A 55,133-nucleotide genomic window follows, 5' to 3' on the forward strand; every position below is an offset into this window, starting at 1 on the left:
GAAACTCGGGCACCAGGTCAAGGTGTCCAAGTTCCCGTTCATGGCCAACGGCAAGGCGCACGGCCTCGGGGACGCCACCGGCTTCGTCAAGATCGTCGCTGACGCCGAGCACAACGAGCTGCTCGGGGCCCACCTCATCGGGCCCGACGTCACCGAGTTGCTACCGGAGTTGACGCTGGCTCAGATGTGGGACCTGACCGCCGACGAGGTCGGGCGCAACATTCACGCGCACCCGACGCTGTCCGAAGCGGTCAAGGAAGCCGTCGACGGCATCGCCGGGCACATGATCAACATGTGAGCGGCGTTCATGGGATCGAGACGTCGCCGTGTGGGGTGGTGACAACGGCAGTGATGCCGGGTCTTGCGGCTGGCGCCACGGTGACCACTGACTCATCCAGAAGACCCAGGGCAGTCAGCGCTGCACTCACCCGGGCTGGCTCGGGGTGGTGCACGGTCAGCGAAGCTAGTTCGACGGATGGTAGGCGCGTCGCCGGGTGCGGGCTGTGGAGCCAGTCGATGACGAACGGCACAACGCCGTCGAGCCCTCCCTCGGGCGGGGTGAGACGCCACGTCAGCAGCGTGTCGTCAGTGGTGCGGCGGGACATCTCCGTCACGGCACCGGGGTCGTAGCCATGGTTCCGGGCGGCGGTGATCACGTCGTGGATGGCGGTCGTCCGCACCGCCCAGCCCACCAAGGCAGGTCCGGTCAGCTCGTCGACGCGCATCGGCCGGGGGAGATCTGGTTCCGGCTGTGACGGGTCTGGCCCGAGCAGCTCCAGGTAGCGCTCGCCACCTAGTCCTAGCAGGTAGTTTTGCGTGCCCCGGCCCTCGTGCCGTCCGCCGAACACCGGCGTCACCCCGGTGAGTTCCGCGACTCGCTCCACCAGCGCGCCCAGGTCCGGGCTCGCCCATACAACGTGGTCGACTTCAACGCGCATGGGGCCACGGTATCGCTGCTCCGCATCCAACCCCCCAATAAGGCTGGCTTATGCGAAGCTTAAACTTTTGCTGTCTTGCTTTTTGGTGAGCGGGATGGACAGAGTAGGCGAGCACCCAGAGTTGGGTACATCACGACGTCTCACCAGCCGGAGGTCAGAGTGGAGAGCCACCCCACCAGCGGGCCGGACATGCGCGCGGCCGTCATCATCAAGCGCGGTGGTCCCGAGGGCCGCATTGTCCAGAACCATCCGCGCCCGCTTGTTGGGCCACGCGACGTCCTGGTTCGGGTGCGCGCTTGCTCGCTCAACCACCTCGACGTCTTCGTCCGCAAGGGAGTGGCCGGCGCGAATCTGCCGCTACCCCACATCTCCGGCGGCGATATAGCCGGAGATGTGGCGGAGACCGGCGCTGAGGTGAGGGGCCTCGAACCCGGCCAGCGCGTGCTGATCGATCCCCTGATCGACGGTAAGGCGCTCGGTGAGGACATGCAGGGTGGCTTGGCTGAGTACGCCTCCGTCCCGGACACCAACTGCATCCCCCTGCCCGACGAGGTCAGCTTCGAGCAGGCCGCAGCGTTGCCGATCGCCTACGGCACCGCCCGCCGTCAGCTGATCACACGTGGTGGCCTGAAGGCCGGGGAGACCGTGGCCATTCTCGGCGCGGCCGGTGGCCTCGGCACCGGTGCCGTCATGATCGCCAAGGCCGCGGGCGCGACCGTCATCGCCTGCGCCAGCTCACAAGACAAGCTGAAGAGACTCGGCGAGCTGGGCGCCGATATCCTCGTCGACACCAGCTCCGACGATTGGGGCGGGCAGATCTGGAAGGCCACCGGCAAGCAGGGGGTGGACGTCATGGTCGACAACACCGGCGCGGCCACCTGGCAGCAGTCCATCCGGGCTACCAAGCCGGGCGGACGCGTGGTGACTTGCGGCGCCACCAGCGGTTACGAGGTCACCCAGTATCAGCCGTATGTCTGGGTGCGGGAACTGGACATCCGGGGCAGCAACGGCTGGCGCCGCGAGGACCTGGAGGCTCTGCTGGAGATGGTGCACGACGGCCGGCTCGAGCCGGTCATCGACCGCGTGCTCCCGCTCGATCAGATCCGCGAGGCCGAACGGCTGATCGAAGACCGGCTGGTGTTCGGCAAGGTCGTCATCACACCGTGAGCGCGCCCCGCACTGTCGCTGATCTCGCGGCCACCAATCTCGCGGTTCGGCTTTTGCGTAAGGCCACCGAGCACCCGGACCGGATTGCCATCCGTCAGGGCAGCCGTGCCATCAGTTATGCCGAACTGGACCAGTCGGTGCGGTACACCGCGTCCGTGCTGCGCGGATGTGGAGTGGAGCGGGGGCAGAGGGTGGCCCTTCTCTTCTCGAACCATCACCGGTTCATCGAAGCCCTGCTCGCGGTGATGTGGATCGGCGCTGTGGCGGTGCCGCTCAACACGAGGGCCGGGTTGGCTTCCCTGCGGCACGTGCTGGCCGATGCGGCTCCGGCCGTACTCGTGACGCAGCCGGAGCTGGCGGACCGGGCCGCCGAACTGGCCGAGCCCGCGGGCACGCCGACGCTGACCGCCGCTGACACCGGCTGGACGACGCCCAGCGGTCCAGCGCCCGCCGGTACGAGCGCCGATGCTCAGCCCGTCGATCCCGGTGACGTTTGCCTGCAGCCCTATACGTCCGGTTCGACCGGCGCGCCGAAAGGCTGCTTGCTCACTCATGGCGGCCAGTACTGGAATGCCTCGACCGTCGCCGCCGTCTGGGAACTCGCCGATGACGATCGCGGCCTCGTTACCGCGCCGCTTCACCACAAGAACGCGATGATCTGCGTCGTCAAGCCACTTCTGCTGGTGGGTGGCACGATCGTCATCGGGGAGTCGCCGAAGCCAGCCAGCATACCGGCCGAGGTCGAGCGTCATGCCTGCACCTACACCACCGGCGTGCCAGCCACCTACGAGCTATTGCTGGACAGCGGGGAGCACGAGAAACACGACCTGTCCTCTCTTCGGTTCGTCATCTGTGGCTCAGCGCCGCTGTCCGACGAGCTTGGCCGCCGATTCACCACCGGCCTCGGCGTGCCCGTCATCGAGGCGTACGGGCTGACCGAGGGCGGTCCGCAGGTACTGATGACGCCACGATCCGGTGAGCCCCGCTACGGCCAGGCGGGCAAGCCGCTGCCCGGCTGCGAGGTCCATCTGCTCAACGTCGGGGAGATGCCGGACCGGGGCGTGTCGGATGCGCCGGAGGTGCCAGTCGGTCATGTCGGTGAGATGTGGGTCCGCAACCCTGGCGTCACTCTCGGCTACTACAACCTGCCGGCCGTGACCGCGTCGAAAATCAGCCGGGATGGCTGGTTGCGCACCGGAGATCTCGCCATCGCCGACGCTGACGGCTGGTACCGGGTGCTCGGCCGGGCCGACGACATGATGAACGTCGGCGGAGAGAACGTGTATCCGATCGAGGTGGAGAAACTGCTGTTGACCATGCCGGGCGTGCGACAGGTGGCCGTCGTCCCCGTCGCGCATCCGCAAAAGGGTCAGGTCCCGGTCGCGTTCGTGAAGGCCGACGGCAGCCTGACCGAGCAACAAGTGAAGGAGTACGCCCTGGCCGAGGGCGCGCCGCACGCACATCCGCGGCGGGTGTGGTTCGTCGACGAGCTGCCCGTCGGCGGTACCGGCAAGACCGACCGCGCCCGCCTGGTCGAACTGGCTCAGCAGCGTACATAGGAACGGAGACGACGTGACGAGTAACGACGACGTAAACCGCGATCTGGTCGAATCGCTGCTGACCGGACCGGCTTACCACAAGTGGCTGGGCCTTGAACTGCTGGACGCCAAGCCCGGCCAGGTGGTCATCGGTATGGCGGGCCGACCCGAGTTCTGCGGCAACACCGACGGTACCTACATCCACGGTGGGCTGCTGGCCACCCTGGCTGACATCGCGGCAGATTTCGCCTTGGTCACCCAGGTTGGGATCGGGCTTCCCACCATCGACCTACGGATGGATTATCTGCGCCCGGCCAAACCGGGCGACTACCTGCGGGCAGTCGGGACCGTGGTGCGGCGCGGGCGCACGTTGGGCGTCGCCGATGCTCTGGTGGCCAACGGCGACGGCGTGAAGCTGGCGGTCGGCCGGGGGCTTTACAGCACGGCGACGCCGTGAGTACTCAGCCGCTCACCGGAAGCGGCCCGGGGCCGCCCTCGGCACGCAGCTTGCGGCTGATGGTGGCCAGTGCCTCCAACGTTGCCCGCACTGCTGGCACCTTGGCCAGCGCGGGCGTCGTGTAGGCGCTGATGGCCCGCACCGGCGCCGGTTTGACGGCACACAACTCCAACGTACCGAGCCTGACGGAGGACAGCATGAGGCCGGACAGCAGGGCCACGCCGAAACCCTCGGAAACGAGGCTGCGCACGGCCAGGTAATCGTCGGTTGAGAACGCGATATCCGGCTCGAACCCAGCGTCCTGACAGGTCTCCACGAGCTGCCGACGGCATCGGGGACACCCGGCGATCCAACGCTCCCGGCGCAGTTGGTTCATGGACACGGGCTGCGTCTTTCCGGCCAGTCGGTGGCCCCGGGGGAGAGCCAGGTGCAGTGGATCGTCACACAGCGGTATCCGCAGCAAGCCCTGCGGCTCAGTCTCGAGCGGCCGTCGGTACGTGTAGCCGATGACGATTTCGCACGAGCCCTGCCGGAGCAGACTGAGCGACTCTGGTGGCTCTGCCTCCACCAACGTGAAGTGCACGCCGGGGTGCTGCTGGCTGACCATGCTCAGCGCCCGCGGCAGGATGGTGGCGCTGCTGCTGGGGAACGACGCCAGCCGGACGGTGCCGGACTCGAGGTTGGTGATGGCCGCGATCTCCTTTTTCGCCAGCGCGAGCCTAGCCAGAACCTCTTCTGCATGCTGCAGCAGAATCTCCCCGGCTTCGGTGAGCGTGGTGTTGCCCGGATTGCGCAACAGAATGGGCGTGCGAACGGATCGTTCCAGCGCGCGCATTTGCTGGCTGGCCGCCGGCTGGGAGAAGCCGAGCTCGCGTGCCGCGGCGGACAAGGAACCGGTGGCAGCGACCTTCTGCAAGAGCTGGAGGTGACGAATCTCGATCACACCGGCCTCCCATAAGTAATGCCAATGACAACGCTAACAAATATGTGTCTTGCTTTGGGGGATTCCGGATGGGATCGTGGCGTCATGTCCGACCCTGATCTTTCCGATCGCCGCTGGCTGCATGACGCTTTGGCTCGTTTGGAGGCGGATCGCAACCGCACCGGTGAGACGCACCTGCTGCGTTTTCCGCTGCCGCGCGCATGGGGTGTGGATCTCTACCTCAAGGACGAGTCCGTGTATCCAACCGGATCGCTCAAGCACCGGCTGGCCCGCTCGCTCATGGTGTATGGGCTGATCAACGGTTGGATCCGGGAGGGAACGACGGTTGTAGAAGCCTCCAGCGGATCCACCGCAGTCTCCGAGGCCTACTTCGCGCAATTGCTCGGGCTGCCCTTCGTAGCCGTCGTCCCCCGGGGTACCAGTCCGACAAAACTCGCCCTGATCGAGTCCTACGGCGGACGGTGTCACATGGTCGAGGATGCGTCCTCGGTGTATGCCGAGGCTGCCCGGCTGGCCGGTGAGCTTGGCGGTCACTACCTCGACCAGTTCACTCACGCGGCGGCGGCGAGCGAAGCGTGCGAGGCGCCCAGCGTCGCGGAGGTAATCTTCGGGCAGATGAGCTTGGAGCGGTTTCCGGTGCCGCGCTGGATCGTCGTCGGCATGGGCACCGGTGGTACCAGCGCCACCATCGGCCGCTATGTGCGGCGGCACCGGCAGCCTTCCAGTGTGCTCGCCGTCGACCCTGAAGGATCGGCCTACTACGAGGCATGGTGCACCGGTGATGTGACGGTGACGACCACCGGTTCGCGGATCGAAGGCATCGGGCGCCCGCGGGTGGAGCCGTCGTTTACCCCCGGCGTCGTCGATCGGATGCTGCGCGTTCCCGACGGTGCATCGGTAGCCGCCATGCAATGTCTGAAAAGCGTCACCGGAAACGCCGCCGGGCCATCCACGGGCACCAACCTGTGGGGCGCCTTCCACCTGATTTCGGAGATGGTCCGGGCCGGCGAACGAGGCAGCGTGGTGACGCTGATTTGTGACCGGGGCGACCGGTACAGCGAGTCCTTCTACGACGACGCGTGGCTGGCCAAGCAGGGAATCGACCCGACGCCGTACTCGCGGGCCATCGATGCGTTCCTGGCTGGCGCGGCGCCGTTGGGCTCACTTACCGACGAGCCCGCCGCCGCCGTCGACCGGTAGGACGATCCCGGTGATCCAAGCCGCCTCGGCGGATACCAGGAAAGCCACAGCCGCGGCGATGTCCTCCGGTTGACCGACCCGGCCGAGCGGATATTCGGCCGCCCGCTGCTCGAGTAGCGCGCGATACTTCTTCGGATCCATTCCGGCATTGATCCAGATCCGGCTCTCGACGAGCGCTGGCCGCACCGCGTTGACCCGGACCCCGCCAGGCGCGAGCTCCAACGCCAATGCCTTGGTGAAAGCTTCGACACCGCCCTTGGCGGCGGCGTAGGCGCTTGTCCCGTGTTGCGGGCTGGCGGCGATGGACGAACTCATCGTCACGATGGTGCCGCGTGACTCGGTGAGTGCCGCGGAAAACGCCCGGCAGGCATGCATGGTGCCCATCAGGTTCACGCCGACCTGCCGCGCGATGTGCTCCGGCGATGCGTCGGCGAGGTGCTCGCGCCCCACGATCCCGGCGCAGGTGACGAGGGCGTCGACCCCGCCGGTGTCGGCTAAGACCTGGGCTGCGGCGGCGTCGACGGCGACCGGATCGCTGACGTCGGCGCGGTACTCCCCGCCTTGCCTTGACAACGAGACCACTCGGTAACCCTCGGCGCGGAGCCGATTACCAACAGCTTTGCCGATACCGGCCGAGCCGCCTGTGACGACGGCAACCGGCTGCTTCGTCATACGCTCACCTGGGCTGGCTCCTCGAACATGGCGAAATGCCGATCGACGTGCTCCTTCGGCGGTGGCTGGGTCATCAGGCTGCCAACGACGAGTACCAGCACGCCGACGAGGCCGGCCGGGATGGCCGGGTGCCAGCCGGACAGGTCAATGCTGATCCACCCTTGGTGCAGGCAGATGAACAGCGTCTCCGAGATCAACATGGAGGCCACCGCTGCGGCGGCCGTCGCACGCCGCCAGTACAGTCCGGCCAGAAGCGTCGGGAAGATGAGAAAGACCGCCGGCCAGGTGATCTCTACGATGATCCCGATGATGGTGCTCGGCCCGTAGAACGCGACCAGCAACCCGCCGGCCACGAGGAATGGCAGCATGATTCGTGTAGTCATGGTCAAGAACCGGTCGGCGTTATAGCGTCGGCCGACGTATTCCTTGGCCACCATCGAACCCAGGGTCAGCACGATCGAGTTCGCCGTGCTGCCGGTAGCAGCGATGATGGCAAGGATCGCCAGGAGGAGGAGCCATTGTGGCAGCACGTCGATGATCATCGATGGGTAGATGGCTTCCGGCCGCTCGTCGCCCGGACGGGTGACCACTCCAACCATCGCGATGTAGAAGCAGAAAATGTAGATCATCGCGGTGCCAACAGGTAGGGACAGCGCTATGAACTTGAGCGTTGTGTGACTTCTGGCCGCCATCCAGCGCTGCTGTAGCTGCGGCATGGTGAAATGCGCTGCGGCAAAGATGACCAACACCGAGATCAGATAAGGCAAGCCGAACAAGTCGTTGGCTCCCGGGTTGGAAAGTAGCTCGGACTCCTCGCCGACGCGGTTCATCAGGTCGCTGAATCCGCCGGTTGCGGAGAACACCAGAATCAGCATTGCCACGCCGAGCAGCACGTACATCAGCGCACCCTGCACCACATCGGTCCAGACGACACTGCGGAAACCGCCGGACATGACGTAGAGAGTGACGACAGTGGCGAGGAAGATCGCTCCGGCCCAGTACGGGATACCCCCGTTGGTGACGGCGTCCAGCGTGAGCCCGCTGCCGCGGAACTGCGCGCCCATGTACGGAACCAGTGCACTGATCATGATCAGGCCGGCCACGAGCCCGACCAAGCGGTTGTTGAAGCGATCAGACAGGTACTCGGTGACATTGACGAATCCGTAGCGGCGAGCGACCAGCCAGATCCGCGTGCCGGCAAAGTACAAGATCGGCCCGACTGCAGCGGTGGTGGCGACTTGGATCCAGGCGCCGATGCCGTCGGTGTAGTACTGGCCGGTGATGCCGAAGTAGGAGAACGCGCTGAACAGCGTGGCAGTGACGGTGAAGAAAGCGGGCAGCATCCCGAGCTTGCGCCCACCGAGGACGAAGTCCTCCATGGTATTGCTGGTGCCGCGATGGCCCAGGTATCCGAGCGCGACCATCACAAGTGCGAAGCAGGACAGAGCGATCCACATGGCGGTGACAGACATCGACTACGTCCTGCCTTTCAGCGCTCATCGTCGTTGGCGGGTGCATTTCGCCTCACGACGTCCGCATACGGATCCCAGCGGAAGGCGATCCACGCGACGTAGGCGATGAAGGCCCCGGTCCAGAGAACCCAGAAGAACAGCGGTGCCGGGATGATTCCGAGAATGATCGGTTTCGGCATGTTCTGCGGCCAAGGCAGGACCAACAGGGCGGCCAGGAGCACGCCGATGACGACCGCGCTGGTGCGGCGACGCCGCGTCATGCGGAGGTCCGGCGAGCGTCGATCTTCACTCATGTGTGCTTCCTTCCCTGCGTGTGCGTACCACTAGCTGGTGAGCAACCTGGTAGACCGCGTGTTTCGCACACATTGGCATGGCTGGAGTACAAAGGCAATCCAAACTATCCTTAACTATTCCATAGGCGATGCTTATGGCTCCTGCGGTGGGGTGTGTAGTGGTAGAGAGGGCCGGTGCGGCATCGATCTCGCCGTCCGGACTCGTGGTGCTGGCGATCATTTGGCCGGTGCTGCGTTCATGAACGCTGTCTTCGCGGCGATCGAGGCGCGCCTTCTCCGGCGCTGGTCGGCTCTCGCCTAAGCGCTTGATCAGCATCGACCGGCTCCCGGCGCCCGAATGTCGTGTCGGCGGAGTCGGCGAAGACATGCAGACCCAATCGGTTCGACAGGTCGCGGCACATGTTGACGGCACGAACGCTGTTGCCGTGCCGGTCCAGGCCCGGGGAGAAGAAGCCGGCGCCGAAGCGGTTCGGGAGCACCACGAGCAGCCCGCCGCTGACCCCGCTCTTCGCCGGGATTCCGACGTCGTAGGCCCACTGGCCGGCCGCGGTGTACATGCCGCACATCAGCATCACGGTGGCGACATCGCGGACCAGGGCCCGAGGCAGCGCCCGCTGTCCGGTGACCGGGTGGACCCCGCCATTGGCGAGAGTGGCCCCCATGTCGGCCAGTTCGCGCCCGGTGACCTTGACCGAACATGCTGATAGGTAGACGACGAGGTTGTCGTACACGTCGCCGGTGAGCATGCCGAGGCTACGCATCAAGTAGCTCAACGCGAGGTTGCGGTCGTTCGACTCGAGTTCGCGGGCGAGGGTTTCCTCGTCGACTTGCAGACGGTGGTTGCCGGAAAAGGTCCGCAGCATCTGCAAGAGGCGCGCAACCTTCTCGTCCCTGGTGTCGCCGTGTATCAGACTGGTCGTCACCAGCGCCCCGGCGTTGATCATCGGATTGAACGGCCGGTTGTTGGTCTCGTCAAACGTGATCTCGTAGAAGGGGTCGCCGCTCGGCTCGACGCCCACGTGGCGCAGCGTGCCTTCGCGGCCGTTGTCCTGCAGCGCCAGAGCATGGATGAACACTTTGGCGATCGACTGCAACGGGAACGGGTAGTCCCAGTCGCCGAAGTTCCACCGGGTGCCGTCGACGTGCGTGTACGCGACACCGAACAGATGCGCCTGAGCCCGCATCCGTGGCGGATAGAACGAGATGACCTGATCATGGCCGAGGTGGCGATGTTTGGCGTGCAGCTGCGCCGTCTGTTCGTGCACGATGGCGGTCTGCTCAGCATCAGGCATCGGTCACACTCCCGTGCGATGACGATAGCCCTGTTCTGAAGTACCGGCCACAGCTCGGCGAATGGATGTTGAACGCCGCGCGCAGGTGCTGACAGAACGCGGCATGTCGGGCATCCTTGACGCGAACGGTCAATTCGAGCCAATCGGAAGGTCAAGGCCATGTCGAATCGACTGCTTCGCGTCCTGGTCGCCGCCGTCGCCGCTCTCGGGTTGGCCGTCGCCATACCGGGCCCGGCCGCCGCTTACCCGCCCGACCCACCGTCGGTGAACGAAGCACAGGCCCAACTGGCCGCCATCACCGTCAGCGCGCCACAATCCGACGACGGCTACTCCCGCGACCGGTTTCCGCACTGGCGCGCGCAGGAAGGAAACTGCAACACGCGAGAGGTCGTCCTCCGCCGTGACGGGGCCGGTGTCGAGACCGGCAACGACTGCTACCCGACCAGCGGCCGGTGGTACAGCGTGTACGACCAGATCTGGGTGAGCGACCCCGCGGACGTCGACATCGACCACATGGTTCCGCTGGCCGAAGCGTGGCGCTCGGGAGCCCGATCGTGGACCGACGCCAAGCGCGCGGATTTCGCCAACGACCTCTCGCGCGGGCAGCTCATCGCCGTCTCGGGCTCGAGCAACAGCGCCAAGAGCGACAAGGACCCGGCCGAGTGGCGCCCGGACAACACGAACTGGTGGTGCTACTACAGTCGGCACTGGATCGACGTCAAGCACGACTGGGCCTTGACGATCGACGCCGCGGAGAAGAGCGCCTTGGCCGACATGCTCGCGACCTGTTGAGCGACGATAGGGGCATGTACGAATCGGTGGAGTCCTGGCCCGACGGCGAATGGGTGGTCCGGCGCATCACCGGCAGCTCGTCCACCAAGCCCTACCGATGTCCGGGCTGCGATCAACTCATCCGTCCGGCGACCCCGCACGTCGTCGCGTGGCCGACGCAGAGTACGAGCTTCACCGGTGAAGGAATCGACGAGCGGCGGCATTGGCACACCGGCTGCTGGAACGCGCGGATCCGCCGCGGCTCGTAGATCACTAGGGTCGGCGTATGACTGTGGAACTCGCCTACACCGACCACGGCAGCGACGTCGAGGGCATGCCGGTCGTGCTGTTGCACGCCTTCCCGCTGTCGGCCGCGATGTTCACCGGCGTCGTGTCAGCGCTGGCCGGACAACGGCGATTCATTCTTCCTGACCTGCGCGGCTTCGGCGACTCGCCCGGGCCCGGTCTGGAGGAACCGTCGGTCGAGGCCATGGCCGACGACGTCGCGGCGTTGCTCGACCGCCTCGGCCTCCAGCGGGTCGTCGTCGGCGGCGTGTCGCTCGGTGGGTACGTCGCGATGGCGATGCTGCGCCGGCACCGCGACCGGGTCGGTGGCGTGGCCTTGATCGACACCAAGGCGGCCGCTGACGCGGACGAGGCGAAGGCTAATCGCGAGCGGGTGGCCACTGCCGTCCTGAACCACGGCACCCGCGCGCTGTATCCCATGCTCGACACCTTGCTCGGGGAGACCACCAGACGCGAGCGGCCCGATGTCGTCGCGCAGGTGCGACAGTGGCTCGACGGCGCCCGGCCCGACGCGGTGGCCTGGGCGCAGCGAGCCATGGCCGCGCGGGCGGCGTCGTTCGACACGCTCGCCGCAACCGACGTGCCGTGGGTGGTGATCGTGGGGGAGGAGGACGAGCTGACCGGGCGGAGCGACGCGGAGGCACTGGCCGGCGCGTTCGCTCAGCCAGGCCGCCCGCGTCTCATCGCCGGCGCCGGCCACCTCGCACCGGTCGAACAACCCGATGCGGTGGCCGGAGCTGTGCGTGACCTGCTTGACGAGGTGCGCTGACCCCGACTCACTTGTCCTGGGACGGGTCGTCGACGAGTTCGGCGTCGACCACGTCGTCGGACTTGCTGGACTCGACCGCCGGTGCGGGCTCGCCGGGGGTGACCCCACCCAGCAGGCTGCGCAGCTGGCTGAGGTGCGCGGTGATGCTGTCGCGCTGGCGGTTGAGCTCGGCGACCTCGCGCTTGGCGGCGGTCAACGTGGTCGAAGCCTCGGTCTTGGCTTCGTTGACCGTGGCCTCGGCGTGCGCCTTGGCCTCGGCGACGAGCTGCTCGGCGTTGCGCTTGGCGCCGGCGACCAGGGCCTTGGCCTGCTCGTCGGCCTCGCGGCGAACCTTCTCGGCACGCTCGTGCGCGGCCGTGGCCCGGGCTTCGGCGTCGGCCGCACGTGCCTCGGCGTCGTTGACGAGCTTCTGGGTCTCGGCGACCGAAGCCTCGTAGCGCTCGTTGATCTCGCGCTCGAGCTCTTCACGCTTGGCGACGAGCTGCAGCTCGTGCTCGGTGTTCTCCTTCTCCGCCTTGACCTGGGCTTCGTCCAGGACGGCCTGGGCCTTTGCGCGCATGGACTCGGCCTCGCGCTTGGCGGTGGTGCGCTGCTCCTCGACTTCGCGCTTGGTCGTGGCCCGCAGCTCGGCGACCTCGCGCTCGGCGACGGCTCGCAGCCGGCTGATCTCTCGCTCGGCCTGCGCCCGGCGCTCGCTGGACTCGTGATCGATCGACGAACGAACCTTGGCGGCCTCGCGCTTGGCGGTTTCGACCAGGTTCGACGCTTCGCGGTTGGCCGAGGAACGAACCTCTTCGGCCTCGACCCGCGCTTCGTCGATGAGCTCGTCGGCGGCGCGCTTGGCGTTGGCGCGCATCTCCTCGGCCTCGTTCTCAGCGGCCGTGCGCAGCTCGGTGGCATCGACCTGGGCCTCGGCGCGGGTCTCACTGGCCTCGCTGTCCGCCTGCGCGATGAGTTCACTGGCCTGTTCCTCGGCGAGCCGCAAGAGCTGCTCGATACGCGCACCCAGCCCCGAGTAGGAAGGTCGCTCGACCTCTCGCAGCTCTGTGCTCGCCTCGGCCAGCTCCTGACGCAGGCGCATGACCTGCTTGTCGAGGTCGTTAGCGCGGCTGCGCACCTGAGCCAGCGTCGCCTCGAGTTGCCGTACGTGCTGCTCGACCTGCACACGGTCGTAGCCACGCATCGCGATGGTGAACCCGCCCGTCGGCGAGCCGTCGAAGATGGACAGTCCGCCCTCGGTGCCCGTCTCTCGAACCGCTACTTCTCGTACCTCGCTCATGTTCTCCCTCATCGGGGGTGCGACCCCCGGCGGGGTCGACACACGTGTCGTATCCGTTGATGCCCGAGGTGTTGACCCGGGTCTCCCCGTCACAAACGCCGAGCCCCTCGTCAGGTTGGCTAGGCAGAGTACCGGAAAACCCAGCCCTGCCGTCGTGCTCGTGTAGTTGGTCCTCCGGAGATCAACGTAGTCTCCCAGGCTCACGTTAGTTGCCGAAATGCGAACCCACCACCCGCTTGGGACACATCCGTCGATATCTTTTGCCGATCGTATCGGGCGCGCCACGTACGCTGCGGGGCATGGCGCTGTTCACGACCATCGACCACGTGGGGATCGCCGTCGCCGACCTCGACGCCGCCATCGCGTGGTATCGCGAGGTCTTCGGGATGGAGCCGGTCCACGAAGAGGTCAACGACGAACAGGGTGTCCGTGAGGCGATGCTGCGCGTCGCTCCCGGCGACACCGGCCCGATGCTGCAACTGCTCGCGCCGCTGCGCCCGGACTCACCGCTGGCCGGATTCCTCGACCGGCACGGGCCGGGGGTGCAGCAGGTCGCCTACCGGGTCGACGACGTCGAGCGAGCAGCGGCCACCTTGCGCGAGCGCGGCATGCGCGTGCTCTACGATCATGCTCGCCGGGGTACCTCCGGCTCCCTGGTCAACTTCGTGCATCCGAAGGACGCTGGGGGCGTGCTGGTGGAGTTGGTTCAGTTGCCGTGAGCCGGGACTACCGTTGAACTACCACGTCACTGGAGGTGCCATGCCCGTCATCGCTGCCGGAGCGCGAACACCCATCGGCAAGCTGCTCGGATCGCTGTCCGGATTCTCGGCCACCGATCTCGGCGGCCTGGCCATCCGCGGCGCCCTCGAGCGCTCCGGCGTGCGGGCCGACCAGGTCGACTACGTGATCATGGGCCAGGTCCTGCAAGCCGGCTGCGGCCAGATGCCCGCGCGACAGGCCGCGGTGAAGGCTGGCCTGCCGATGACGGTGCCGGCGCTGACGGTCAACAAGGTCTGCCTGTCGGGTATCGACGCGGTCGCCCTGGCCGCCCAGCTGATCCGGGCCGGGGAGTTCGACGTCGTCGTCGCCGGCGGCATGGAGTCCATGACCAACGCGCCGCACCTGCTTCCCGGCGCGCGGCGCGGGCACAAGGCAGGCGACATCACCATGATCGACTCCATGACCTACGACGGGCTGTACGACGTGTTCACCGACCAGGCCATGGGGGCGCTGACGGAGTCGGCGAACTCCCTGACCCGCCAGGAGCAGGACGAGTTCGCGGCGCGCTCGCACCAGCGTGCCGCCGCGGCCTGGAAGAACGACCTGTTCGCCGACGAGGTGGTTCCGGTCGAGGTGCCCCAGCGGCGCGGCGAGCCCGTGCGCTTCGCCCAGGACGAGGGGATCCGCCCCGACACCACGGTCGAGGCGCTGGGCCGGCTGCGCCCCACGTTCAGTGACGACGGCACCATCACCGCCGGTTCGTCGTCGCCGATCTCCGACGGTGCCTGCGCGATGGTCGTCATGAGCGAGGCCAAGGCCGCCGAGCTCGGCATCGAGGCGCTGGCCTCGATCGGTGCCCACGGCGTGGTCGCGGGCCCGGACTCCACGCTGCAGAGCCAGCCCGCAGCGGCGATCCGGGCGGCCTGCGCGAAGGACGAGCTCGACCCGGGCCGGCTCGACCTGATCGAGATCAACGAGGCCTTCGCCGCGGTGGGCATCACGGCCATGCGCGAGCTCGGCGCGGACGCGGACCGGGTGAACGTCAACGGCGGCGCCATCGCGCTGGGCCATCCCATCGGGATGTCCGGGGCCCGGCTCGTGCTGCACCTGGCTCTGGAACTGCGTCGTCGCGGGGGCGGGGTCGGCGCGGCGGGCCTGTGCGGTGGGGGCGGTCAGGGCGACGCACTCGTCCTGCGCGTCCCGTGACGGTCGACGAACTCGTTGCGAGGGCCGTCGACGCTGACCGCCGGGCCATCGCCCGGCTGGTGTCGATGGTCGAAGACGCCTCCCCGCTGCTGCGTGAGGTGATGGCCGCGCTGATCCCGCACGCCGGCTCCGCGCTGGTCATCGGGTTGACCGGCGCTCCGGGGGTCGGCAAGTCCACCTCCACGTCGGCCTTGGTGACGGCGTTCCGGGCCCAAGGTCTCCGGGTGGGCGTCCTGGCTGTCGACCCCACGTCGCCGTTCACCGGAGGCGCGTTGCTGGGCGACCGGGTGCGGATGCAGGACCACGCCACCGACGACGACGTGTTCATCCGGTCGATGGCCACCCGCGGGCACCTGGGCGGCCTGGCCTGGGCGACCCCTCAGGCGGTCCGCATCCTCGATGCCGCCGGCTGCGACGTCGTGCTCGTCGAGACCGTCGGCGTGGGGCAGTCCGAGGTGGACGTGGCCGGGTTGGCCGACACGACCGTCGTCTTGCTGGCACCCGGCATGGGTGACGGCATCCAGGCGGCCAAGGCCGGCATCCTCGAGGTGGGCGACATCTTCGTCGTGAACAAGGCCGACCGGGACGGCGCCGACGCCGTCGTCCGCGACCTGCGCGCCACCGTCCGAATGACCGAGCGTGCACCGGGTGACTGGCGCCAGCCGATCCTGACCACGGTGGCCTCGCGGGGCGAAGGCATCGACGAGCTCGTGGCGGCCATCGAGGCGCACCGTGCCTGGGCCGTCGACAGCGGCACGGCGCAACAGCGCCGGGTACGCAGAGTCCGCGACGAGATCCAGGCCATCGCGATCGCCGACCTGCGCCGGGCGATCGCGGACCTGCATGGCGACGAGCGTCTCGACGAGCTCGCCCGCAGTGTCCTCGCTGGCGAACAGGACCCTTACGTCGCGGCCGATACCATCACGGCGGCCATGCGGTAGCGTTTCGATCATCATGTCGGCATTCGGCGTGGCACTCCGGAGCCGAGCGTGATCTGAGGTACAAAGAGTTCTTCAGGCGGGCGTGTGGTTCGCCTGCCGACCGACCGACGTGCGAGAGGATGAGGCAGTGAAGAAGGCGCTGATCATCCTCGGCATCGCATTCCTGGTGTACTTCGTGCTCACCGAGCCGGAAGGCCTGGCCGACGTGCTGGGCAACATCGGCGACGCTTTCGCCGACTTCTTCGAGTCGATCATCACGTTCTTCACCGAGTTGTTCTGACGGGGCCGACATGTGGTCGCCTCGGAAAGCTCTCGACGGCCTCACCGACGGATTCGTCCGTTGGCTGGATCGAGTGGCCGAAGACGGCCTGATCCGCCTGTTCTGGCGCAACTTCACCTCGTGGTTCGGGCACCGCCTGGTCCGGCGCAAGTTGGTCGCCGGCGAGGAGATCGTCGCGGAGTGCAAGCACAGCGCCATCCTGTACGCCCTGCCCGCAGCGGCGACCCTGGGCGGGCTGGTCATGCTGATCCTCACGCCGTTCGTGGCTGCCCGCGTGGCGTGGCTGCCCTTCGCCGCCGCAGTGGGTCTGTTCGGCTATGCCTTGATCCGCTCCTTGTACATCGCTCGCGACCGGTTCGTGGTCACCGACTCCCGCGTGTTCCGCGTCTGGGGGCTGTTCTCGCTGAACGAGGCCGAGATGGAGATCGTGCGGCTGCTCGACGTCACCGTCGTGCGGCCGTGGTGGCTGCGCCCGTTCCACAGCGGCCACATGGTGTTGGAGAACGCGGCTCAAGAGCAGGGCCTGCGCGAGATCCACTACATTCCGCGCCCGGCTGACGTCGCGCGCGTGATCCACGCGCTGCGCCGGGAGATGACCGGCGCCGCGTCGTCGTCGGGTGACGAGGAGTCGGAGCCGAAGAAGAACCCGCGGCGCCCCGACCATCCACGCAGCCCAGGGCCGGTCACGGCGCGGCGGCGCCAAGGTGTTTACTAAGGTCGGTCGACGTGGCTGACCCCCTTGACCTCGACTTCGACCCGATCGCTCGCGCGGCATCGATCTGGAGCGAGCGGTTCGGCGACTCCGGCGCCATGGCCGCCGCCACGTCGATCATGCGGGTGCAACAGTTGCTCATCGGCGAGTTCGATCGCATCTGCCGCCCGTACGGACTGACGTTCGCGCGGTACGAGGCGCTGGTCCTGTTGAGTTTCAGTCGCACCGGTGCGTTGCCGATGGCCAAGATCGGCGAGCGACTCATGGTGCATCCCACCAGCGTGACCAACACGATCCAGCGCCTCGAAGCGGCTGGCTTCGTCACCCGCGAGCCCAACCCGCGTGACGGGCGCGGCACGCTCGCGCGGATCAGCGACTCCGGACGCGACGCCGTCAAACATGTGACGGCGGAGTTGATGGACGCCGAGTTCGGCCTGCGCGCACTGGATGACGGCGAACGCGCGCAGATCGTCGAGCTGCTGCGCCGGCTACGCGTCGCGGCCGGTGACTTCCGGGACTGAGCGCCCGAGCAGCGCGAGCAGGCCGGCGGTGTAGTGGTCCGGGTCCACATCGCCGACGATGTGCCGTTGGGTGATGTAGCCGATCAGAATGCCGTACACCACGATGGCGACGTCCTCGGACGACGACTCCGCGGCGATGTCGCCGGTGGTCTTCCAGGCGTCGACGACCTGAGCCAACTTCCCGCGGATCTCGCGTGCGATGCCTTGCACCATCTCCTGCATCTCGGCATCGTGCAGGGACTCGGCCCAGATGTGCAGCGCGACGCGGGTACGGTCGAAGTCGCCGGTGCCGGCCAGATCGTCGATGAAGCGCAGGATGGCGCGGATCGCCGTCTCGGGGTCGGGCACGTGCCCGTCGTCGGTGATCTGGTCGAACCGCTGTGACAGGCCGCCCAGGATGTTCTGGGCGATGGTCCGGGCGAGATCGGCCTTGCTGGGGAAGTACCGGTAGACAGCGCCGGCCGACAGGCCTGATTCAGCGAAGACGTCCTGCATGGACGTGGCGTGGAACCCCTGCCGGGCGAAGCATCGCCACGCGGCGTCCACGATCTGCTGGCGGCGGGCAGCGAGATGTTCGGGTGAGACTCGGGGCATACACCCATCATAAAACGGACAGCCGTTCTTGACAGAGGGGTGCTGGCCAAATATAAAGAAGGAGCGTTCGTTTTATAGGAGACATCATGCGTAGAGTCATGGGAGTCGCAGCCGGCGTATCCGTCCTGATCGGCTTGTTGATCACGGCGTTCGTCTGGCCGAATTCACAGATCGAGCCGCGCGACGTGCCGCTGGTCGTCGCTGGGCCCGCTGCGACGGTGGCGGCGGTGCAGGCCCAATTGGACGAGACCGCTCCAGGAGCCTTCGAGGTCGAGGCGGTGGCCGACGCCGATGCGGCCCGCCAGGTCATCGTGGACAACCGCGCCTACGGGGCCGTGGTGGTCGACTCGACCGGCCCGCCGCGGATCCTCACCGCCACGGCGGCATCCCCGGCCGTGGCCAGCATGCTGCAAAGCATCGCCGACCAGATGGCGACGGGCGAGGCGGCGTCGGGTGTCGAGGACGTGGTGCCCCTGCCCGCCGACGACCCCCGGGGCAGTGGCTTCAACGGTGGCGCGTTGCCAATGGTCATGGGCGGGCTGGCGGTCGGCTTCGTCATGGCGCTGGCCGTCACCGGGCTACGCCGGCGGTTCTATGGCGCCACGTTGGCCGCCGCCGGAGGCGGCGCCGTGGCCGCGCTGGTCATGCACTCATGGCTGGGCGTGCTCGACGGCTCCTGGTGGGCCGAGGCCGGAGCCTTCGCGCTGGCGATCGCCGCGGTGTCGTTCACGGTGCTCGGTTTGCAGGCACTCGTCGGGCGGGCCGGGCTCGGGCTGGCCGGCTTGGTCATCATGCTGGTGGGCAATCCGCTGTCCGGGGTGACCTCCGCACCGGAGATGCTGCCGTCGGGTTGGGGCGCGCTGGGTCAGGCGCTTCCACCGGGCGCGGGTGGGAGGCTGTTGCGCTCGGTGGCCTACTTCGACGGCGCCGGAGCCGGCGGGCCCGTGCTGGTCCTGAGCCTGTGGATCGCCGGTGCCTTGCTCGCGGCAGGGGTGGGTGCGGCTGTGGCCGGCCGGCGCCAGGGCCAGGTGGCCGTCAGCGACGGGACCACGAATCGGGCCGTGCCAGTAGATCACTGACATGTTCGGGCAGTTCGCCGGTCAGGATGTCGGCGACGGTGACGGTCTCGAGCACCTCGCGCAGGCTCGCCCGCACGGCCACCCACACCTGGGTCAGCGGGCGGGCCGGGCCGGGATACGTCGTGTCTTCGGGCGGCTGGCCGCGAACGGCGGCGAGCGGGCCTTCGGCCGCGCGGACGATGTCGGCGAGCAGAATCTGCTCCGGCGGCCGGGTCAGCCGGTAACCACCGGCCGCGCCGCGCTGTGCCTCCAGCAGGCCGGCACGCCGCAGGTCGCCGAGGATGGTCTCGAGGAACTTCCCTGGAATGTCTTGGGCCTCGGCCAATTGATGCCGGGTGGCGGTGGCGGGCTGGATCGAGGCGAGCTGGACGACGGCTCGCACGGCGTAGTCGGCGCGGGCGGTGACATGCACGGCACCTGATCCTGCCACCTGGGCGCGTAGGATGGAATTACTTGGACGTCCAAGTAAGTCGATCCGGCCACAAGGGGTGCCATGGACGCGCAGCAGATCGAGGAAGGCCGACGGCGCTGGCAGGCGCGCCTGGACGAGGCGGTGGCCGCCGGGCGGGTACGTGACGCCGACTTCACGACGTTGTCCGGCGCCGAGGTGGACGCGGTGTACGGGCCGCCGCCCGGTGCTGACGACCCGCGTTTCGAGCGCATCGGCTGGCCCGGCGAGTACCCGTTCACCCGCGGGCTGTACACGACCGGCTACCGGGGCCGGGCTTGGACCATTCGCCAGTTCGCCGGGTTCGGTACCGCCGAGCAGACCAACGAGCGCTACAAGATGATCCTACGATCCGGCGGTGGCGGCCTTTCGGTGGCGTTCGACATGCCCACCCTGATGGGCCGCGACTCCGACGACGAACGCAGCCTCGGCGAGGTGGGGCATTGCGGGGTGGCCATCGACTCTGCGGCGGACATGGACGTGCTGTTCTCCGGCATCCGGCTCGACGAGGTCACCACCTCCATGACCATCAGCGGGCCGGCCGTGCCCATCTTCTGCATGTACGTGGTGGCCGCCGAGCGGCAGGGCGCGTCGGTCGGGTCGCTGGACGGCACGCTGCAGACCGACATCTTCAAGGAGTACATCGCGCAGAAGGAGTGGCTGTTCGCCCCGGAGCCGCACCTGCGCCTCATCGGCGATCTCTTGGAATACACAGTGGATTGCGTCCCGAAATACAAGCCGCTGTCGGTGTCGGGCTACCACATTCGCGAGGCCGGCGCGACGGCGGCGCAGGAATTGGCGTTCACCCTGGTCGACGGGTTCGGCTACGTGGAGCTCGGCCAGTCACGCGGCTTGGACGTCGACGTCTTCGCGCCCGGGCTGTCGTTCTTCTTCGACGCCCACATCGACTTTTTCGAAGAGATCGCCAAGTTCCGCGCAGCCCGGCGGATCTGGGCGCGATGGATGCGCGACGTCTACGGCGCAGCCACCGAGCGGGCCCAGTGGCTGCGGTTCCACACCCAGACCGCCGGGGTCTCGCTGACCGGTCAGCAGCCCTACAACAACGTCGTCCGTACGGCCATCGAGGCGCTGTCGGCCGTCCTCGGCGGCACGAACTCGCTGCACACCAACGCCCTCGACGAAGTGCTCGCGCTGCCCACCGAGGCTGCCGCCGAGACCGCGCTGCGCACCCAGCAGGTGCTCATGGAAGAGACCGGGGTGGCCAACGTCGCCGATCCGCTCGGTGGGTCGTGGTACGTCGAGGCGCTGACCGATCGCATCGAGGCCGAAGCCGAGGCGATCTTCGAACGGATCCGCGAGATGGGCGACGGGTCGTCGATGACGTCGGGGATCCTGCGCGGTATCGAGGACGGCTGGTTCACCGGCGAGATCGCCGAGTCGGCCTTCCGGTACCAGCAGAGCCTCGAGAAGGGCGACAAGCGGGTGGTCGGGGTCAACGTCCACACCGAAACGGTCGCCGGCGAGCTCGACATCCTGCGGGTGTCGCATGAGGTCGAGCGTGCGCAGCGTCGAGAGCTGGCAGCCCGACGCGAGGCGCGGGACGACGCGGCCGTGCGCGCGGCGTTGGCGGCCATGGTCGAGGTTGCTCGCACCGACGAGAACATCATTCCGGCCATGCTCGATGCTGTCCGGGCCGAGGCGACGCTGGGTGAGATCTGCGGCGCCCTACGCGACGAATGGGGTGCTTACGCCGAACCGGCCCGGTTCTGACCGGCTATGCTGTGGTGATGTTGATCGTGCCGGCTCTGCTGGTCACCATGGTGCTCGTGCTCCTGGTCCATGGGTTCGTATTGCGCCGCCGCACTTCCGACTACAGCCACGGCGTGTTCTTCGACGTCGGTGGTTCCCACCACCAGGTCTTCACCAACTCGATGCAGGATTTCGCGCCGTCGCCGCGCGGACGCGGCTTCGACACCAAGTATTGGACCGACCTCCACTGGGGCTGAAGCTCCCCACCCGCCTGGCATCGGCCCGGTTGTGCGAGGGAAGATGGAGCACATGAGCTCGCAGAGTTTCAGCCGTCCTGGCGCTGTCGACCTGTCCGCACTGAACACCGGTGGCCCCGGAGCCGACGGGGGTAGTGCTACCGCGCGCGGTGGCGGCGGCTTTGCCGTCGACGTCACCGAGGCCACCTTCCAGACCGAGGTCATCAACCGGTCCATGTCGGTGCCCGTGGTCATCGACTTCTGGGCGACGTGGTGCGAGCCGTGCAAGACGCTCTCGCCGATTCTCGAGAAACTGGCGGCCGAGTACGACGGCCGCTTCGTGTTGGCCAAGATCGACGTCGATGCCAACCAGGCCATCGCGCAGGCCGCTCAGGTGCAGAGCATCCCCACCGTGATGGCCGTCCTGCGCGGGCAGGTCGTTCCGCTGTTCCAAGGCGCGGTTCCCGAGGCGCAAGCGCGTCAGGTGATCGACCAGCTCCTGCAGATGGCCGTGGCCAACGGGGTCGCGGGGCGCGCCGAGCCGGTGGGTCCGCCACCTGGCGGTGAGGAGTCCGCGGCGGAGGAGGAGCCGCCCGTCGACCCGCGGTTCGAGGCAGCCTACGAGGCCATCAACGCCGGCGACTTCGATCGAGCGGCGGAGGCCTACCAGGCCGTGCTGGCCGAATCCCCGGGTGACGCCGAGGCGAAGGCGGGCTTGGCTCAGGTGGAGCTGCTGCGCCGCACGAGCGGCATCGACGAAGCTGCGGCTCGATCCGCGGCCGACGCCGACCCGACCGACGTGGATGCCCAGCTGCAGGTCGCTGACCTCGACCTGGCCGCGGGTCAGGTCGAGGCTGCCTTCGACCGGCTCATCGCGACGGTACGCAGGGTCGCAGACGACGACCGCGAGCGGGTTCGTGCCCGCGTCGTGGAGCTGTTCGAGGTCGTCGGTGCCACCGATCCCCGCGTCGTGAAGGCGCGAGCGGCGCTGGCCAGCGCGCTGTTCTGACGAACAGCGAGGTCATAGGCGCTGATAACGTTGTCGGCGTGAACGGGGGTACCGGCCGGCCGACGATGAACGATGTGGCCCGCCATGCCGGCGTCGGATTGAAGACCGTCTCGCGGGTGGTCAACGGCGAGCCCAGAGTCAGCCCCGCGATGCTGAAGAAGGTGCTGACGGCCATCGAGGAACTCGGCTTCCGCCCGCACGAGGGCGCCCGGGTCCTGCGCCGTGGCCGGACCGCGTGTGTCGGGTTGGTGCTCGGAGACGTGGCCGATCCCTTCTACTCCGTCCTGACCCGCGCCGTCGAGCGTACGGCGCGTGCCAACGGGCACCTGTTGTTCACCGCCTCGTCCGAAGAAGACCCGGAGCAGGAGCGACAACTGGTGCAGGCGTTGTGCGCGGGCCGGGTGGACGGCGTGATCATCGTGCCGACCGGTGGCGACCACAGCTATCTCGCGCCCGACGTGGCGGCCGGTATCAGCGTGGTGTTCGTGGACCGTCCAGTGCAGGGCATCGACGCCGACGTCGTGCTCAGCGCCAATGTCGACGGGGCGCGGCAGGGCGTCGCCCACCTGATCCAGCAGGGGCACCGTCGCATCGGCTACCTCGGCGACGCAGAGAAGATCTTCACCGCCGTCGAGCGCGAGCAGGGCTATCGCCGCGCGCTCGCCGACGCGGGCCTGCCCTACGATCCCGCGCTGGTCGCCAGGGGACGGGCCGACCCCGAGTTCGTGCATGCCGGGCTACAGCGCATGCTCGACGGCCCGGAGCCCGCGACGGCGGTGTTCACCGGCAACAACCGCACGACCGTGGCCGTGCTGCGAGAACTGGCCGCGCGCGGTGACCGGCGCACGGCGTTGGTCGGGTTCGACGATTTCGAACTGGCCGACCTGCTCGAGCCCGGAGTGACGGTAGTGGCCCAAGACGCCGCGGTGTTGGGCCGATCGGCAGCCGACCTGTTGTTCCAGCGCCTCGGCGGCGACCGGAGCCAGGCTCACACGATCGAGATCCCCACCCGATTGATCCCCCGCGGCTCCGGCGAGATCCCGCCAGCCACTGCTTGACCCACCTCTTGACGCCCAGTGCGTCCGCCCGATAGACAAGCGGGCACATGTGACAACGTTGCCATCGCACGCGTGACGTCGGCGGAGGGGTTTGATGCACCGTTCGGACCGATTCGGATCTGCACGTCGGCTGACGCTCGCGGCGATGCTCGCGGGCGTTCTGTTCGCGGGGGCCGCTGGTCTTCCGGCCGCAGCCACCGACGCCACGCCCTCGGTGCCGCCCACCGCGCCGGCGACACCGACCCCCACGCCGGACTCCGATCCGCCCGACGAGACCCCGCAGCGCAGGTCCCTGCCGGATTACCCCGTGGATCCGACGGCGGACTTCTACACCTCGTTCGAGCAGGGGCAGCCGCAACCGAACTGGGAGAACACCGTCGAGGTCGACGCCGAGGGCAACGAGCGGATGTCCGGAGTCACCGGCGACCCGCCGACCGGAATTCCCGGCAACGTCACCGACCAGGTGGTCGAGGTCCGGGCCAGCGGCGAGAACCCGCCGAACGAGGCCAAGGAGAGCGTGGTCGACGGCAACACCGGCACCAAGTGGCTCGTCTTCGAGTCGACCGCTTGGGTGGAAGTCCGCCTCGAGGCACCGGTCGCCGTGGTCCACTACGCGCTGACCTCCGCTGACGACGAGCCCGAGCGCGATCCCCGAGACTGGGTGCTGCAAGGCTCGGTAGACGGTGAGACCTGGACGACTCTGGACACGCGCACCGACGCCGACTTCGCCGAGCGGAATCAGACCAACGAGTACCGCATCGACAACGACACCGCCTACCTCTGGTACCGCCTCGACATCACCGCCAACAGCGGTGCCGACATCGTCCAACTGGCCGAGCTGCAACTCTCCGACGGCGACACCACGCCACCACCGCCGACCGACATGCTCACCTTCGTCACCGACGGCCCGGTCGACGGCTGGACGACCCGCCCGAACGTCGGCTGGACCGGGGTGCGCTCGCTGAAATACTCCGGCGGGCAGACCTCCGACGAGCGCGGGTACGCCTACAACAAGGTGTTCGACGTCGACATCCCCGTCCAGGCCGACACCGAGCTGTCGTACGTGCTGTTCCCCGAGTTCACCGACAACGACCTGAACTACCCGAGCACGCACGCCGCCGTCGACCTCGCCTTCACCGACGGGACCTACCTCAGCGAGCTCGCGGCCGACGACCACCACGGCTTCACGCTGAATCCGCACGACCAGGGCGCCTCGGACTCGCTGTGGCCGGACCAGTGGAACCGCAAGTCCGCCGTCGTCGGCGAGGTCGCCGAGGGCAAGACCATCGACCGCATCCTGGTCGGCTACGACGCCTCGAACGGCCCGTCGTTGTTCAACGGCTGGGTGGACGACATCCGCATCGGCCCGCCGGCCGCCGACGAGCCGGTGCAGCGGCTCAGCGACTACGTCATCACCACCCGCGGCACGAACTCCAGCGGCGGGTTCTCGCGCGGCAACAACATCCCGGCCACCGCCGTCCCGCACGGGTTCAACTTCTGGGTCCCGATGACCGACGCCGGTTCGACCAGTTGGCTGTACCAGTACCAGCAGGGCAACAACGCCGACAATCTGCCCGAGATCGAGGCGTTCACGGTCAGCCACGAACCCAGCCCGTGGATGGGCGACCGGCAGACGTTCCAGGTCATGCCGTCGGCAGCACCTCCGACCACCGACCGCGACGCGCGGGAGCTGGCGTTCCGGCACGAGAACGAGACCGCCAAGCCGCACTACTACGGCGTCACGTTCGACAACGGCATCGAAACGGAGATCGCGCCCACCGACCACGCGGCGATGTTCCGGTTCACCTTCACCGACGACACCTCGTACCTGATGTTCGACAACGTCGAGAACGACGGCGGGCTCACGCTGGACGCCGAGAACGGCGTGATCACGGGCTACTCCGACGTGCGCAGCGGGCTGTCCAACGGCGCGACCCGGATGTACGTCTACGCCACCGTCGACCAGCCCGTCGTGGCCGCCGAGAAGCCCGCGGGCGATACCCGCCCGGACGTCTTCGGCCACCTCGAGTTCGACACCAGCGCTGACAAGCAGGTGACGATGCGGATCGCGACGTCGCTGATCAGTATCGACCAGGCGCGGCACAACCTGGAGCTGGAGATCGCACCGGACGACACGTTCGCCGACGTGCGCGAGCGTGCCCAGCAGCTGTGGGACCACGAGCTCGGTGTCATCGAGGTCGAGGGCGCGAGTGCGGACCAACTGACTACGCTCTACTCCGGCCTGTACCGGTTGTTTCTCTATCCCAACTCCGCGCATGAGAACGTCGGGACCGCCGACGACCCGCACTACCGCCACGCCGTGCAGTCGTCCACCGGCACCCCACCGAGTGGTCCGGAGGAGACCGGCGCCGACGTCGTCGACGGGAAGGTCTACGTCAACAACGGGTTCTGGGACACCTACCGCACCACGTGGTCGGCGTACTCGCTGCTCACCCCGCAGAAGGCCGGCGAGATGGTGGATGGGTTCGTCCAGCAGTACCGCGACGGCGGCTGGGTCTCCCGGTGGTCGTCGCCGGGCTATGCGAACCTGATGACCGGCACCAGTTCGGACGTGTCCTTCGCCGACGCGTTCGTCAAGGCGGTCCCGGGCATCGACCCGGTGGACACCTACGCCGCCGCAGTGAAGAACGCGACCGTCGCGCCGCCAGGCGAGGACCCCGACAACCCCAGCGTCGGGCGCAAGGGCCTGCAGACCTCGCTGTTCCGCGGCTTCACACCGTCGGCGGTCTCGGAGGGCGTGTCGTGGGCGCTGGAGGGCTACGTCAACGACTTCGGTATCGCCAACCAGGCCGAGGCGATGGCCGAGCAGCCGGACACGACCGCGGAGCAGCGGGAACGTTACCTCGAGGAAGCCGAGTACTTCCGCGGCCGGGCGCAGAACTACGTCCACATGTTCGACCCGGCCATCGGCTTCTTCCAAGGCCGGGCCGCCGACGGCACGTGGAAGTCGACACCGGAGGACTACGACCCCCTGGTGTGGGGCCACGACCACGATTACACCGAGACCAACGGCTGGAACTTCGCCTTCCACGTCCCGCAGGACGGGCAGGGCCTGGCCAACCTGTACGGCGGGCGGCAGGCGCTGGCGGACAAGCTGGACGAGTTCTTCGCCACGCCCGAGACGGGCATGTTCCCCGGCTCGTACAACGGGGTCATTCACGAGATCCGCGAGGCCCGCGACATCCGGATGGGGCAGTGGGGCTTCAGCAACCAGGTGTCGCACCACATCCCGTGGATGTACCTCTACACCCAGCAGCCGTGGAAGACCCAGGAGATCACCCGTGAAGTGCTCTCGCGGATGTACGTCGGCAGCGAGATCGGCCAGGGCTACGCCGGCGACGAGGACAACGGCGAGACGTCGGCGTGGTACATCTTCGCCGCGCTGGGCCTGTACCCGCTGCAGGTGGGCAGCGAGAACTACGCCATCGGGTCACCGCTGTTCACCAAGGCCACGGTGCACCTGGACAACGGTGCGGACCTGGTCGTCGAGGCGCCGGACAACAGCGCTGAGAACGTCTACGTGCAGGGCCTGACCGTCGACGGCGAGCCGCACGACAAGACCTACATCTCGCATGCCGACCTGGCCGACGGGGCCGTGCTGACGTTCGACATGGGTCCGGAGCCATCGGACTGGGCCACCGGCGCGGACGCGGTGCTGCCGTCGATCACCGACGGTGAGCAGCCGCCCCAGCCGAGGCAAGACGCCACTGGCGCCGGCCGCGGGACCGCCACGGCCGGTGGCGACACCGATGTGACGGCGCTGTACGACGACACCTCGGGCTCGGCGGCCTCGCTCGCTGGGGACGAGGTGTGGCTGCAGTACGACTTCGACAACGTGCGGGTGCCGAACGTCGACTACTACACCCTGACCTCCGGACCTGACGACGCCGCCGAAGACCCGCGCAGCTGGGTGGTCAAGGGCTCCGACGACGGCGAAACCTGGACCGTGCTGGACGAGCGGGAGGGCGAGACCTTCCAATGGCGGCGCCAGACCCGCCCGTTCGCGCTGGAGGAACCCGGCAGCTACCGCTATGTGCGCATCGAGTTCACCGACACCGGCGAGACGACGACGTTGGCCGAGGTGGAGCTGCTGACCTCGGACGACGTGCCCGATGCGCCGCTGAGCGCGGAGGTCACCAACGCCGTCGGCTCGGCAGGGGAGACCGCGACGTTGACGGTCACCGTGACCAACGACGGCCAGCGCCCGACCCGCGGGACGCTCACGGCGCAGGTGCCAGACGGCTGGCCCGAACCGGAGCCGGCGCGTTTCGGCCGGCTGAACGCCGGCGAGTCCGCGACCGTCGACGTCGACGTCGCGATCCCGCCGGACGCCGAGCCGGGCGGCTATGCCTTGAACGTCACAGCGAAGGCCAACACCGGAACCGCCACGGCCACCGCGAGCCTCCAGGTGATCGGGGAGGTCATCGAGTTCTCCCCGTTCACCGCTGCCGAGGAGCCGTGGCTGTTCGAAGACGGCGGCTCGCAGCGCAGCTTCGCGGCTTACGACGGGTTCGGCCGGTTCACCGACGGCGGCAACTACGTCATCTACCGGCTCCCGGCACCGGACGGTGTGGGCAACCGGCAGCTGACGATGGAGATCGCCAACCAGTTCCTGGTGCAGGTGTCCACCGACGGTGAAACCTGGCAGACCGGCCTGGAGGAGACTGCGGACGTCCGCGACCAGAGCAATCGGCAGGAGTACCCGGTGGACCTCAGCGGGCTCGATCAGCAGGCCGAGCAACTGTACGTGCGCGTAGGCGACAGTCAGCCCGACAACGGCTGGGGTGGCTGGATCGCCCGGGTCCGCCTGGAGCCGTCGGCCGGTTAGCTCTTCACCGGCAGCAGGCCGGCGTACCGGTCGAGGTAGAGCGGCCAGCCACCGTCGTTGCCGACACCGTCGCGCACGGACTCCCAGCCTGGGCCGTGCCGGTCGAGGTTGCGGTGTTCCAGTTCGACCCGGGTGCGCTCGGGCGTCTCGGCCACGAACCGGACCTCGACCTCGCTGGCGTTGTCCGGGTCCGTTTCGATCTGCCACGTCGGTCCGATGTCCCAGCTGAACACCACCCGGTGTGGCGGCTCGTAGGCCAGGACGCGGGCCCACCGGCAGAGGCTGCCGTCGGTGCCGCGGTCGTAGATGTGCCCGCCCACTTTCGGCTCGAACACCGTCTCGGCGATGCTCACGCCCAGCAGGTTGTGTTCGCGCGGTTTGAGATCACCGAAACGGTCGGTGAAGACATGGAAAGCCTCGTGCTGCGGGGCTTGGACGACGATCGTGCGCTGGACGACGGTGGATTCGGTCATGAGTTCTCCTCGAGGGACGTGTCGCGTGGTGATTCGACGGCGTCCCGGTAGGACGCGAGTGCGCGGTTCCAGTACTGGTCGAGCTGATCGCGCAGGGCGCCGACTGCTTCGGGATTGAGCCGGTAGATCCGCCGGGTGCCGTCCGGTTCGTCGTCGACGAGCCCGGCCTCCTTGAGGACCTTCAGATGTTGTGACACCGCAGGACGGCCCACGGGCAACGCAGCCGCGAGCTCATTGACCGCCTGCGGTCGTTCGGCTAGCTGGTCGATGATCGCGCGCCGGGTCCGGTCTCCCAGCGCGTCCCAGCCATCAACTCGGTTAGTCTCCACGAACGGTTAGTCTTCACGCACATAGGTGGCGTGTCAAGTGTTGGTGGCGACCGTCCAGTCTTCGACAACGAGACCGGGCACCCGTTCGAACTCGCGGCCGTTCGCGGTGACCAAACGGCCGCCGAGGCGCATCGCCTGGGCGCCGATGAGCAGGTCGTACGGCCCGACCGGGGTGCCGGTGGCCGTCAGCTGGGCGCGCAGCTCCCCGGCGTTGGCTGCATCGGTGCTGGTGAAGCCGGCGACGTTGATTGGTCCGGCGAGGAACGTGCGCAGCCGTTCAGTGTTCAATTGGACGTGCGAACTGCGCGCGACTCCGTACCAGAGTTCGAACAGGCTGATCGTCGACATCCACACGTCCATGCCGTCGCGCACCGACTCGCGGTAGCGCCGGCGAACCGCGCGCGGCTTGTCGCGCAAGACCGCGATGGCGACGTTGGTGTCGATGACCACGCTCTGGGTCACGGGAAGAGCTTGTCGTCATCGGTCAGCATCGGGGGTTGGTCGCGCCCCTCGGGCATGAAGTCGACCTCGGAGTAGCGGTCGAGGGCGTCGAGCCAATCGTCGACATCGGTGATCATCGGTTCGAGGAGCACGCCGTAACCCACCCGCCGCACACGGACGCGGTCGGTGTCGAAGCGGAACTGGCGGGGCAACCGGACCGCCTGGCTACGACCGTGCATGAACACTCGTGCCACGCCGGTCTCTGCTGTGTCCAGCGACATGAACCCTCCCCGCGCCTTGGTAGATACCAATGATATCTATCAAAGCGCGAGGAGGGAAGTGGCGGGTCAGGGGATGTGGGCGATGTTGATCTCCGCAGCTGACAGGTGCCCGTTGACGCCTTCAAGGGCGGTCAGCCGCACGTACCTAGCGGGCGTAGCGGCCCACTCGTCGTACTTGGTGGTCGCGTCACCGGCCCACTCGCCGGCCGCGACGTCGGTGAACGACTCGCCGTCGGCGCTGACCGCGATCTCGTACCCGACCACGACCCCGTTGCCGTTGCCGTCCTGGCGCGGCTGATACGTCAGGGCTGTGGTGTCGTACGTGTCGCCCAGGTCGAGCGTGATCGACTGCGGCGGCGGCGTGTACGGGCTCCACGACTGATGCCACATCGTTCCGCAGTTGCCGTCGATCGCCTTGGCCGCCTCGTAGCCGGCCTGCTCACTGGTGGCGGTCGCCGTCATCTCCGTTTGCGGCACGAGGTGGGGGAACTCCGGCTCCGGATCCGGCGTCGCCGTGCCGTGGCCCAGGGCGGCCAGCGGCGTGGTCGACACGTTGAGCTCGGTCACCAGGGCCGCCTGTGGGCAGCCGGCGACCTGCGTCGCCTCGAGGCGGACGAACCGGGCCAGGTGGGGTCGCTGCAGCGGTGCGGTCTTGGTGGCTCGGGTCGCCTCCCAGTGTCCGCTGGCGATGAGGTCGTAGTCGTCACCGTTCTTGCTGGCGTAGACGTTGTAGCTGGTGATGGCGCCGGCAGCCTGCGTGACCGCGGGTGTGTAGGCCAGCCCGCGGACGGGAACCGTGGCGCCGAGGTCCAGCGTGATGGCCTGTGGCAGCGCAGCCACCGGGTCGTACTCCGAGCGCCACTCCGACCAGAGCCGGTCGTCGATGGCCTCGCCGACGGTGTAGGTGTGGCCGGCGTCGTTGTCCGCGTGCTCACTGGTCGCCGCGGCGCTCATCTGTGAGTGCGGCACGAACCGGGGCCAGTGACCGGTGGGGGTCACTTTCAGGTTGTCGAACTGGGCGCGGTCCCAACCGCTCACTCGCAGCCCGACTTGCCCGGTCGTGTGCCCGGAGTCCTGCACCGTCGCCAGTTCCGCGCCGTCGAGCAGCGCGGTGATCTGGTGGCCGCGGAACCGAAGACCGAGACGGTGCCAGGTGCCGGTGCCCAGCGGTGTGGTCGTTCCCGAGGCGAGTTCGGTGTCGCCACCTTGGGCTTGGGTGACGATGCTCCATGCGCCGGTGTCCGAGACCCGCAGGCGGTATCCGGCCACGTTGTGCTGCTGGCTGTCGACCCGTCCGAGCAGCTCGACGAAGCCCTCGTCTTCGAGCAAGGCGTCCACCTGCACCTGGTAGTCGCCCCACCACCGCGGATCGCCGACCATCGTCGTCGGCGGGAGATCGACCGCGTGCCACGAGATCGGCTTCTGGGTCACCACCTGCCGATAGCACGTACCGTCGCGCCCGGTGCAGGGCGCGGCTTCGAAGCCGCCGTGGACGTCGGCGAAGTAGGGGGCGAGCCCGCCGGCCGGGACGTCCTCGAAGTCCTCGGCGTAGGGGACGCGTAGCTGCTCGCCGGGGTCGGCGGCCGAACGAGCCGAACCCTTGGCCTGACCTGTCGTGGTGGACACTGTGTAGACGTGTCCAGGCTCGACGGTCAGCTCGAACGATCCGTCGTCGACCTCGATGGCACCGGCGTCGATGAAGTCGTCGTCGGTGGTCCGCGTCTCCAGGTCGGTCGACCACACATGGACGTCGTCGCCGGACAGGCCGCCGGTGACGTCGAAGCGCAGGGTCTCGGCGGAGTCGGAGTCGAGCGTCTCGATGACCACGGAGTAGTCGTCGCCATCAGGAGCACGCAGGCCGACGTAGCTGGCCCCGGCCGGGCTGTAGCCGCTCGCGCCGTCGAGGTAGCGCCAGCCGGGATCGGTGAACTGCGTCGTGTGGGCGTCGACCCAGATGCTCGGCCCCACCTCGTAGTAGCCCGACCACGGCCTCTCGGCGAGCATCAGGCCGGTGCCTCCGATCGGGAAGTTGTCGTACCACGCCGACACCAGGGCCCAGTTGAGGTTGCCTGTCACCTGAGCGTCGATGTAGTGCCGGTTCATCGCCCGGGCGAGGGGCTTGGCGCCCACGACGTAGTCCTGGGTGCTGTTCTCGCTGTCCCACAGCGGCTTGCCTGACTCCAGCGCGGCCTCGCTGACATGACATTCGCGCTGCTCGGTCCGCCAAACGCACACGTCGTGCTCGCCGAGGATGTCGACGGCCGCGGCGAACTCCGGATCGGTGCGCATCTCCTCAGCGACGAACCAGTAGTCCGGCGGCGCGTGATTGTCGGTGGCGACGATCTCGACGTCCTCGTGCCCGTTCTCGTCCAGCGCTGCCCGCAGGTGGACGTAGAAGTCCCGGTCGGACCCGCTCTCGTTGGCCGCACCGAGGTAGGCGATGTCGAAGCCGTTCTGCTCGGCGCAGTCCAGCCAGGTCAGCAGGTACTCGGCGCGATCAGGCGACCAGTAGTCGTCGAACCATCCGGGAGCGCCCCACGGCAGGCCGTAGAAGGCGATCTCGGGATTACGGGCCTTGGCCTCGGCCATGAGCCACCACTCGTAGCCGCGGTCACAGTCGACGTCGTCGGGGGTGCGCATGTGACTGGCTTCGGCGCCGGACGTGGAGTCGACGTCGCCGCCGATCTCGACCTTCAGGATGTCGAGGGCGGCGCCGTAGTCCGGCCGGAAGAGATAGTCGAGGATCTGGCTGCGTTCGGGCTCCGGGTAGTCCACGAGCAGCCGGGACGACCCGCCGGCGCTGACGCCCCCGATGCCGTCGAAGGTGCGTCCGGTGTCCTGCCCGTCCACGACGATGGTGTGCTCAGGCACGGCCTGTGATGCGCCCGTTGCTGCGCCGAGCGGGATGGTGATCGCAGCGAGCGAGACCGCGAGCACAGCGGCCCCCAGGCGAACGGTGGTGGTCTTGGCGATCATCGGTGTTGTACGCCTTCCGTGAGGGCGATGGGGGTCGTCAGGGCAGTTCGGCGTCGCGGAAGCGGTCGTAGACCACCCGTCGCGTCGTGGAGTCGAAACCGAGCATGCCCATGGCGGAGATGCCGTTGAACTCCTGGTTGTAGCCGCAGCGCTGCTTGTAGTCCTTCAGCACCCAGTAGACGTAGCCGGCCACGTAGTCCGCGCGTTCGGTGACCTGGCTCCAATGCGCGCTGAAGTTGGCCGCCTGCCATTCCTCGGTCCCCTCCTCGGTTTCGGGGCCGTGCTGGCCCGGAAGCGACCACGTGCCGTTCTCGGTGATGACGATCGGGCGGTCGGGGTAGCGGGCGTGGACGTCGTCGATGGCCGGGCCGAGGTCGGCGTTGTCGCCGTAGAAGTAGCCGAAGTACTCGTTGAAGCCGATGACGTCGGCGATGTCGAACGCTGGGTCGTGCGTGGTCGACGACGCCCACGTCACCGGGCGCCGGGCGAGATCGACGGCGTTGACGGCCGCCTTCATGTCGGCGAGCCACGCGCGGTACACCGCGCCGTCCGCACCGTCGATCTCCGACTCGTTCTGCAGGCACCACAGCACCACCGACGGATGGTTGTGCTGGTTCCACGCCATGGTCGCAGCCATCGCCCGCGACAGGCCGTACTCCTCGGTCTGCAGGCGTTCCTGTGCGGTGTTCACCCACATGTTGTCGGTGTCGTCCATGACGAGCACGCCGTTGCGGTCGGCCCAGTCGTAGACGTACGGGTCGCGGTTGTAGACCGAGTTGCGGATCAGGTTGGCGCCGATCGTGACGACGTGGCGCAGCTCGCGCTCGTAGGCCGCGTGGGTCATGGACCGGCCGTGCTCGGCGCTCTCCTCATGCCAGTTGACGCCCTTCAAGAACATCGGCGCGCCGTTCACCAGCAGCTGTGTGCCGGAGACCTCGACGGTGCGGACTCCGTAGGTGCTGCGGAGCTGATCGACGACGGGTGCGGGCACAGCGCGCAGGGTGGCCGTGCAGGTCAGTAGCCTCGCCCGGGCGGGTGTCCACGTCGGCGCATCGGGGATGTCGATCCGTGCGCGCACGACGGCGATGCCGCCTGCGGCGACCGTGACGGGCACGGTCTGGGTGCTGCCGCCGGAGCCGGCCCCGGGGTCGAAGACGACCTGTCCGGTGAACGACCGGTCGGTGTGGTTCTCCACGACCGCGCGCGCGTCCAGTTCGCCGTCCCGGGCGTCGAGCAGCACTTTGGTGACATGGACCTGCGGCGATGCTTCGAGCCACGCCGAGCGGGTGATGCCGGCGTAGGGCCAGTAGTCGACCGGCTTCCACGGGATCGCGTACGGGTCGGTGACCTCCGGGCTGGCCTGGGTGTAATCCTCGTACGAGGCGCGGCGGTGCACGCGCACGGCGATCACGTTGCGCGGGCCCGGGCGCAGCGGGCGGTGCAGCGGAATCGAGAACGGTGTGTGCCCGCCCTCGTGTGTGCCGACGAAGCGTCCGTTGACCCACACGTCCGCCCGGTAGTTCACCGCGAGGAAGTTCAGTCGGACGTGGCGGCGCGACCAGTGGCCGGGCACCTGGACGGTCGTGCGGTACCAGGCGTAGCCGTCGGCGAACGCGGTGCCCTGGCCGAAGTCGGTGCCGTCGTAGCTGCCGAAACCCGGCGTGTCCAACAGGTCCCATGCGGACGGAACGGTGATCTCGTCCCAGGACGAGTCGTCGAAGCTGAGCCGGTGCCAGCCGGCCCGCTCACCGTCGTCGTCAGGATCGAACCGGAACCGCCAGGTGCCGTCCAAGCTGCGGTAATCGCGGGTGGGCTCGTCGGTGCGCCAACCGTCGAAGGCCGGTACGACCACGCCGTACTGCAGCACGACGCCGGTGCCGTCGATCGAGCGGATCTCGGTACCAGCCGGTTCGCGCCGGTCCGCCGCCGGTACGGTCGGCGTGGCGTCGGCGTGGTCGAGGGTGGTTGACGCGAGCTGATACGACACGAGCGACGCAGCACCAGCCGCGTGTAGGAACGTGCGGCGCGTAACCCCGGACATCTGCCCTCCTGGTGAGCGACGTGGTTGGTCGAAGACCTTGGCGCAAGACCGCGTCTCCGTCAAGATGTAGTCATAAATAATGTCTTGTTATACAGTCACTGAGAACTTTCGAGATCGAGCCTTCGTCCGCCGACACAGAGGGGACCTGCGTGGCCGGCTACTCGCCCAGGGGAGTGCACGGGCAAACGGTGCGCGAGCTCGCCGGGCGCGTGCTGTCCGGAGTGCTGGCCGAGCACGAGACCATCGACGTGGCCGCGCTGGAGGCTGAGCTCGGCGTCAGCCGGGCCGCGGTGCGCGAGGCGCTGAAGGTCCTGGCGGCCAAGGGGTTGGTCGATGCCCGGCAGAAGCGCGGGACCTACGTGCGCCCCCGCACGGACTGGTACCTGCTCGACGCCGACGTGATCCGCTGGCAGTTCGCTGAGCGCAGCGACGATGCCTTCCTGGATCAGGTGCACGAAGTCCGCGAGGTGGTCGAACCCGCGGCCGCGCGGCTGGCCGCCCAGCGACGGCACGACGACGAAGCCGCGGCGCTGGCCGCACTGCTCGAGGACATGGCCGCGGCCCGTGGCGATCCGGCGGTCGAGGTCGACGTCGATCTGGCGTTTCACCGGGCGCTGCTGGCGGCTACCCACAACGAACTGCTCGTGCGCATGGAGGTGGTGATCGAGACCGGTCTGGCCGAACGAGACCGGCTCGTGCACACCGCGGGACCCGGCGAGGACCCGGTACCGAGTCACCGCGCCGTTCTCGATGCCGTGCGAGATCAACAACCCGACCAGGCCGAGCGGGCGATGCGGGTGCTTCTGGACCGGGCGCACCTGGATCTCAAGGCGTTGCGCCAGCCCGAGAACGGCCCTGTGAGCAGCACAAAGGAGTGACAGCGATGTTTGGTACACACAACGCCCTGAGCCGGCGACGGTTCCTGACGGCGAGCGCCGGCTTGGGCGCTGCGGCCCTGATCGGCGGATGCAGCAACGACACCGCCGCCGACGCCGGGGCCGACGGCGAAGTCGGCGGTGAGCTCACGGTGTGGACGTGGGCGGATCTGTTCGAAGAGACGTTCAAGATCTTCGAGGAGAAGAACCCCGGCACCACCGTGAACGTCGAGATCTTCGCCGGCGACGAATACGCCACCAAGCTGCTCAGTTCGCTGAGCGCCGGTGCCGGTCCCGACGTCGCGATGATCGAGATCACGAACGTGGCGAACTTCAAGGGCAAGCCCGGGTTCGTTGACCTGGCCGCCGAGCCCTACGACGCGGGGCAGTTCGCCGATCAGTACGCCGACTTCGGCTGGGGCTACGTCCTCGACGACGAAGGCAAGGTCTTCGCCCTGCCCAAGAACACCGGACCGGCGGGCATGTTCTACCGCCGCGACATCTTCGAAGAGGTCGGCCTGCCCACGGAGCCGGACCAGGTCAACGAGGCCTTCAAGACGTGGGACGACTTCCTGGCCGAAGGCGCGAAGGTCGCCATTCCCGACGAGCGCTGGCTCGTCGACACACCGATGGCCATCGTCCAGGCGATCATCGGGCAGGGCGGGCTGTCGTACTTCAATGAGGCCGGCGAGCCGCAGCTGAACACCCCCGAGATGGCCGAGGCGGTCGAGTATGCCAAGCGGGCGCACGACGCCGGACTCATCTCGCCGTTCGAGATCTGGAGCCAGGAGTGGGGCGCGACCGTGCAGAACGGCACGGTGGCCGCATACCTGATCGGCAACTGGTTCGGTGGGAACGTCAAGAACCTGTACGGCCCGGACACCGCAGGTCTGTGGGGCGTGACCTTCCCGCCGGCCTCCGGCGGCACGTCGGCGTTCAACAGCGGCGGTGACTTCATCGGCATCCTCGAGACGAGCCAGAACAAGGCCACAGCGTGGGAGTTCATCAAGTTCGTCACTCAAGACACCGACAGCCTGCGCCCCATGTATCAGGAGATCGACCTCTACCCGGCGTGGCAGCCGGCGCTGGAGGAGGACTGGATGAACCAGCCCGACGACTTCTACGCCGGCCAGAACGTCAACGAGGTGTTCGCCGCCGTGTCGGAGGAGATGAAGCCGCCGATCACGAACGAGAACGACGTCGACGCCCGTGACACCCTGACCGACGCCGTCAACGAGGTCCTGCGCAAGGGCACCGACATCCAGAGCGCGCTCGATGCGGTGCAGGAGCGGGTCGCCGGCCGGGCCGGCTGAGGCGATGAGCACTCAACACAGCATCGTCGAGGCGCCGGCGCGCAGCGAGCCGCAGCCTGGCAACCAGCCGCGCCTGACTCGCTGGGCCCGGATGCGCCAGAATGGCGCCTTCTACACCAGCGTGTCGCCGTTCTTCCTGCTCTTCGCGATCTTCGGTGCGTTCCCCATCGTCGCGTCGTTGCTCGTGAGCTTCGTGAAGTGGGACGGGCTGAGCGACCCGGAATTCGTGGGGCTGCAGAACTACGCCATCCTGTTCGAAGACCCGGTCTTTCGCACCGCGATCTGGAACACCGTCTACATCTGGGTGGGCTCCACCCTGCTCACCATGACGGTCGCCTTCGGGCTGGCGTATCTGATCAGCGAGTACGTGCTGGTGGGCAGAGGCTTCTTCCGGGTCGTCTTCCTGTTCCCGTTGCTGGTGGCACCGGCGGTCACCGGCATCATCGCCAGCGTCATGTTCTCCTCACACAGCGGCATCGTGAACGCCTTCTTGAGCTTCGTCTCGGGGGAGCGGGTCATCTTCGACTGGACCGACTCACCGGTGTGGATCAAGCCGTTGATCATCCTGCTGCTCACGTGGCGGTGGACCGGGTGGCACCTGATCATCTTCATGGCCGGGCTGCAGGCGGTGCCACGCGAGCTCTACAGCGCCGCGCGGGTGGACGGAGCCGGCGAGTGGCAGGTGTTCTTCCGCATCACGCTGCCGTTGATGATCCCGTTCATCCTGTACAGCGCGATCTCGTCGACGGTGGGCGCCTTCCAGCTGTTCGACGAGCCGTACGTGCTCACCAACGGCACGTACGGCACCGGGAACTCCGCCCAGGTGCTGGGGACGTATCTCTACCAGTCGGCGTTCCAGGACTTCCGGTTCGGGCTGGCGTCGGCGACGTCGTACGTCATCTTCGCGCTGATTCTCGTGTTCTCCGCCATCAACATCAGGACGCTGCGCCGTCAGGTCTGAAGGGAGTGAGGTGAGAAATGAATGACGTCGGACGGCGACTGCCGCGGGTGGTCATGACGATCGCTGTCGCGCTGACCACCGTGGTGTACGTCTTCCCGCTCTACTGGATGGCGGTCCTGGCCACGCAGTCCAACAGCGAGGTCTTCAAGTTCCCGCCGCCGTTGGTGCCGGGGGCGTTCGTGGCGGACAACTTCGACCGCCTGCAACAGGCTCTGGACATCTTCCGGGTCGTCGGCAACAGCGTCTACGTGGCGGTGTTCAACACCGTGGTGGTGTTGCTGGTCAGTTCGCTGGCCGGGTACGGGTTCTCGCGGTTCCGCAACGCGCCCGGGCACCGGTTCCTGTACGGATCGGTCCTGCTCACGATCTTCATCCCACCCGCGGCCGGACTGATTCCGTGGTTCGTGGAGATGCGATGGCTGGGCTGGATCGACACCTACTGGCCGCTGATCCTCACCAGCGCGGCCAGCGGCTTCGCCGTGTTCTGGATGCGGCAGGTGATCGACGCGACCATCCCGGTGGATCTCTACGACGCCGGGCGGATCGACGGCGCCGGTGACCTGTGGATCTACTGGCGCATCGTGCTCCCGCTCATCCGGCCCGGGCTGGCCGCCCTCGCCGTGTGGACGTTCATGATGAACTGGAGCAGCTTCCTGATGCCGTTGATCATCCTGAACGACTCCGACAAGTTCACGCTCCCGCTCGCGCTGAACCACCTCAACTCCTCGGTGGGCGGCGGCTCGGACGTCTCCGCGGTGATGCTCGGAACCACCATCGGGGTGCTGCCGGTGTTCATCGCCTTCGCCCTGGCCACCAAGCATTTCGTCAGCGGGCTGACCGCCGGCACCGTCAAGTAGCGCCGGGCGGGTCTGGACGGAGCCAGAGGGCGCCCAGCGGCGGTAGCCGCAGCGTCGCCGAGGCCGGTCGGCCGTGCCACGGCGTCGCGGTCGCCTCGATTCGGCCGAGGTTGCCGACCCCGGAGCCGCCGTATACCTCGGCGTCGGTGTTGATGACCTCGGCCCACGGCCCCGTCGAAGGCAGGCCCAGCCGGTAGTTCTCGTGCGGGAGCGCGGAGAAGTTGGCGACGCAGGCCAGGGTCTGCCCGGTGTCGTCATGGCGGAGGAACGAGAACACGTTGCCGGTGGCGTCGTTGGCGTCGATCCACTCGAATCCCGCAGGATCGGAATCCAGCCGCCACAACGCCGGAGTCAGGCGGTAGGACCGGTTCAGGTCGGCGACCAAGTGCTGCAGGCCAGCCCGGTCGGGCTGTTCGAGCAGCGGCCAGTCGAGCTCGCGAGATTCGGCCCACTCGCGTTCCTGGCCGAATTCACCACCCATGAACAGCAGTTGCTTGCCCGGGTGTGCCCACATGAACGCGAAGAACGCGCGCAGGGTCGCGGCCTTGCGCCACGCGTCACCGGGCATCTTGGTCCACAGCGACCCCTTGCCGTGCACGACCTCGTCGTGCGACAGCGGCAGCACGAAGTTCTCGCTGAACGCGTACATCATCGAGAACGTCATCTGGTGATGGTGGTACTGCCGGTAGATGGGATCGTTCGCCAGGTACGTGAGTGAGTCGTGCATCCAGCCCATGTTCCACTTCAGGCCGAAGCCGAGCCCACCGAGATGGGTGGGCTTGGTGACTCCGGGCCAGGAGGTGGATTCCTCGGCGATGGTGACGATGCCGGGGACGCTGCGGTAGGCGGTCGCGTTGGCCTCTTGCAGGAACGCGATGGCGTCGAGGTTCTCGCGGCCGCCGTGCGCGTTCGGCAGCCAGGAGCCTTCGTCGCGCGAGTAGTCGAGGTAGAGCATCGAGGCGACGGCGTCGAAGCGCAGCCCGTCGACGTGATACTCGTCCAGCCAGAACAACGCGTTGGCGACCAGGAAATTGCGCACCTCCGGACGGCCGTAGTCGAACACGTAGGTGCCCCAGTCGGGGTGCTCGCCGCGGCGCGGATCAGGGTGCTCGTACTGCGGCGTGCCGTCGAAGCGGGCCAGGGCCCAGTCGTCGCGGGGGAAATGCGCCGGCACCCAGTCCAAGATGACCCCGACACCGGCTCGATGCAGCGTGTCGACGAAGAACTTGAAGTCGTCCGGCGAGCCGAACCGTGCCGTCGGGGCGTAGTAGGAGGTGACCTGGTACCCCCAGGAGCCGCCGAACGGGTGCTCGGCCACCGGCAACAGCTCGACATGGGTGAACCCCAGCCGCGTGACGTAGTCGGCCAACTCCACCGCGAGCTCGCGATAGCCCAGCCCGCGCCGCCACGAGCCCAGATGCACCTCGTAGATCGACATCGGCTCGGCATGCGCCGGCCGGGCCGAGCGGTACTCGAGCCAGTCGGCGTCGGTCCACTCGTACGACGAGCGATGCACGATCGACGCCTGGGCCGGGGGAACCTCGGTCCGGAACGCCATCGGGTCGGCCTTGTCGCGCCACACCCCGTCGGCGCCGTGGACCATGAACTTGTACAGCTCACCCTCACCGACGCCCTCGACGAACGTTCCCCACACGCCGCCGCCCAGCGGCGTCAACGCTCGGCCGTCGCCGTCCCAGCCGTTGAACGTGCCGCGCACCCGGACGTCGCGCGCCTTCGGCGCCCACACGGTGAACGTCGTGCCCGCCGCGCCGTCGACGATGCCCGGATGGGCGCCGAGGACGTCCCACAGCCGCTCGTGCCGGCCTTCACCGATGAGATGAAGGTCGACCTCGCCCAGCAGCTGGCGCGCATCGATCATCCGTCGAGCGTAGTGCCTGTGCAGGCGTGGCTCAGGTGGACTCGGCCAGTCGCTCGATCGCGGCCAGCGGGATGGGCAGCCAACTGGGGCGGTAGCGCGCCTCGTACATGGCCTCGTGGACGGCCTGATCGGTCTCGTAGGCGCGCAGCAGATCGGCATCAGCGCGTGGGTCGGTCTGCGAAGCGGCGGCGTAACCGGCGCAGAAGGCTTCGCCGTTGCGCTGGGCCCACTCACCGGCCCGGTAGGCGATCTGGTCGTGCGTGGGGTCCTCGGGCGGATGGTCGGTGACCAGCAGGTGCTGCGCGGCGTAGTCGAACGAGCGCATCATGTGCGCGATGTCGCGCAGCGGTGAGTACAGCGCGCGGCGCTCGTCGGCCGGGACACCCGCATCGCCCTCGAAGTCGATGAGCTTCCAGCCCAGCACGGTCCGCAGTGCCTGGCCGAGGTGCAGACTGCCATGGATGCGCTGGACCGCGACCGGCCCGGTGTTCTCGCGCAGGACGTCGTAGTGCTTGCGTAGCTCGGCGGCGAACGGCTCGAGCTCGGGGACGACGCCCAGGGCGGTGTCGAGGCGCTGATTCATGGCCTCGGCGGTGCCGGCAAGGCCGTCGGCGCCGAGCGTGCCGGTGGGCAGGACCTCGGCCATCGTCTCGTGCACCCGCGCGGTGGCCATGCCGAGCCGGTAGGCCTCGGCGGCGAAGTCGCCACCCACCTCGTCGGCGTGCAGGTCGCCCTCGGCGTACAAGTCACGCACGCTCGCCGTGGCCAGCGCCCACCCGTCGGAGGCGGTGGTGAGAAACTCGCGGACCATCGCCAGGCTGGCCTCTTCGACGCGCCCGGTCGAATCCGTCCAGGACCCGTCGATCCACCCGAACAGCGGCGCCACCAGATCGCAGCCGGCGTCGGTCAGCGCTCGGTGGATTTCGACGTCCGGATTCAGCCCCGGGACCACGTGGCGGAAGACCTTCAGCAATGCCGTGTCACCGTAGGCGAGGTTGGCATTGCGGTGCTCGCCGGAGAGCATCAGCGACGGCTCGTCGACGGGCAGCTCGACGTCGTCACCGACGTGGAAGTGCAGGGCGGGCCGGTAGCGGTCGGGATCGTGGAAGCACCGCAGCAAGATCGCCGTGGCGTCCTTGTCGTGCAGCGCGTCGTACACGTGCCCGGCATCGACGTGACCGACGTGGACGTGGTCGAGCCGGTCGACCGGCCACCGGCGAATCGACAGCGGCACCTGGTAGATGTCGCTCCCCGTCGGCTGGGTGGCCTCGATCAGCACGTGCCACAACCGCAAGTCGTCGCCGTCGGCGAGCAGGGTGGCCGAAGCCACCCGGACCTGCAAGCCGGCGGACGTGTCGCCGGCGAACCAGTACTGCCGGGGCAGCCAGCCGGGCAGCAGCTCCACTGCTGCACGGAGATCGTCGTCGCTCGTCACGGCATCGACTCCTGTGGCAGATGCGCCAGCCGGAACCAGTAGAACCCGTGCGAGCCGACGGTCAGCAGGTACGGCAGCTCACCGATCGGTGGGAACCGCACACTGCCCAGCAACTCGATGGGCTGCATGCCCTCATAACGCCGCAGATCGAGCTCCACCGGCTGGGGGAAGCGCGACAGGTTGTTGACGCACAGGACGATGTCGTCGCCGAAGGACCGGATGTAGCTGAGCACCGTCGGGTTGGAACCGCCCAGGTCGATGAAGTCGCCCAGGCCGAAGGCCGGATTCTGCTTGCGGACCTCGATCATCCGCTGGGTCCAGTGCAGCAACGACGACTTGTTCGCCATCTGGCTCTCGACGTTGGTGACCTGGTAGCCGTACACCGCGTCCATGATGACCGGCAGGTTCAGCCGACCCGGGTCGGCCGTGGAGAACCCGGAGTTGCGATCCGGCGTCCACTGCATCGGCGTGCGCACGGCGTCGCGGTCGCCCAGCCAGATGTTGTCGCCCATGCCGATCTCGTCGCCGTAGTAGAGCACCGGTGAACCCGGCAACGACAGCAACAGCGCGTTGAACAGCTTGATCTGGTTCATGTCGTTCTCGAGCAGGGGCGCCAGCCGCCGGCGGATGCCCAGATTGGCCTTCATCCGCGGGTCCTTGGCGTACTCGGACCACATGTAGTCGCGTTCCTCGTCGGTGACCATCTCGAGGGTCAGCTCGTCGTGGTTACGCAGGAAGATGCCCCACTGACAGCCGGAGGGGATGCTCGGTGTCTGCGCCATGATCTCGCTGATGGGGTAGCGCGACTCCCGGCGCACCGCCATGAAGATGCGCGGCATCACCGGGAAGTGGAAGGCCATGTGGCACTCGTCGCCACCGACGTCGGGGTCACCGAAGTACTCCACGACCTCGCTCGGCCACTGGTTGGCCTCGCACAGCAGCACGGTGTCGGGGTACTCGTCGTCCATGACCTTGCGGACCTTCTTCAAGAAGGCGTGGGTCTCGGGCAGGCTCTCGCCGTTGGTGCCCTCCTTCTCGTACAGGTAGGTCACCGCGTCGAGGCGGAACCCGTCGACACCGAGGTCGAGCCAGAACCGCACGACGTCGAGCATCGCCTCGTGCACCGCCGGGTTCTCGTAGTTCAGGTCCGGCTGGTGACTGAAGAAGCGGTGCCAGAAGTACTGCTTGCGCACCGGGTCGAAGGTCCAGTTCGACGACTCGGTGTCGCTGAAGATGATGCGCACGTCCGGGTAGCCGGTGTCGTCGTCGGCCCAGACGTAGAAGTCGCCGAACTCACCGTCGGGGTCTTCGCGGGAAGCCTGGAACCACGGATGCATGTCGCTGGTGTGGTTCATGACGAGGTCGGTCATGACCCGCATGCCACGCCGGTGCGCTTCGTCGACGAACGTGGAGAAGTCCTCGAGCGTGCCGAACTCGGGCGCGACGTCCTTGTAGTTGGCGACGTCGTAGCCGCCGTCGCGCTGCGGAGACGGGAAGAACGGCGGTAGCCACACGCAGTCGACACCCAGCCAGTGCAAGTAGTCGAGCTTCTGGGTGAGGCCACGCAGGTCGCCGGTGCCGTCGCCGTCGGAGTCCTTGAACGAGCGGACCAGCACCTCGTAGAACACCGCGCGCTTGAACCACTCCGGGTCGGTGCCGCGCGCAGGAATGATCGACCCGGGCTGGGCCGGAGCCGGGACCGCGGGCATTTCAGTCATGGCCGACACCATTCGATGGTAGGCGCCTGCCGGGCGAGGCCGGGCTCGGCGCGGGCGAGTCGATGAACACAGTCGCCTCTCGTGACGGACGTGGACGATCGGCCGCTGCTGGGCGCTGACGCATCGTGCACGCAGGCAGCAGCGGATACGGCAAGTGAGAGATCATCTGAATTTGCGAAGTATGTGGGAAGCGAAGGTGACGCAGACGTTTTCGGGGCGGGGTGTGCCCGGCGAACAGTATTCATCCGAGACCGCCGTAAGGCCAACCCCTTCGGCCACCTTCGTGATCATCTTTTCTGCCGTGCACGACGCCACGAGTCACACTGCGTGACAACGGCGTCACGCCCGCACTGCTGAAACGCATCAGTACGTGTGTGCGCTGGGCGTTTCGTCCCTGTTGGGGTGGCGGTCACCCGGCGGTCGGTGACGGTGGGAAAGCGTGATGCGAGATGCGTCACACGCCGGTCTCGGCATCGGATCGGCTGCTCGGCCACGACCGGATACCGTGAGCGAGTGCGAGCCATCCGACGCCTCCTGGTCCGGACCGTGCTTCCCGAGCCGCTGGAACCGCTCGGTGAGCTGATCACCAACCTGCGCTGGTCCTGGCATCAGCCGACGCAAGAGCTGTTCGCGAGCATCGACCCGCGCGGCTGGGACGACGTCGGCCACGACCCGGTCCGGCTGTTGGGCGAGGTATCGCCGGAGCGGCTCACCGAGCTGGCCAGCGACCAGGCCTTCCTCGGGCGGGTCCGGGCTGCTCACGAGGACCTGCAGCAGTACCTGGCCGAGCCGCGTTGGTATCAGGACGCCGACGGCGAGGCGCCGGCCGGCATCGCCTACTTCTCGCCGGAGTACGGCCTGACCCACGTCCTGCCCCAGTACTCCGGCGGGCTCGGCATCCTGGCCGGCGACCACCTCAAAGCCGCCAGCGATCTCGGCGTGCCGATCATCGGCGTCGGGCTGCTCTACCGGCACGGCTACTTCGTCCAGTCGCTGTCGCGCGAGGGCTGGCAGCAGGAGCGGTACCCCGTCGTCGATCCCGACAGCCTGCCGCTGACCCGGCTGCGCGAACCCGACGGCACGGCCGTGCGGATCGACATCGCGCTGCCCGGCCATCGCAGCCTCGGGGCCGCGGTCTGGGTCGCGCAGGTCGGGCGGGTGCCACTGCTGATGCTGGACTCCTACATCGAGGAGAACGCCCCGGACGTCCGCGACGTCACCGACCGGCTGTACGGCGGCAGCGGCGAACACCGGCTGCGGCAAGAGCTGCTCCTGGGCATCGGCGGCGTGCGCGCGATCCGTGCCTACTGCCGCATCACCGGCACCCCGGCGCCGGAGGTGTTCCACACCAACGAGGGTCACGCGGGCTTCCTGGGTCTCGAACGCATCAGAGAGTTCGTCGACGACCATGGCCTGAGCTTCGAAGCTGCGCTGGAGTGCACCCGCGCGGGGACGGTGTTCACGACCCATACGCCGGTGCCGGCCGGTATCGACCGGTTCCCGCGCGAGCTGCTCGAGGAGTACTTCGGTGCCGATGCCGCCGGCTCGAGTCTCCCGGTGGACCAGGTGCTGGCGCTGGGCGCCGAAGACTACGAGGGCGGCGATCCGCACGTGTTCAACATGGCGGTCATGGGGCTGCGCTTGGCGCAACGCTCCAACGGCGTCAGCACGTTGCACGGTGACGTCAGCCGGACGATGTTCGCCGGGCTGTGGCCGTCGTTCGACGAACACGAACTACCCATCGGATCCGTCACCAACGGCGTGCACGCGCCCACGTGGGTGGCGCCGGAGGTGTTCGAGCTGGAGGAGCGTGCCATCTCCTACGGCGGGTGGCACGCCTCGGCGACGACGGTGACCGACGCCGACATCTGGGCGGTGAAGCGGCTGTTGCGCGAGCGGCTGGTCACCGAGGCGCGGGAGCGGCTACGCGCTTCGTGGCGCACGCGGGGCGCCGGTGACGCCGAGCTCGGCTGGATCGACGACGCCCTCGATCCCGACGTGCTGACCATCGGCTTCGCGCGCCGCGTGCCGTCGTACAAGCGGCTCACTCTGATGCTGCGCGACCGCGACCGGCTGAAATCCCTGCTGCTCGACCCCGAGCGTCCGGTGCAGATCGTCATCGCCGGCAAGGCGCACCCGGCCGACGACGGCGGTAAGCGACTGATCCAGCAGATGGTCGAGTTCACCGACGACCCGGAAGTGCGCCACCGGATCGTGTTCCTGCCCGACTACGGCATCGCCATGGCGCGCACCCTCTACCCGGGCTGCGACGTATGGCTCAACAACCCGCTGCGCCCCTACGAGGCGTGCGGGACCTCGGGCATGAAAGCGGCGCTCAACGGCGCGCTCAACCTCTCCATCCGCGACGGTTGGTGGGACGAGTGGTTCGACGGGTCCAACGGGTGGGAGATCCCGTCGGCCGAGGGCATCGCCGACCCGGACCACCGTGACGACCTCGAAGCGGCGGCGCTGTACGACCTGATCGAGAACGAGGTCACGCCGCGCTACTACGACGTCGACGGCGAGGGCATCCCGCGTGGCTGGGTGGACCTGCTGCGCCACACCCTGACCATGCTGGGGCCGAAAGTTCAGGCCACCCGCATGGTGCGTGAGTACGTCGAGAATCTGTACAAGCCCGCGGCGTCGTCCGGGCGCCGGCTCAACGCCGACTTCGCCGGCGCGATGAGCCTGGCCGAGTGGAAACGCCGCGTCCAGCAGGCGTGGCCCGGCGTGGCCGTCCGGCACGTCGAGAGCACCACCGCCGACACCGTCGAGCGGGGGCAGACGCTGCGACTGCGGGCCTTCGTGTCCCTGGGCGAGTTGACCCCGGACGACGTGGACGTCCAGATCGTGCACGGGCCTGTGGACGAGAACGACGTGCTGCGCGAACCCCACGTCACCCGGATGACCCCGGGCGAACCCGGCCCCGACGGCATGCACTTCGACGGCACCGTCGAGCTGGACCGCGCCGGCGCGTTCGGCTACACCGTCCGCGTCGTTCCCCGGCATGAGCTCCTCAGCGCCCAAGCGGAGATGGGCCTGGCCGCCCTACCCGAATAGCTGCCCAACCCGAGTGATGGTTGGTTGGTTTTGGGGGCTATGACGCCCAAAATCAACCAACCATGAGTTGTCCACAGATCCTGTTTCGCCCTTTCGCGCGCGAAGGTGGGCGCCGAAGATCGGCTGATGGCCTTGGAGCGGGCGAGCCGGCTGGCGCGAGTGCAAGACGGAATGATCACGCGGAAGCAGGCTCTCGCGGCCGGGATGACCACTGACGCCGTCAAACACGCGATCCGGCCGGGCGGGCCGTGGACGCCGGTGCTCACCGGTGTGTATGCGACATTCACTGGGCACCTCAGTGACCTGCAGCGATTGCGCGCCGCGGTGTTGTACGCCGGTGCCGACGCGATGGTGACCGGCGCGTGGGGGTGCTGGATGGTCGGGTTGAAGTACGGGCCCACCGCTGGCGACGACGTGGACGTGCTGCTCACCCACGGGTCGGGGTGCCGATCAGCCGGTTTCGTCCGCGTGGTTCGCACAAACCGCGCGCCCGCGGTGCAATGGTGGATCGACGACACACGACTGGCCGACCTGCGGGCGGGCGGCCCGCCATTGGACGTTGTCCTCGACTCGCTGGCGCCGTGGTCCAGGCCGGGCATCATCCCGATGGCACCGACGGCTCGAGCCGTGGTCGACACACTCGTCCGAGCGGAGCGATTGCCACCGGAGTGGCGCCCGTCCTGTTCCAGCCCGATGGGGTGCCCGGACTGCGGGGCACATCGAGTCATGGCCTTGCGCAACACGCGGGCGCTGATGTGCGAGGTCGTTCAGCGCCGGATCGTTTCGCTCACCTCATTGCGTGAGCACGTGCGGGCCGCTCCGCGTCGTGGCGGCGCTCTGATGCGGGAGGCGATGGCCGACATCGACGCCGGGTGCCGGTCGGCGCCGGAATGCGAGCTGCGCGATCTGATCCGCCGTAGCACGGTGCTGCCGGAACCCCGGTGGAATCAACGGCTCCCCGGCGCTCGGGGCATCGTGCCGGACGCGTGCTGGCCCGAAGCGCGGCTCGTCGTCGAGGTCGATTCGCGTAGCTGGCACGGGTTCGGCGATGCGCCCCAGCGCACCGAAGAACGCCGCGCCACGTACGCCGCTCTGGGCTGGCGCGTGCTGCCGGTGGCACCGGCTCGAATCCGGGGCGACGCGGCGAACGTTCTGCGCGAGATCGAGGCGGCCTACCTCGTGGCAGGTTGATACGTGGGCGGCGTCAGTCGAGCGCGCGCAGGAGCAGGGTGCTGCGCCCGAGCATCGTGACGGTCTCGCCGTGGGTGACCTGCTTGCCGGGGGCGTGCCGGTCGGCGGTGTCGAGGACGACCTCGTAGGCGCTTGGCCACATGCCGGTCGGCAACGTGATGCCGGCGTCGTCGGCGCCTGCGTGCAGCCAGAGCAGGAACGAGTCGTCGACGATCGGCTCGCCGTGCGGCCCGCGCGAGCGGATGCCGTGACCGTTGAGGAACATGCCCAAGGTCTGGCGTGAGTCGTCGTGCCAGTCGGCGTCGGTCATCTCGGCGCCGGAGGGGGCGAACCACGCGATGTCCTTGCGGCCGCCATCGACCAGGGGGACACCTTCGAAGAAGCGGCGCTGGCGCACCACGGGATGCTCGGCGCGCAGGCGCAGCAGCCGGCGTACGTACTCCAACAGGTCGGCGCAGGACTCCCGCAGCGACCAGTCCAGCCAGGTGGTCTCGTCGTCGAGGCAGTAGGCATTGTTGTTGCCGTGCTGCGTGCGGCACATCTCGTCACCGGCGGTGATCATGGGGACGCCCGTGGACAGCAACAACGTGGCCATGAAGTTGCGGATCTGCCGCTTGCGCAGCTCGGCGACGGCCGGGTCGTCGTCACCGGCGGCACCTTCCAGGCCATGGTTCCAGGACCGGTTGTCGTCGGTGCCGTCGCGGTTGTCTTCACCGTTGGCCTCGTTGTGCTTGTGATCGTAGGAGACCAGGTCGCGCATGGTGAAGCCGTCGTGCGCGGTGACGAAATTGATCGACGAGTACGGCCGGCGGCCGTCGTCGGCGTACAGGTCCGACGACCCGGACAACCGGTAGGCCAGATCGTGGACCCCGCCGGACATCCCTCGCCAGAAGTCGCGCACGGTGTTGCGGTAGCGGTCGTTCCACTCGGTCCACAGGTGCGGGAACTCGCCCACCTGATAACCGCCCGGCCCGACGTCCCACGGCTCGGCGATCAGCTTCGCCTCGCGCAGCATGGGGTCCTGATTGATGACCGTCATGAACGATCCGAGCATGTCGACGTCGTGCATCGAGCGAGCCAGGGCCGAGGCGAGGTCGAAGCGGAAACCGTCGACGTGCATCTCGCCCACCCAGTACCGCAGCGAGTCCATGACCAGGCCCAGTACGGCAGGGTGTGCCACCCGGAAGGTGTTACCGGTGCCGGTGTAGTCGGCGTAGCTCGACGGGTCGTCAGGGTCGAGGTGGTAGTAGGCGTCGTTGGCGATGCCGCGATAGGCCAGGGTGGGCCCGCCCTCGCCCTGCTCGGCGGTGTGGTTGTAGACGACGTCGATGATGACTTCGAGGCCGGCCTCGTGCAGGGCCCGGACCATCGACTTGAACTCGGATACCTGCTCACCTCGGGTGCCGGTGGCGGCGTAGGCGTTGTGCGGGGCGAAGAAGGCCAGGGAATTGTAGCCCCAGTAGTTGACCAGGCCGCGGTGCTGGAGGTCGGGCTCGCTGACGAACTGGTGCACCGGCATCAGCTCGACGGTGGTGACGCCGAGCCGGGTGAGGTGCTCGATGGCGGCGGGGTGAGCCAATCCGGCATACGTGCCACGTAGTTCGTCGGGGATGTCGGGATGGCGCTTGGTGAATCCGCGCACGTGCGCCTCGTAGAGCACGGTCTCGGCCCACGGCACGCGAGGCGCGGTGTCGCCGCCCCAGTCGAACCCGGTGTCGTCGACGACCACGGACTTGGGGACGTACGGGGCGGAGTCGCGGTCGTCGCGCACGCTGGGATCACCGCCGGCCTCCAGCGACGGCCGAAGGTGGCCGAACACGGCCGGGTGCGCCACGAGGTCACCATCGACGGCGCGAGCGTAGGGGTCGACCAGCAGTTTGGCCGGGTTGAACCGCAACCCGGCCGCGGGATCCCACGGCCCGTGGACGCGGAAGCCGTAACGGGTACCCGGCCGCACGCCAGGCACCCGGCCGTGCCACACGTCGAAGGTCCGGTTGATCAAGGTGTGTCGTGTCTCGGTCTCACCATCGCCGTCGCCGTCGAACAGGCACACTTCGACGCGTTCGGCGTCCGGCGCCCACAGCGCGAAATTGGTCGACTCGGCGCCGTAGGTGGCCCCGAGCGGGGTCCAGTGCCCGGGCCAGGGAACAGTCGACTCGCTCACCCGGGGCATTGTGTCCTACTCCACCGACACCGTGGCCGGCCACCCGGCTAAGGTGACGGCAGCGTCGCAGATCCGAGATGGGGGCGAAGGTGTTCGAACATCCACATATCCGGCTCGACGTCGAGGAACGCGTCGCGACGATCAGGCTCGACCGCCCGCCCATGAACGCCTTGGACGCGCAGATGCAAGACGGCCTGCTCGCTGCGGCGAACGAGGTGAGTGAGCGTGCCGACGTGCGGGCCGTGGTGGTCTACGGCGGCGACAAGGTGTTCGCGGCGGGCGCCGACGTCAAAGAGATGGCGCAGTGGTCCTACACCGACATGGTCGACCGCTCGACAGCGTTGCAGGCCGCGTTCACTGCGGTGGCCCGCATCCCCAAGCCCACCGTCGCCGCGATCTCCGGGTACGCCTTGGGCGGTGGATGTGAGCTCGCACTGGCCTGTGACATACGCATCGCGGCGGACAACGCCACGCTCGGCCAGCCCGAGATCCTGCTCGGCGTCATTCCCGGCGCCGGGGGCACCCAGCGCCTGTCCCGGTTGGTCGGGCCGTCGCGGGCGAAGGAGCTGATCTTCACCGGACGGTTCGTCCCGGCCGACGAGGCGCTGTCCATCGGTCTGGTCGACCGCACCGTCCTGCCCGACGACGTGTATCCGGCCGCCCGGGACTGGGCGGCGAAGTTCGCCGACGGCCCGGCCTACGCGCTGCGCGCGGCCAAGGAGTGCATCGACCGCGGCCTCGAGGTCGACCTCGACACCGGCCTGGCGATCGAGCGGCAGCACTTCGCCAGTCTGTTCGCCACCGCCGATCGCACCACCGGGATGACGTCGTTCGTCGAGAACGGTCCCGGTCATGCCCGGTTCGAGGGGCGCTGAGCTGGTGAGCGACGACGACATCGAACGGGCGTGGCACGACACCAAGCTCGCCCAGGTGCTCTACCACGACTGGGAGGCCGACACCTACGACGACAAGTGGTCGATCTCGTTCGACGAGCGGTGCGTGACGTACGCGCGTGACCGGTTCACCGCCGTGGCCGGCGAGCCCGGCCTGCCCTACGGGCGGGCGCTCGAGGTGGGGGCGGGGACCGGCTTCTTCTCGCTGAACCTCCGGCTCGGCGGTGTCCTCGACGAGATCTGCGTCACCGACCTGTCGCCCGGCATGGTCGAAGCCGCCCAGCGCAACGCCCGCCAGCTCGGGTTCGAGGTCGAGGGACGGGTCGCCGACGCCGAGGAGCTGCCGTACGACGACGCCACGTTCGACATCGTCGTCGGCCATGCGGTCATCCACCACATCCCCGACGTCGAACTCGCCTTCCGCGAGATGCTGCGCGTCCTGCGCCCTGGCGGCCGGGTGGTGATCTGCGGGGAGCCCACGCGCTACGGCGACCGCATCGCGCGGGCGCTGTCTCGTGCGACGTGGTGGGCGGCGACGCGGGTGACCCATCTGCCGCCGTTGGAGAAGCGCTGGGCCCGCCCGCGCGAAGAGCTCGACGAGTCGTCGCGTGCGGCCGCGCTGGAGGCCGTGGTCGACCTGCACACGTTCGACCCGGGCGAGCTGGCGGCGACCGCGCGGCGTGCCGGGCTGAGCGAGGTCGAGACGGTGACCGAGGAGCTGACGGCTGCGTGGTTCGGCTGGCCGGTGCGAACGCTGGAGCACGCGTTGAACCCGGACCGGCTGGGCTGGCGGTGGGCGAGTTTCGCCTATCAGAGCTGGTTGCGGCTGTGCGCCGTCGACCGGGTGCTCGACCACGTGGTGCCGGACGAGCTGTTCTACAACGTCTCGATCACCGGGCTGCGCCCGGCGGCGTCGTAGCCCGGGACCGGCTGGGGCTGTTGTGCGGGGCAGGTTCCGACGGCGGCGCGATCCGCGCCAGGCGCGCTACCTGACGCCGGCCAGCCTGGGCTGGGTGCTGCGGCACCGGGCGTGGACCCCGTGGTACCTCGTTCGGTACGCGCGGCTGCTGCGGTTGCGGCTGCTGCACCCCGAGGTCGTGACCGAGGGCATGGTGTTCCTGGGACGTGGGGTGACCGTGCGCGGACGTCCGGGGTACGGGCGCGTCGTGCTCGGCCGCTGGGTCCACGTCGGCGACCACACCCGGCTGATGGCCCATGAGGGAACGCTTCGCGTCGGTGACAAGGTGGTGTTGGGCTGCCACGACACGGTGACGTGCTATCTGAACGTCGAGATCGGTGCTGCGACCCTGGTGGCCGACGGCGTGTACGTGACGGATTTCGATCATCGCTTCGCCGATCTCGACATCCCGATCAAGGACCAGGGCATCGTCACCTCGCCAGTACGCATCGGACCTGACTGCTGGTTGGGAACGAAGGTCAGTGTGTTGCGCGGCGCCGAGGTCGGGCACGGATGTGTGCTGGCGGCGCACGCCGTGGTTCGAGGCGTGATTCCGGATCTCGCGGTGGCCGGGGGAGTGCCGGCCAAGGTCGTGAAGTACCGCACCGATGTCTGAGGCGGTGACCACGACCCGGGTAATAGTTGTCAACGTTCCTGACTGAATGTCACCGACCGACGTGACAAGCCTTGGCGGCTGGTCGGTTTGGCGATATCGTCGAATCTTCATTGCGTGTTCCGGGTGGTCGCTGCTTGTGAAGTGTGACCGGCACTTTCGGGCCAGGGTGAGGAGCGGGCATGGCAGACACGAAGTTCTTGCGTCGGTGGCGAGTTCCGGTATGGGTGCTCGGATTCGCGCTGGTGCCGATTCTCGCCTTCGGCATGTGGCTGAGCCTTCCTGCTACGGCCGACGAATCGACTGTAGGTAGTGGCGAGTACGGCGCTGACCAGCGTCATCAGGATGTTCTGGCGGATACCGGCGCGGCGCAGAACCAGTTGCTGATCCTGGGGGCGGCCATGGTGCTCGCCGGTGGGATCGCCGCGTACGCCGTGAACCGTCACCGCGACGCCGGACATCACTGAGTGGTTCACCGCGGGCGGGGTCGGTGAACCCGTCGTCACCAACCTCCCCCGAACGGCTGATTCGCGAATCGGCCACATGACTTCTGAGCTGCGACGAAGGTGCCAAGTGCGGTCTGGGGTGAGCGGGGACGACAGCCAGCCGAAGATAACGATTCGATCACATGGACCTACCCGAGCGTTTAGACCATTGGGCAGCATGCGGCCCGATATGGCCGATCGATTTGTCCGTTTCGCCCGGTCTGTTGGTCACGAAGTATGACGACATGTCCGCTCTCACCCGTTTGGGCGGTATGACCGGCTATCGCCCAGCTCGACCCAAACGGGAGATTAGGCCGATTAGACGGTTTAAGCACCGCGCGCACCCAATGGGCGGTCGGTGGTGTGGAAGTCAAATTCGCCAAGTACGAGACACACCTTCTGGTCGGTTGTAAGTTCATGATCACGCTCCGTGGGCCAGGGCATATCTGAGGGCCACGGAGGAGCCCGCCAAATGCCAAGAGGAGAAGGCATGCCTGCAACACCTTTTATTGGTCGGCGCCGAGCTGCGCGTACGCTGCTCGTGGCCGGCTTCGCCCCGGTAGTCGCGTTGGGTGGCATGGTGTCGCCTGCCGCGGCGGCCGACGGCGATGAATCGCGCTCTGGAGCGCGGTTCCTCGACGGCGAGATCTTCGGCACCGATCTCGACGAGATCGCCGAACTCGCCGGTGTCGACGTGGAGAACCTCGGTGACCCGGAGCCGGTGACCGAGGCCAACCCGGTCGACGTCACGGTGCTCGACTCGATCAACCTCGACATCCCCGGAGGGGTCCAGCTCCCCCTGAGCGACATCGTCGAGCTGGGTGCGGTCAACCAGTGGGCGACCGCCGAAGAGGGCGCTTCGTCGCACGCCGCGACCGGAGCGGTCGCCGACAACGGCGGCATCGGCACTGGCGTCGAAGAAGGTTTCCCCGGCGACGCCACGTTCCACCTGTCCGACCTGATCGGTGACGAGCTCACCGATCTCATCGCCGACGTCGACCTGCGCTTGGGTGCGGTCTCGTCCGAAGCGCACCTGACGCCGGACGGCACGGACGACTTCGCGGTGGAGCGGGACTACGAGATCGCCGGCGGCGAGCTCATCCTCACCGTCCCGCTGCTCGAGGGCCTTGGTGGAGGCCTCGGAGCGCAGGGGTTGACGCCGTCGCAGCAGGCGGCGATGACCAAGGCGGAGGCCAACGGGATCGACGTCGACCTGAAGAACGGCACCATCAGGATCAACCTCGACGAGGTGTTCGAGGACCTGAACAGCCTGCCGCCGAACACCGAGCTCATCGGGCCCGAGCTGTTCGACGTGCTGGGTGGCATCCTGACCGGTCTGCTCGGCGACCAGCTGGGCGGCGGTCTGGGCGACCTGCTCGACAAGCTGGGTGTCAAGGACCTCACCGACGGCCTGGGCGAGGCGCTGTCGTCGCTGCTGTCGATCAAGGTCAACGTGCAGCCTGACCAGGCCGAGTCCGGCGCCGCAGTGCCTGCTGCCGCCGTGTCCGAGGAGTACAGCGTGGCCGCCACGAAGGTGACCGTGCTCCCCGAGGTCGAAGACGGCGTGTCCGTCACGCTCGCTGAGTCGCACGTCGGCCCGAACACGCTGGCCGACGAGGGCGAGGAGACCGAGGTCGACGGCACTGAGGTCGACGGGACCGAGGTCGACGGGACCGAGGTCGACGGGACCGAGGTCGACGGGACCGAGGTCGACGGGACCGAGGTCGACG

At 68.0% G+C, this 55,133-nt stretch carries 49 protein-coding genes and 2 pseudogenes; 32 read left to right on the forward strand and 19 right to left on the reverse strand.

The features are described 5' to 3' along the window. Window positions 1–298 (forward strand): annotated as a pseudogene (locus M6444_RS14470) (dihydrolipoyl dehydrogenase); the annotation flags it as partial. A 7-nt stretch (window positions 299–305) separates the two neighbouring features. Here the strand turns inward: M6444_RS14470 and M6444_RS14475 are convergent. Continuing rightward, the gene (locus tag M6444_RS14475; RefSeq protein ID WP_298328706.1) at window positions 306–938 is read right to left on the reverse strand and encodes a VOC family protein; all 633 of its coding nucleotides are present in this window, start codon (window positions 936–938) and stop codon (window positions 306–308) included. A 189-nt stretch (window positions 939–1,127) separates the two neighbouring features. Here M6444_RS14475 and M6444_RS14480 point away from each other — a divergent pair, with 189 nt between their 5' ends. From M6444_RS14480 to M6444_RS14490, 3 genes are read left to right on the forward strand one after another with little or no spacing between them, the layout of a single operon-like run. After that, complete coding sequence (locus M6444_RS14480; RefSeq protein ID WP_298328709.1) at window positions 1,128–2,105, forward strand: zinc-binding dehydrogenase; 978 nt, start codon at window positions 1,128–1,130, stop codon at window positions 2,103–2,105. Continuing rightward, on the forward strand, window positions 2,102–3,664 hold the full coding sequence (locus M6444_RS14485) for a class I adenylate-forming enzyme family protein (RefSeq protein ID WP_298328712.1): 1,563 nt from the start codon (window positions 2,102–2,104) through the stop codon (window positions 3,662–3,664). Before M6444_RS14480 ends, M6444_RS14485 begins: the two co-directional genes overlap by 4 nt. A gap of 13 nt (window positions 3,665–3,677) precedes the next feature. Next, on the forward strand, window positions 3,678–4,100 hold the full coding sequence (locus tag M6444_RS14490) for a PaaI family thioesterase (RefSeq protein ID WP_298328715.1): 423 nt from the start codon (window positions 3,678–3,680) through the stop codon (window positions 4,098–4,100). A gap of 4 nt (window positions 4,101–4,104) precedes the next feature. Here the strand turns inward: M6444_RS14490 and M6444_RS14495 are convergent, their stop codons facing one another. Next, complete coding sequence (locus M6444_RS14495) at window positions 4,105–5,043, reverse strand: LysR family transcriptional regulator (RefSeq protein ID WP_298328718.1); 939 nt, start codon at window positions 5,041–5,043, stop codon at window positions 4,105–4,107. An 84-nt stretch (window positions 5,044–5,127) separates the two neighbouring features. On the opposite strand from M6444_RS14495, the gene M6444_RS14500 reads away from it, so the two are divergent. Next, entirely contained in the window at window positions 5,128–6,243 is a 1,116-nt protein-coding gene (locus M6444_RS14500; protein ID WP_298328721.1) for a PLP-dependent cysteine synthase family protein, read from the forward strand. On the opposite strand, the gene M6444_RS14505 is transcribed toward M6444_RS14500, so the two are convergent. The 4 genes from M6444_RS14505 to glsA form a co-directional block, all read right to left on the reverse strand. Next, window positions 6,205–6,915, reverse strand: a complete 711-nt coding sequence (locus tag M6444_RS14505; RefSeq protein ID WP_298328723.1) for an SDR family oxidoreductase — start codon at window positions 6,913–6,915, stop codon at window positions 6,205–6,207. The genes M6444_RS14500 and M6444_RS14505 overlap by 39 nt on opposite strands. Continuing rightward, window positions 6,912–8,387 carry a sodium:solute symporter family protein gene (locus tag M6444_RS14510; RefSeq protein ID WP_298328726.1) on the reverse strand — a complete coding sequence of 492 codons (1,476 nt, stop codon included), beginning with the start codon at window positions 8,385–8,387 and terminating at the stop codon, window positions 6,912–6,914. Before M6444_RS14510 ends, M6444_RS14505 begins: the two co-directional genes overlap by 4 nt. A 17-nt stretch (window positions 8,388–8,404) precedes the next feature. Beyond that, window positions 8,405–8,680 carry a hypothetical protein gene (locus tag M6444_RS14515; protein ID WP_298328729.1) on the reverse strand — a complete coding sequence of 92 codons (276 nt, stop codon included), beginning with the start codon at window positions 8,678–8,680 and terminating at the stop codon, window positions 8,405–8,407. 236 nt (window positions 8,681–8,916) lie between these two features. Then, entirely contained in the window at window positions 8,917–9,972 is a 1,056-nt protein-coding gene (glsA, locus tag M6444_RS14520) for a glutaminase A (RefSeq protein WP_298328732.1), read from the reverse strand. A 159-nt stretch (window positions 9,973–10,131) separates the two neighbouring features. Here glsA and M6444_RS14525 point away from each other — a divergent pair, with 159 nt between their 5' ends. Genes M6444_RS14525 through M6444_RS14535 form a run of 3 tightly spaced genes read left to right on the forward strand, consistent with a single transcriptional unit; the run spans window position 10,132 to window position 11,818 of the window. After that, on the forward strand, window positions 10,132–10,764 hold the full coding sequence (locus tag M6444_RS14525; protein WP_298328735.1) for an HNH endonuclease family protein: 633 nt from the start codon (window positions 10,132–10,134) through the stop codon (window positions 10,762–10,764). 14 nt (window positions 10,765–10,778) lie between these two features. Beyond that, window positions 10,779–11,012 (forward strand): hypothetical protein, encoded by a 234-nt coding sequence (locus M6444_RS14530; RefSeq protein WP_298328738.1) that lies wholly within the window; start codon window positions 10,779–10,781, stop codon window positions 11,010–11,012. 17 nt (window positions 11,013–11,029) lie between these two features. Continuing rightward, the gene (locus M6444_RS14535) at window positions 11,030–11,818 is read left to right on the forward strand and encodes an alpha/beta hydrolase (RefSeq protein WP_298328741.1); all 789 of its coding nucleotides are present in this window, start codon (window positions 11,030–11,032) and stop codon (window positions 11,816–11,818) included. Between the two features lie 7 nt (window positions 11,819–11,825). Here M6444_RS14535 and M6444_RS14540 read toward each other — a convergent pair whose 3' ends face one another. After that, the gene (locus M6444_RS14540; protein WP_298328744.1) at window positions 11,826–13,097 is read right to left on the reverse strand and encodes a hypothetical protein; all 1,272 of its coding nucleotides are present in this window, start codon (window positions 13,095–13,097) and stop codon (window positions 11,826–11,828) included. Between the two features lie 299 nt (window positions 13,098–13,396). On the opposite strand from M6444_RS14540, the gene mce reads away from it, so the two are divergent. The 6 genes from mce to M6444_RS14570 all read left to right on the forward strand — a co-directional run bounded on the left by mce (window position 13,397) and on the right by M6444_RS14570 (window position 17,477). After that, a complete protein-coding gene (gene mce / locus M6444_RS14545; protein ID WP_298328747.1) occupies window positions 13,397–13,816 on the forward strand; it encodes a methylmalonyl-CoA epimerase in 420 nt (139 codons plus the stop codon). A 40-nt stretch (window positions 13,817–13,856) separates the two neighbouring features. Next, entirely contained in the window at window positions 13,857–15,023 is a 1,167-nt protein-coding gene (locus M6444_RS14550) for an acetyl-CoA C-acetyltransferase (RefSeq protein ID WP_298328750.1), read from the forward strand. Then, window positions 15,020–15,964, forward strand: a complete 945-nt coding sequence (gene meaB, locus M6444_RS14555) for a methylmalonyl Co-A mutase-associated GTPase MeaB (RefSeq protein ID WP_298328753.1) — start codon at window positions 15,020–15,022, stop codon at window positions 15,962–15,964. Before M6444_RS14550 ends, meaB begins: the two co-directional genes overlap by 4 nt. A 127-nt stretch (window positions 15,965–16,091) precedes the next feature. Beyond that, window positions 16,092–16,244, forward strand: a complete 153-nt coding sequence (locus M6444_RS14560) for a hypothetical protein (protein WP_298328757.1) — start codon at window positions 16,092–16,094, stop codon at window positions 16,242–16,244. Window positions 16,245–16,254: 10 nt separating this feature from the next. Beyond that, window positions 16,255–16,959, forward strand: a complete 705-nt coding sequence (locus M6444_RS14565) for a PH domain-containing protein (RefSeq protein WP_298328759.1) — start codon at window positions 16,255–16,257, stop codon at window positions 16,957–16,959. 11 nt (window positions 16,960–16,970) lie between these two features. Continuing rightward, on the forward strand, window positions 16,971–17,477 hold the full coding sequence (locus M6444_RS14570; protein WP_298328761.1) for a MarR family transcriptional regulator: 507 nt from the start codon (window positions 16,971–16,973) through the stop codon (window positions 17,475–17,477). Here the strand turns inward: M6444_RS14570 and M6444_RS14575 are convergent. After that, window positions 17,445–18,071 carry a TetR/AcrR family transcriptional regulator gene (locus M6444_RS14575; protein WP_298328763.1) on the reverse strand — a complete coding sequence of 209 codons (627 nt, stop codon included), beginning with the start codon at window positions 18,069–18,071 and terminating at the stop codon, window positions 17,445–17,447. The two genes, M6444_RS14570 and M6444_RS14575, sit on opposite strands and share 33 nt — an antisense overlap. A gap of 86 nt (window positions 18,072–18,157) precedes the next feature. Between M6444_RS14575 and M6444_RS14580 the strand changes: the two genes are divergently transcribed. Beyond that, window positions 18,158–19,150: a hypothetical protein gene (locus M6444_RS14580; protein ID WP_298328766.1), complete on the forward strand. Its 993-nt coding sequence runs from the start codon at window positions 18,158–18,160 to the stop codon at window positions 19,148–19,150. Here the strand turns inward: M6444_RS14580 and M6444_RS14585 are convergent. Then, the gene (locus M6444_RS14585; RefSeq protein ID WP_298328769.1) at window positions 19,107–19,562 is read right to left on the reverse strand and encodes an Rrf2 family transcriptional regulator; all 456 of its coding nucleotides are present in this window, start codon (window positions 19,560–19,562) and stop codon (window positions 19,107–19,109) included. The two genes, M6444_RS14580 and M6444_RS14585, sit on opposite strands and share 44 nt — an antisense overlap. 81 nt (window positions 19,563–19,643) lie before the next feature. On the opposite strand from M6444_RS14585, the gene M6444_RS14590 reads away from it, so the two are divergent. The 6 genes and pseudogenes from M6444_RS14590 (at window position 19,644) to M6444_RS23025 (ending at window position 28,460) form a co-directional block, all read left to right on the forward strand. Then, window positions 19,644–21,329: a methylmalonyl-CoA mutase family protein gene (locus M6444_RS14590; RefSeq protein WP_298328771.1), complete on the forward strand. Its 1,686-nt coding sequence runs from the start codon at window positions 19,644–19,646 to the stop codon at window positions 21,327–21,329. A gap of 17 nt (window positions 21,330–21,346) precedes the next feature. Next, window positions 21,347–21,565: a hypothetical protein gene (locus M6444_RS14595; RefSeq protein ID WP_298328775.1), complete on the forward strand. Its 219-nt coding sequence runs from the start codon at window positions 21,347–21,349 to the stop codon at window positions 21,563–21,565. Between the two features lie 52 nt (window positions 21,566–21,617). Beyond that, window positions 21,618–22,553, forward strand: coding sequence for a thioredoxin (gene trxA / locus M6444_RS14600; RefSeq protein ID WP_298328777.1), 936 nt, complete (start codon window positions 21,618–21,620; stop codon window positions 22,551–22,553). Between the two features lie 65 nt (window positions 22,554–22,618). After that, window positions 22,619–23,611 carry a LacI family DNA-binding transcriptional regulator gene (locus M6444_RS14605; RefSeq protein ID WP_363326379.1) on the forward strand — a complete coding sequence of 331 codons (993 nt, stop codon included), beginning with the start codon at window positions 22,619–22,621 and terminating at the stop codon, window positions 23,609–23,611. Window positions 23,612–23,705: 94 nt separating this feature from the next. Then, window positions 23,706–27,725 (forward strand): annotated as a pseudogene (locus M6444_RS14610) (GH92 family glycosyl hydrolase); the annotation flags it as partial. Window positions 27,726–27,737: 12 nt separating this feature from the next. Further along, complete coding sequence (locus M6444_RS23025) at window positions 27,738–28,460, forward strand: NEW3 domain-containing protein (protein ID WP_363326380.1); 723 nt, start codon at window positions 27,738–27,740, stop codon at window positions 28,458–28,460. Here M6444_RS23025 and M6444_RS14615 read toward each other — a convergent pair. The 6 genes from M6444_RS14615 to M6444_RS14640 form a co-directional block, all read right to left on the reverse strand. Next, window positions 28,457–28,933, reverse strand: a complete 477-nt coding sequence (locus M6444_RS14615) for an SRPBCC family protein (RefSeq protein WP_298328785.1) — start codon at window positions 28,931–28,933, stop codon at window positions 28,457–28,459. The two genes, M6444_RS23025 and M6444_RS14615, sit on opposite strands and share 4 nt — an antisense overlap. Continuing rightward, on the reverse strand, window positions 28,930–29,262 hold the full coding sequence (locus tag M6444_RS14620) for a metalloregulator ArsR/SmtB family transcription factor (RefSeq protein ID WP_298328788.1): 333 nt from the start codon (window positions 29,260–29,262) through the stop codon (window positions 28,930–28,932). The genes M6444_RS14615 and M6444_RS14620 overlap by 4 nt, the downstream gene beginning before the upstream one ends. Before the next feature lie 33 nt (window positions 29,263–29,295). Beyond that, window positions 29,296–29,724, reverse strand: coding sequence for a type II toxin-antitoxin system VapC family toxin (locus M6444_RS14625; protein WP_298328790.1), 429 nt, complete (start codon window positions 29,722–29,724; stop codon window positions 29,296–29,298). Further along, on the reverse strand, window positions 29,721–29,984 hold the full coding sequence (gene vapB, locus M6444_RS14630) for a type II toxin-antitoxin system VapB family antitoxin (protein ID WP_298328793.1): 264 nt from the start codon (window positions 29,982–29,984) through the stop codon (window positions 29,721–29,723). The genes M6444_RS14625 and vapB overlap by 4 nt, the downstream gene beginning before the upstream one ends. Window positions 29,985–30,050: 66 nt before the next feature. After that, window positions 30,051–32,960 carry a discoidin domain-containing protein gene (locus M6444_RS14635; RefSeq protein ID WP_298328796.1) on the reverse strand — a complete coding sequence of 970 codons (2,910 nt, stop codon included), beginning with the start codon at window positions 32,958–32,960 and terminating at the stop codon, window positions 30,051–30,053. 37 nt (window positions 32,961–32,997) lie between these two features. After that, complete coding sequence (locus M6444_RS14640) at window positions 32,998–35,001, reverse strand: glycoside hydrolase family 2 TIM barrel-domain containing protein (protein WP_298328799.1); 2,004 nt, start codon at window positions 34,999–35,001, stop codon at window positions 32,998–33,000. Between the two features lie 149 nt (window positions 35,002–35,150). On the opposite strand from M6444_RS14640, the gene M6444_RS14645 reads away from it, so the two are divergent. Genes M6444_RS14645 through M6444_RS14660 form a run of 4 tightly spaced genes read left to right on the forward strand, consistent with a single transcriptional unit; the run spans window position 35,151 to window position 39,007 of the window. Beyond that, complete coding sequence (locus M6444_RS14645) at window positions 35,151–35,879, forward strand: FCD domain-containing protein (protein ID WP_298328802.1); 729 nt, start codon at window positions 35,151–35,153, stop codon at window positions 35,877–35,879. A 5-nt stretch (window positions 35,880–35,884) separates the two neighbouring features. Next, window positions 35,885–37,189 (forward strand): extracellular solute-binding protein, encoded by a 1,305-nt coding sequence (locus M6444_RS14650; protein WP_298328805.1) that lies wholly within the window; start codon window positions 35,885–35,887, stop codon window positions 37,187–37,189. A 4-nt stretch (window positions 37,190–37,193) separates the two neighbouring features. Beyond that, window positions 37,194–38,150 (forward strand): sugar ABC transporter permease, encoded by a 957-nt coding sequence (locus tag M6444_RS14655; protein WP_298328807.1) that lies wholly within the window; start codon window positions 37,194–37,196, stop codon window positions 38,148–38,150. A gap of 17 nt (window positions 38,151–38,167) precedes the next feature. After that, window positions 38,168–39,007 carry a carbohydrate ABC transporter permease gene (locus tag M6444_RS14660; RefSeq protein WP_298328810.1) on the forward strand — a complete coding sequence of 280 codons (840 nt, stop codon included), beginning with the start codon at window positions 38,168–38,170 and terminating at the stop codon, window positions 39,005–39,007. Here M6444_RS14660 and glgB read toward each other — a convergent pair. The 3 genes from glgB to treS are packed head-to-tail and all read right to left on the reverse strand — an operon-like array spanning window position 39,000 to window position 44,030. Next, window positions 39,000–40,886 (reverse strand): 1,4-alpha-glucan branching protein GlgB, encoded by a 1,887-nt coding sequence (gene glgB / locus M6444_RS14665; RefSeq protein WP_298328812.1) that lies wholly within the window; start codon window positions 40,884–40,886, stop codon window positions 39,000–39,002. The genes M6444_RS14660 and glgB overlap by 8 nt on opposite strands. Window positions 40,887–40,917: 31 nt before the next feature. Further along, a complete protein-coding gene (locus tag M6444_RS14670) occupies window positions 40,918–42,321 on the reverse strand; it encodes a hypothetical protein (protein ID WP_298328814.1) in 1,404 nt (467 codons plus the stop codon). Continuing rightward, the gene (gene treS / locus M6444_RS14675; RefSeq protein WP_363326381.1) at window positions 42,318–44,030 is read right to left on the reverse strand and encodes a maltose alpha-D-glucosyltransferase; all 1,713 of its coding nucleotides are present in this window, start codon (window positions 44,028–44,030) and stop codon (window positions 42,318–42,320) included. The genes M6444_RS14670 and treS overlap by 4 nt, the downstream gene beginning before the upstream one ends. A 522-nt stretch (window positions 44,031–44,552) precedes the next feature. On the opposite strand from treS, the gene glgP reads away from it, so the two are divergent. Both glgP and M6444_RS14685 read left to right on the forward strand, forming a co-directional pair. Further along, window positions 44,553–47,099 carry an alpha-glucan family phosphorylase gene (gene glgP / locus M6444_RS14680; protein WP_298328820.1) on the forward strand — a complete coding sequence of 849 codons (2,547 nt, stop codon included), beginning with the start codon at window positions 44,553–44,555 and terminating at the stop codon, window positions 47,097–47,099. Between the two features lie 126 nt (window positions 47,100–47,225). Next, window positions 47,226–48,290, forward strand: coding sequence for a hypothetical protein (locus tag M6444_RS14685; protein WP_298328823.1), 1,065 nt, complete (start codon window positions 47,226–47,228; stop codon window positions 48,288–48,290). 13 nt (window positions 48,291–48,303) lie between these two features. Here the strand turns inward: M6444_RS14685 and glgX are convergent, their stop codons facing one another. Next, window positions 48,304–50,454 (reverse strand): glycogen debranching protein GlgX, encoded by a 2,151-nt coding sequence (gene glgX / locus M6444_RS14690; RefSeq protein ID WP_298328825.1) that lies wholly within the window; start codon window positions 50,452–50,454, stop codon window positions 48,304–48,306. A gap of 89 nt (window positions 50,455–50,543) precedes the next feature. Between glgX and M6444_RS14695 the strand changes: the two genes are divergently transcribed. The 5 genes from M6444_RS14695 to M6444_RS14715 all read left to right on the forward strand — a co-directional run. Beyond that, on the forward strand, window positions 50,544–51,329 hold the full coding sequence (locus M6444_RS14695; RefSeq protein WP_298328827.1) for an enoyl-CoA hydratase-related protein: 786 nt from the start codon (window positions 50,544–50,546) through the stop codon (window positions 51,327–51,329). Further along, window positions 51,307–52,266 carry a class I SAM-dependent methyltransferase gene (locus M6444_RS14700; RefSeq protein WP_298328830.1) on the forward strand — a complete coding sequence of 320 codons (960 nt, stop codon included), beginning with the start codon at window positions 51,307–51,309 and terminating at the stop codon, window positions 52,264–52,266. The genes M6444_RS14695 and M6444_RS14700 overlap by 23 nt, the downstream gene beginning before the upstream one ends. 22 nt (window positions 52,267–52,288) lie before the next feature. Continuing rightward, on the forward strand, window positions 52,289–52,921 hold the full coding sequence (locus M6444_RS14705) for an acyltransferase (protein WP_298328833.1): 633 nt from the start codon (window positions 52,289–52,291) through the stop codon (window positions 52,919–52,921). A gap of 179 nt (window positions 52,922–53,100) precedes the next feature. After that, window positions 53,101–53,385 (forward strand): LPXTG cell wall anchor domain-containing protein, encoded by a 285-nt coding sequence (locus M6444_RS14710; RefSeq protein WP_298328836.1) that lies wholly within the window; start codon window positions 53,101–53,103, stop codon window positions 53,383–53,385. 508 nt (window positions 53,386–53,893) lie between these two features. After that, window positions 53,894–55,133, forward strand: a 1,240-nt coding sequence (locus tag M6444_RS14715) for a choice-of-anchor G family protein (RefSeq protein ID WP_298328838.1), incomplete at its 3' end; no start/stop codon positions are given.

Origin of the sequence: Haloactinopolyspora sp., assembly GCF_027324685.1 — a bacterium.
Taxonomy (GTDB): Bacteria; Actinomycetota; Actinomycetes; order Jiangellales; family Jiangellaceae; genus Haloactinopolyspora.

Coding starts and splice junctions, on each gene's coding strand:
- M6444_RS14475 (WP_298328706.1), bottom strand. CDS start 938: ATGCGCGTTGAAGTCGACCACGTTGTATGGGCGAGCCCGGACCTGGGC.
- M6444_RS14480 (WP_298328709.1), top strand. CDS start 1,128: ATGCGCGCGGCCGTCATCATCAAGCGCGGTGGTCCCGAGGGCCGCATT.
- M6444_RS14500 (WP_298328721.1), top strand. CDS start 5,128: ATGTCCGACCCTGATCTTTCCGATCGCCGCTGGCTGCATGACGCTTTG.
- M6444_RS14505 (WP_298328723.1), bottom strand. CDS start 6,915: ATGACGAAGCAGCCGGTTGCCGTCGTCACAGGCGGCTCGGCCGGTATC.
- M6444_RS14510 (WP_298328726.1), bottom strand. CDS start 8,387: ATGTCTGTCACCGCCATGTGGATCGCTCTGTCCTGCTTCGCACTTGTG.
- M6444_RS14515 (WP_298328729.1), bottom strand. CDS start 8,680: ATGAGTGAAGATCGACGCTCGCCGGACCTCCGCATGACGCGGCGTCGC.
- glsA (WP_298328732.1), bottom strand. CDS start 9,972: ATGCCTGATGCTGAGCAGACCGCCATCGTGCACGAACAGACGGCGCAG.
- M6444_RS14525 (WP_298328735.1), top strand. CDS start 10,132: ATGTCGAATCGACTGCTTCGCGTCCTGGTCGCCGCCGTCGCCGCTCTC.
- M6444_RS14530 (WP_298328738.1), top strand. CDS start 10,779: ATGTACGAATCGGTGGAGTCCTGGCCCGACGGCGAATGGGTGGTCCGG.
- M6444_RS14535 (WP_298328741.1), top strand. CDS start 11,030: ATGACTGTGGAACTCGCCTACACCGACCACGGCAGCGACGTCGAGGGC.
- M6444_RS14540 (WP_298328744.1), bottom strand. CDS start 13,097: ATGAGCGAGGTACGAGAAGTAGCGGTTCGAGAGACGGGCACCGAGGGC.
- mce (WP_298328747.1), top strand. CDS start 13,397: ATGGCGCTGTTCACGACCATCGACCACGTGGGGATCGCCGTCGCCGAC.
- M6444_RS14550 (WP_298328750.1), top strand. CDS start 13,857: ATGCCCGTCATCGCTGCCGGAGCGCGAACACCCATCGGCAAGCTGCTC.
- M6444_RS14565 (WP_298328759.1), top strand. CDS start 16,255: ATGTGGTCGCCTCGGAAAGCTCTCGACGGCCTCACCGACGGATTCGTC.
- M6444_RS14575 (WP_298328763.1), bottom strand. CDS start 18,071: ATGCCCCGAGTCTCACCCGAACATCTCGCTGCCCGCCGCCAGCAGATC.
- M6444_RS14580 (WP_298328766.1), top strand. CDS start 18,158: ATGCGTAGAGTCATGGGAGTCGCAGCCGGCGTATCCGTCCTGATCGGC.
- M6444_RS14590 (WP_298328771.1), top strand. CDS start 19,644: ATGGACGCGCAGCAGATCGAGGAAGGCCGACGGCGCTGGCAGGCGCGC.
- M6444_RS14595 (WP_298328775.1), top strand. CDS start 21,347: ATGTTGATCGTGCCGGCTCTGCTGGTCACCATGGTGCTCGTGCTCCTG.
- trxA (WP_298328777.1), top strand. CDS start 21,618: ATGAGCTCGCAGAGTTTCAGCCGTCCTGGCGCTGTCGACCTGTCCGCA.
- M6444_RS14605 (WP_363326379.1), top strand. CDS start 22,619: ATGAACGATGTGGCCCGCCATGCCGGCGTCGGATTGAAGACCGTCTCG.
- M6444_RS14615 (WP_298328785.1), bottom strand. CDS start 28,933: ATGACCGAATCCACCGTCGTCCAGCGCACGATCGTCGTCCAAGCCCCG.
- vapB (WP_298328793.1), bottom strand. CDS start 29,984: ATGTCGCTGGACACAGCAGAGACCGGCGTGGCACGAGTGTTCATGCAC.
- M6444_RS14635 (WP_298328796.1), bottom strand. CDS start 32,960: ATGATCGCCAAGACCACCACCGTTCGCCTGGGGGCCGCTGTGCTCGCG.
- M6444_RS14640 (WP_298328799.1), bottom strand. CDS start 35,001: ATGTCCGGGGTTACGCGCCGCACGTTCCTACACGCGGCTGGTGCTGCG.
- M6444_RS14650 (WP_298328805.1), top strand. CDS start 35,885: ATGTTTGGTACACACAACGCCCTGAGCCGGCGACGGTTCCTGACGGCG.
- M6444_RS14655 (WP_298328807.1), top strand. CDS start 37,194: ATGAGCACTCAACACAGCATCGTCGAGGCGCCGGCGCGCAGCGAGCCG.
- M6444_RS14660 (WP_298328810.1), top strand. CDS start 38,168: ATGAATGACGTCGGACGGCGACTGCCGCGGGTGGTCATGACGATCGCT.
- glgB (WP_298328812.1), bottom strand. CDS start 40,886: ATGATCGATGCGCGCCAGCTGCTGGGCGAGGTCGACCTTCATCTCATC.
- treS (WP_363326381.1), bottom strand. CDS start 44,030: ATGCCCGCGGTCCCGGCTCCGGCCCAGCCCGGGTCGATCATTCCTGCG.
- M6444_RS14685 (WP_298328823.1), top strand. CDS start 47,226: ATGGCCTTGGAGCGGGCGAGCCGGCTGGCGCGAGTGCAAGACGGAATG.
- M6444_RS14700 (WP_298328830.1), top strand. CDS start 51,307: ATGCCCGGTTCGAGGGGCGCTGAGCTGGTGAGCGACGACGACATCGAA.
- M6444_RS14710 (WP_298328836.1), top strand. CDS start 53,101: ATGGCAGACACGAAGTTCTTGCGTCGGTGGCGAGTTCCGGTATGGGTG.